Origin of the sequence: Streptomyces sp. NBC_00224 (genome assembly GCF_041435195.1) — a bacterium.
Classification (GTDB): domain Bacteria; phylum Actinomycetota; class Actinomycetes; order Streptomycetales; family Streptomycetaceae; genus Streptomyces.
Genome location: NZ_CP108106.1, coordinates 1,772,900 through 1,827,988 on the forward strand (window position 1 = coordinate 1,772,900; position 55,089 = coordinate 1,827,988).

56 protein-coding genes (2 of these 56 only partly in view) are annotated in these 55,089 nt (G+C 72.7%); 25 read left to right on the top strand and 31 right to left on the bottom strand.

The window, feature by feature from the left end:
- Together OG965_RS07855 and OG965_RS07860 are read right to left on the bottom strand one after the other, a co-directional pair.
- A protein-coding gene (locus OG965_RS07855) for an alpha/beta hydrolase (protein ID WP_371650556.1) crosses the window boundary here: on the bottom strand, positions 1 to 24 show its 5' end (the start). The gene continues 1,695 nt to the left of window position 1, outside the view; the window shows 24 of its 1,719 coding nt (coding positions 1-24); the start codon lies at positions 22 to 24; its stop codon lies off the left edge, out of view.
- Positions 25 to 27: 3 nt separating this feature from the next.
- A complete protein-coding gene (locus tag OG965_RS07860) occupies positions 28 to 453 on the bottom strand; it encodes a hypothetical protein (RefSeq protein WP_371650558.1) in 426 nt (141 codons plus the stop codon).
- A 312-nt stretch (positions 454 to 765) separates the two neighbouring features.
- Between OG965_RS07860 and OG965_RS07865 the strand changes: the two genes are divergently transcribed.
- On the top strand, positions 766 to 2,133 hold the full coding sequence (locus OG965_RS07865) for an MFS transporter (RefSeq protein ID WP_371650560.1): 1,368 nt from the start codon (positions 766 to 768) through the stop codon (positions 2,131 to 2,133).
- Here OG965_RS07865 and OG965_RS07870 read toward each other — a convergent pair.
- The 4 genes from OG965_RS07870 to lnt all read right to left on the bottom strand — a co-directional run bounded on the left by OG965_RS07870 (position 2,123) and on the right by lnt (position 7,155).
- The gene (locus tag OG965_RS07870) at positions 2,123 to 4,039 is read right to left on the bottom strand and encodes a helix-turn-helix domain-containing protein (protein WP_371650562.1); all 1,917 of its coding nucleotides are present in this window, start codon (positions 4,037 to 4,039) and stop codon (positions 2,123 to 2,125) included. The two genes, OG965_RS07865 and OG965_RS07870, sit on opposite strands and share 11 nt — an antisense overlap.
- 131 nt (positions 4,040 to 4,170) lie before the next feature.
- Positions 4,171 to 4,974 (bottom strand): 3-hydroxybutyrate dehydrogenase, encoded by an 804-nt coding sequence (locus OG965_RS07875; RefSeq protein ID WP_371650564.1) that lies wholly within the window; start codon positions 4,972 to 4,974, stop codon positions 4,171 to 4,173.
- Positions 4,975 to 5,030: 56 nt separating this feature from the next.
- Positions 5,031 to 5,510: an NUDIX domain-containing protein gene (locus OG965_RS07880; RefSeq protein WP_371650566.1), complete on the bottom strand. Its 480-nt coding sequence runs from the start codon at positions 5,508 to 5,510 to the stop codon at positions 5,031 to 5,033.
- 10 nt (positions 5,511 to 5,520) lie between these two features.
- The gene (gene lnt, locus OG965_RS07885; RefSeq protein ID WP_371650568.1) at positions 5,521 to 7,155 is read right to left on the bottom strand and encodes an apolipoprotein N-acyltransferase; all 1,635 of its coding nucleotides are present in this window, start codon (positions 7,153 to 7,155) and stop codon (positions 5,521 to 5,523) included.
- Positions 7,156 to 7,385: 230 nt separating this feature from the next.
- Between lnt and OG965_RS07890 the strand changes: the two genes are divergently transcribed.
- Positions 7,386 to 8,447: an O-antigen ligase family protein gene (locus OG965_RS07890; protein WP_371650570.1), complete on the top strand. Its 1,062-nt coding sequence runs from the start codon at positions 7,386 to 7,388 to the stop codon at positions 8,445 to 8,447.
- 41 nt (positions 8,448 to 8,488) lie between these two features.
- Here OG965_RS07890 and OG965_RS07895 read toward each other — a convergent pair whose 3' ends face one another.
- Positions 8,489 to 9,067 (bottom strand): hypothetical protein, encoded by a 579-nt coding sequence (locus tag OG965_RS07895; RefSeq protein WP_371650572.1) that lies wholly within the window; start codon positions 9,065 to 9,067, stop codon positions 8,489 to 8,491.
- A 70-nt stretch (positions 9,068 to 9,137) separates the two neighbouring features.
- Positions 9,138 to 9,923: a glutamate racemase gene (locus tag OG965_RS07900; RefSeq protein WP_371650573.1), complete on the bottom strand. Its 786-nt coding sequence runs from the start codon at positions 9,921 to 9,923 to the stop codon at positions 9,138 to 9,140.
- Between the two features lie 58 nt (positions 9,924 to 9,981).
- Between OG965_RS07900 and OG965_RS07905 the strand changes: the two genes are divergently transcribed.
- Positions 9,982 to 11,157 (top strand): glycosyltransferase, encoded by a 1,176-nt coding sequence (locus OG965_RS07905; RefSeq protein WP_371650575.1) that lies wholly within the window; start codon positions 9,982 to 9,984, stop codon positions 11,155 to 11,157.
- A gap of 51 nt (positions 11,158 to 11,208) precedes the next feature.
- On the opposite strand, the gene OG965_RS07910 is transcribed toward OG965_RS07905, so the two are convergent.
- The gene (locus tag OG965_RS07910; RefSeq protein WP_371656881.1) at positions 11,209 to 12,576 is read right to left on the bottom strand and encodes a TerD family protein; all 1,368 of its coding nucleotides are present in this window, start codon (positions 12,574 to 12,576) and stop codon (positions 11,209 to 11,211) included.
- A gap of 250 nt (positions 12,577 to 12,826) precedes the next feature.
- Between OG965_RS07910 and OG965_RS07915 the strand changes: the two genes are divergently transcribed.
- The 4 genes from OG965_RS07915 to OG965_RS07930 all read left to right on the top strand — a co-directional run bounded on the left by OG965_RS07915 (position 12,827) and on the right by OG965_RS07930 (position 17,407).
- Complete coding sequence (locus tag OG965_RS07915) at positions 12,827 to 13,276, top strand: DUF6643 family protein (RefSeq protein ID WP_371650577.1); 450 nt, start codon at positions 12,827 to 12,829, stop codon at positions 13,274 to 13,276.
- A gap of 58 nt (positions 13,277 to 13,334) precedes the next feature.
- Positions 13,335 to 14,168, top strand: coding sequence for an MOSC domain-containing protein (locus tag OG965_RS07920; RefSeq protein WP_371650579.1), 834 nt, complete (start codon positions 13,335 to 13,337; stop codon positions 14,166 to 14,168).
- A 142-nt stretch (positions 14,169 to 14,310) separates the two neighbouring features.
- The gene (locus tag OG965_RS07925) at positions 14,311 to 14,916 is read left to right on the top strand and encodes a hypothetical protein (protein WP_371650581.1); all 606 of its coding nucleotides are present in this window, start codon (positions 14,311 to 14,313) and stop codon (positions 14,914 to 14,916) included.
- A 91-nt stretch (positions 14,917 to 15,007) separates the two neighbouring features.
- On the top strand, positions 15,008 to 17,407 hold the full coding sequence (locus OG965_RS07930) for a right-handed parallel beta-helix repeat-containing protein (RefSeq protein WP_371650583.1): 2,400 nt from the start codon (positions 15,008 to 15,010) through the stop codon (positions 17,405 to 17,407).
- A 23-nt stretch (positions 17,408 to 17,430) separates the two neighbouring features.
- Here OG965_RS07930 and OG965_RS07935 read toward each other — a convergent pair whose 3' ends face one another.
- Positions 17,431 to 19,707 carry a hypothetical protein gene (locus tag OG965_RS07935; RefSeq protein ID WP_371650585.1) on the bottom strand — a complete coding sequence of 759 codons (2,277 nt, stop codon included), beginning with the start codon at positions 19,705 to 19,707 and terminating at the stop codon, positions 17,431 to 17,433.
- A 250-nt stretch (positions 19,708 to 19,957) separates the two neighbouring features.
- Between OG965_RS07935 and OG965_RS07940 the strand changes: the two genes are divergently transcribed.
- Both OG965_RS07940 and OG965_RS07945 read left to right on the top strand, forming a co-directional pair.
- A complete protein-coding gene (locus OG965_RS07940; RefSeq protein ID WP_371650587.1) occupies positions 19,958 to 20,818 on the top strand; it encodes a DeoR/GlpR family DNA-binding transcription regulator in 861 nt (286 codons plus the stop codon).
- 78 nt (positions 20,819 to 20,896) lie between these two features.
- Positions 20,897 to 21,391: an SRPBCC family protein gene (locus OG965_RS07945; protein ID WP_371650589.1), complete on the top strand. Its 495-nt coding sequence runs from the start codon at positions 20,897 to 20,899 to the stop codon at positions 21,389 to 21,391.
- A 96-nt stretch (positions 21,392 to 21,487) separates the two neighbouring features.
- Here OG965_RS07945 and OG965_RS07950 read toward each other — a convergent pair whose 3' ends face one another.
- Entirely contained in the window at positions 21,488 to 22,585 is a 1,098-nt protein-coding gene (locus OG965_RS07950) for a PLP-dependent cysteine synthase family protein (protein ID WP_371650591.1), read from the bottom strand.
- 285 nt (positions 22,586 to 22,870) lie between these two features.
- Between OG965_RS07950 and OG965_RS07955 the strand changes: the two genes are divergently transcribed.
- Entirely contained in the window at positions 22,871 to 23,197 is a 327-nt protein-coding gene (locus OG965_RS07955) for a hypothetical protein (protein WP_371650593.1), read from the top strand.
- Between the two features lie 144 nt (positions 23,198 to 23,341).
- Positions 23,342 to 23,893, top strand: coding sequence for an ATP-binding protein (locus OG965_RS07960; protein WP_371650595.1), 552 nt, complete (start codon positions 23,342 to 23,344; stop codon positions 23,891 to 23,893).
- Between the two features lie 42 nt (positions 23,894 to 23,935).
- Here OG965_RS07960 and OG965_RS07965 read toward each other — a convergent pair whose 3' ends face one another.
- Positions 23,936 to 24,241, bottom strand: a complete 306-nt coding sequence (locus OG965_RS07965; protein WP_371650597.1) for an SHOCT domain-containing protein — start codon at positions 24,239 to 24,241, stop codon at positions 23,936 to 23,938.
- A gap of 171 nt (positions 24,242 to 24,412) precedes the next feature.
- Between OG965_RS07965 and OG965_RS07970 the strand changes: the two genes are divergently transcribed.
- From OG965_RS07970 to OG965_RS07985, 4 genes are read left to right on the top strand one after another with little or no spacing between them, the layout of a single operon-like run.
- Complete coding sequence (locus OG965_RS07970; RefSeq protein ID WP_371650599.1) at positions 24,413 to 24,976, top strand: TetR/AcrR family transcriptional regulator; 564 nt, start codon at positions 24,413 to 24,415, stop codon at positions 24,974 to 24,976.
- Between the two features lie 29 nt (positions 24,977 to 25,005).
- Complete coding sequence (locus tag OG965_RS07975) at positions 25,006 to 25,410, top strand: cupin domain-containing protein (RefSeq protein WP_371650601.1); 405 nt, start codon at positions 25,006 to 25,008, stop codon at positions 25,408 to 25,410.
- A 10-nt stretch (positions 25,411 to 25,420) separates the two neighbouring features.
- The gene (locus OG965_RS07980; RefSeq protein WP_371650604.1) at positions 25,421 to 25,990 is read left to right on the top strand and encodes a DUF4865 family protein; all 570 of its coding nucleotides are present in this window, start codon (positions 25,421 to 25,423) and stop codon (positions 25,988 to 25,990) included.
- Positions 25,984 to 26,886, top strand: coding sequence for a phosphotriesterase (locus tag OG965_RS07985; RefSeq protein ID WP_371656882.1), 903 nt, complete (start codon positions 25,984 to 25,986; stop codon positions 26,884 to 26,886). Before OG965_RS07980 ends, OG965_RS07985 begins: the two co-directional genes overlap by 7 nt.
- A gap of 32 nt (positions 26,887 to 26,918) precedes the next feature.
- Here the strand turns inward: OG965_RS07985 and OG965_RS07990 are convergent, their stop codons facing one another.
- On the bottom strand, positions 26,919 to 28,133 hold the full coding sequence (locus OG965_RS07990; protein WP_371650606.1) for an ROK family protein: 1,215 nt from the start codon (positions 28,131 to 28,133) through the stop codon (positions 26,919 to 26,921).
- Between the two features lie 151 nt (positions 28,134 to 28,284).
- Here OG965_RS07990 and OG965_RS07995 point away from each other — a divergent pair, with 151 nt between their 5' ends.
- Positions 28,285 to 29,496, top strand: a complete 1,212-nt coding sequence (locus tag OG965_RS07995; RefSeq protein WP_371650608.1) for an MFS transporter — start codon at positions 28,285 to 28,287, stop codon at positions 29,494 to 29,496.
- A gap of 169 nt (positions 29,497 to 29,665) precedes the next feature.
- Positions 29,666 to 30,409 (top strand): maleylpyruvate isomerase family mycothiol-dependent enzyme, encoded by a 744-nt coding sequence (locus tag OG965_RS08000; protein WP_371650610.1) that lies wholly within the window; start codon positions 29,666 to 29,668, stop codon positions 30,407 to 30,409.
- 71 nt (positions 30,410 to 30,480) lie between these two features.
- Here the strand turns inward: OG965_RS08000 and OG965_RS08005 are convergent, their stop codons facing one another.
- Positions 30,481 to 30,882 (bottom strand): MarR family winged helix-turn-helix transcriptional regulator, encoded by a 402-nt coding sequence (locus tag OG965_RS08005; protein ID WP_371650612.1) that lies wholly within the window; start codon positions 30,880 to 30,882, stop codon positions 30,481 to 30,483.
- 87 nt (positions 30,883 to 30,969) lie between these two features.
- Here OG965_RS08005 and OG965_RS08010 point away from each other — a divergent pair, with 87 nt between their 5' ends.
- The gene (locus OG965_RS08010) at positions 30,970 to 32,457 is read left to right on the top strand and encodes an MFS transporter (protein ID WP_371650614.1); all 1,488 of its coding nucleotides are present in this window, start codon (positions 30,970 to 30,972) and stop codon (positions 32,455 to 32,457) included.
- Between the two features lie 72 nt (positions 32,458 to 32,529).
- A complete protein-coding gene (locus OG965_RS08015) occupies positions 32,530 to 32,817 on the top strand; it encodes a DUF6332 family protein (RefSeq protein WP_371650616.1) in 288 nt (95 codons plus the stop codon).
- Here the strand turns inward: OG965_RS08015 and OG965_RS08020 are convergent.
- From OG965_RS08020 to OG965_RS08030, 3 genes are read right to left on the bottom strand one after another with little or no spacing between them, the layout of a single operon-like run.
- Positions 32,778 to 33,443, bottom strand: coding sequence for a response regulator (locus OG965_RS08020; RefSeq protein ID WP_371650618.1), 666 nt, complete (start codon positions 33,441 to 33,443; stop codon positions 32,778 to 32,780). The two genes, OG965_RS08015 and OG965_RS08020, sit on opposite strands and share 40 nt — an antisense overlap.
- On the bottom strand, positions 33,440 to 34,726 hold the full coding sequence (locus OG965_RS08025) for a sensor histidine kinase (protein WP_371650620.1): 1,287 nt from the start codon (positions 34,724 to 34,726) through the stop codon (positions 33,440 to 33,442). Before OG965_RS08025 ends, OG965_RS08020 begins: the two co-directional genes overlap by 4 nt.
- A gap of 59 nt (positions 34,727 to 34,785) precedes the next feature.
- A complete protein-coding gene (locus tag OG965_RS08030) occupies positions 34,786 to 35,487 on the bottom strand; it encodes a TetR/AcrR family transcriptional regulator (protein ID WP_371650622.1) in 702 nt (233 codons plus the stop codon).
- A gap of 170 nt (positions 35,488 to 35,657) precedes the next feature.
- Between OG965_RS08030 and OG965_RS08035 the strand changes: the two genes are divergently transcribed.
- Positions 35,658 to 36,110, top strand: coding sequence for a nitroreductase family deazaflavin-dependent oxidoreductase (locus OG965_RS08035; RefSeq protein ID WP_371650623.1), 453 nt, complete (start codon positions 35,658 to 35,660; stop codon positions 36,108 to 36,110).
- Between the two features lie 57 nt (positions 36,111 to 36,167).
- On the opposite strand, the gene OG965_RS08040 is transcribed toward OG965_RS08035, so the two are convergent.
- Complete coding sequence (locus tag OG965_RS08040; protein ID WP_371650625.1) at positions 36,168 to 37,397, bottom strand: geranylgeranyl reductase family protein; 1,230 nt, start codon at positions 37,395 to 37,397, stop codon at positions 36,168 to 36,170.
- 164 nt (positions 37,398 to 37,561) lie between these two features.
- Here OG965_RS08040 and OG965_RS08045 point away from each other — a divergent pair, with 164 nt between their 5' ends.
- Positions 37,562 to 38,926 (top strand): dipeptidase, encoded by a 1,365-nt coding sequence (locus OG965_RS08045; RefSeq protein ID WP_371650627.1) that lies wholly within the window; start codon positions 37,562 to 37,564, stop codon positions 38,924 to 38,926.
- Positions 38,927 to 39,036: 110 nt separating this feature from the next.
- Complete coding sequence (locus OG965_RS08050; RefSeq protein ID WP_371650629.1) at positions 39,037 to 39,723, top strand: MBL fold metallo-hydrolase; 687 nt, start codon at positions 39,037 to 39,039, stop codon at positions 39,721 to 39,723.
- Positions 39,724 to 39,735: 12 nt separating this feature from the next.
- Here OG965_RS08050 and OG965_RS08055 read toward each other — a convergent pair whose 3' ends face one another.
- On the bottom strand, positions 39,736 to 40,773 hold the full coding sequence (locus tag OG965_RS08055) for an NUDIX domain-containing protein (protein WP_371656883.1): 1,038 nt from the start codon (positions 40,771 to 40,773) through the stop codon (positions 39,736 to 39,738).
- A 241-nt stretch (positions 40,774 to 41,014) separates the two neighbouring features.
- Between OG965_RS08055 and OG965_RS08060 the strand changes: the two genes are divergently transcribed.
- Positions 41,015 to 41,191 carry a hypothetical protein gene (locus OG965_RS08060; RefSeq protein WP_371650631.1) on the top strand — a complete coding sequence of 59 codons (177 nt, stop codon included), beginning with the start codon at positions 41,015 to 41,017 and terminating at the stop codon, positions 41,189 to 41,191.
- 30 nt (positions 41,192 to 41,221) lie between these two features.
- Here the strand turns inward: OG965_RS08060 and OG965_RS08065 are convergent, their stop codons facing one another.
- The 4 genes from OG965_RS08065 to OG965_RS08080 all read right to left on the bottom strand — a co-directional run bounded on the left by OG965_RS08065 (position 41,222) and on the right by OG965_RS08080 (position 45,674).
- Positions 41,222 to 42,145 carry a carbohydrate ABC transporter permease gene (locus OG965_RS08065; protein ID WP_371650633.1) on the bottom strand — a complete coding sequence of 308 codons (924 nt, stop codon included), beginning with the start codon at positions 42,143 to 42,145 and terminating at the stop codon, positions 41,222 to 41,224.
- Positions 42,142 to 43,056, bottom strand: a complete 915-nt coding sequence (locus OG965_RS08070) for a carbohydrate ABC transporter permease (protein ID WP_371650635.1) — start codon at positions 43,054 to 43,056, stop codon at positions 42,142 to 42,144. The genes OG965_RS08065 and OG965_RS08070 overlap by 4 nt, the downstream gene beginning before the upstream one ends.
- 81 nt (positions 43,057 to 43,137) lie before the next feature.
- Positions 43,138 to 44,427 carry an extracellular solute-binding protein gene (locus OG965_RS08075; protein WP_371650637.1) on the bottom strand — a complete coding sequence of 430 codons (1,290 nt, stop codon included), beginning with the start codon at positions 44,425 to 44,427 and terminating at the stop codon, positions 43,138 to 43,140.
- A gap of 284 nt (positions 44,428 to 44,711) precedes the next feature.
- Positions 44,712 to 45,674 (bottom strand): ROK family protein, encoded by a 963-nt coding sequence (locus OG965_RS08080; RefSeq protein ID WP_371650639.1) that lies wholly within the window; start codon positions 45,672 to 45,674, stop codon positions 44,712 to 44,714.
- A 183-nt stretch (positions 45,675 to 45,857) separates the two neighbouring features.
- Between OG965_RS08080 and OG965_RS08085 the strand changes: the two genes are divergently transcribed.
- Positions 45,858 to 46,895, top strand: coding sequence for a LacI family DNA-binding transcriptional regulator (locus OG965_RS08085; protein WP_371650641.1), 1,038 nt, complete (start codon positions 45,858 to 45,860; stop codon positions 46,893 to 46,895).
- A 7-nt stretch (positions 46,896 to 46,902) separates the two neighbouring features.
- On the opposite strand, the gene OG965_RS08090 is transcribed toward OG965_RS08085, so the two are convergent.
- From OG965_RS08090 to OG965_RS08115, 6 genes are all read right to left on the bottom strand, one after another.
- Entirely contained in the window at positions 46,903 to 48,627 is a 1,725-nt protein-coding gene (locus OG965_RS08090) for a serine/threonine-protein kinase (protein ID WP_371650643.1), read from the bottom strand.
- Between the two features lie 68 nt (positions 48,628 to 48,695).
- A complete protein-coding gene (locus tag OG965_RS08095) occupies positions 48,696 to 49,994 on the bottom strand; it encodes an aldolase (RefSeq protein WP_371650646.1) in 1,299 nt (432 codons plus the stop codon).
- A gap of 175 nt (positions 49,995 to 50,169) precedes the next feature.
- Positions 50,170 to 51,132 (bottom strand): electron transfer flavoprotein subunit alpha/FixB family protein, encoded by a 963-nt coding sequence (locus tag OG965_RS08100; RefSeq protein ID WP_371650648.1) that lies wholly within the window; start codon positions 51,130 to 51,132, stop codon positions 50,170 to 50,172.
- 68 nt (positions 51,133 to 51,200) lie between these two features.
- Positions 51,201 to 51,986 (bottom strand): electron transfer flavoprotein subunit beta, encoded by a 786-nt coding sequence (locus tag OG965_RS08105; protein WP_371650650.1) that lies wholly within the window; start codon positions 51,984 to 51,986, stop codon positions 51,201 to 51,203.
- A gap of 200 nt (positions 51,987 to 52,186) precedes the next feature.
- Entirely contained in the window at positions 52,187 to 52,696 is a 510-nt protein-coding gene (locus OG965_RS08110; RefSeq protein ID WP_371650652.1) for a flavin reductase family protein, read from the bottom strand.
- A gap of 207 nt (positions 52,697 to 52,903) precedes the next feature.
- Positions 52,904 to 53,224: a TlpA family protein disulfide reductase gene (locus tag OG965_RS08115; protein ID WP_371650654.1), complete on the bottom strand. Its 321-nt coding sequence runs from the start codon at positions 53,222 to 53,224 to the stop codon at positions 52,904 to 52,906.
- Between the two features lie 232 nt (positions 53,225 to 53,456).
- Here OG965_RS08115 and OG965_RS08120 point away from each other — a divergent pair, with 232 nt between their 5' ends.
- Positions 53,457 to 54,188 (top strand): lysophospholipid acyltransferase family protein, encoded by a 732-nt coding sequence (locus OG965_RS08120; RefSeq protein WP_371650656.1) that lies wholly within the window; start codon positions 53,457 to 53,459, stop codon positions 54,186 to 54,188.
- Positions 54,189 to 54,212: 24 nt separating this feature from the next.
- Here OG965_RS08120 and OG965_RS08125 read toward each other — a convergent pair whose 3' ends face one another.
- Positions 54,213 to 54,911, bottom strand: coding sequence for a B3/4 domain-containing protein (locus tag OG965_RS08125; RefSeq protein ID WP_371650658.1), 699 nt, complete (start codon positions 54,909 to 54,911; stop codon positions 54,213 to 54,215).
- 13 nt (positions 54,912 to 54,924) lie between these two features.
- Positions 54,925 to 55,089, bottom strand: the 3' end of a protein-coding gene (locus OG965_RS08130; RefSeq protein ID WP_371650661.1) for a transglutaminase family protein. It continues 435 nt past the right edge of the window; 165 of the gene's 600 nt are visible here — the last part of the coding sequence; the start codon falls outside the window, past its right edge — the gene reads right to left on this strand; it ends in the stop codon at positions 54,925 to 54,927.

The following is a 55,089-nucleotide window of genomic DNA, read 5'->3' on the forward strand; positions in this document are numbered from 1 at the left end:
GTCGCGGAGTTGAGAGACCCGCATGTGTCAGTGCCCCCCGTTCGAGACCGGCGGGAGGGTAACTCCCGGAGCGTAGGGGGTGTACGGGCCGTGCCCCGGGGCTGTGACACCCGGCGCGTACGGCGTGTACGGGCCGAAGCCCAGGAATGCCTTCCCGCGCTCGTGGTCCTCCCGGGTGAAGCTCGTACTGGACGAGCCGACCGCGTCCGCCGCCCCCTCCACCATGCCCGCCAGCGAGCGCAGCGCCTTCGCCCACGCCTCCAGGCAGTCGTCGATCGCCTTGGCGGTCTCGAAACCGGCGAGACCCGCGACCGCCGCGTCCGTCGGCGTGTACAGGGTCTTGATCTCGTCGGGGATGTCCTTGGCCACCTTACGGGCCGAGTCACCGGCCTTCTGGACTTCGCCTGGCGTGATCCAGAAGCCCCGTGTGGGACCACCGAAAGGTGTGGACATGCCGTTCGCCCCTCCGCTTGATGATCTTCTTTCCGGCAGGCTACAGGGCGAATTCAGGCCAGCTATGAGTACGCGTACTCAGTCCTGATCATCCAAGTGCTCAGCGACGGCGTCTCCTTGATGCCTTCGACGCCCTCGAACCACAGCCCCTCCAAAACGCCCCCCGAACCAGCACCGATACCCCCCTCATGGTGCCCCCACGCACACCCGCCCCCAGAACTATGGCGTCCCACCACATACGCCCCTGACCTGCCCATTCCTACGGTGTGGCGACACGCAACCGTCCCCGCCCACCGCCCGGAAGTGGTACCCATGACCGCCTCTGCAACCGCTCCCCCACCCACCACCAGCCTCCCCCGCATCGTCGCCGCCAGCCTCATCGGCACGACCATCGAGTGGTACGACTTCTTCCTGTACGGGTCGGCCGCCGCGCTCGTCTTCAACAAGCTGTTCTTTCCCGGGTCCGACCCGCTCGTCGGCACTCTGCTGTCGTTCCTGACGTACGCCGTCGGGTTCGCCGCCCGGCCGATCGGGGCGCTGGTCTTCGGGCACTTCGGGGACCGGGTCGGGCGCAAGAAGCTGCTCGTGCTGAGTCTGCTCCTGATGGGCGGGGCGACCTTCGCGATCGGGCTGCTGCCGACGCACGCCACGGTCGGCTCCGCCGCGCCCGTGCTGCTCACGGCCCTGCGGCTGGTGCAGGGGTTCGCGCTCGGTGGGGAGTGGGGCGGGGCCGTGCTGCTGGTGTCGGAGCACGGGGACGCGCGGCGACGCGGGTTCTGGGCCTCGTGGCCGCAGACCGGGGCGCCCGCCGGGCAGTTGCTCGCGACCGGAGTGCTCTCGGCGCTCACCGCGCTGCTGTCGGACGACGCCTTCCTCTCCTGGGGCTGGCGGGTGCCGTTCCTGCTGTCCGGGGTGCTGGTGCTCGTCGGGCTGTGGATACGGCTGTCGGTCGATGAATCACCCCTGTTCAAGGCCGCGTTGGAACGTGCGGAGGCGAGGAAGGCCGCCGAGCCCGACCGGGTGGCGGAGAAGCTGCCGCTCGTCGCCGTGCTGCGCGACCACTGGCGTGACGTGCTGGTCGCGATGGGCGCCCGTATGGCGGAGAACATCAGCTACTACGTGATCACCGCGTTCATCCTCGTGTACGCGACGACGTCGGCCGGGATGGCCAAGCAGACCGCGCTCAACGCCGTACTGATCGCCTCCGCCGTGCACTTCGCGGTGATCCCGGCCTGGGGCGCGCTCTCCGACCGGATCGGGCGGCGGCCCGTCTATCTGATCGGCGCGGTGGGTGTCGGCGCCTGGATGTTCCCCTTCTTCTCGCTGATCGACACGGCCGACTTCGGGAAGCTCGTCCTCGCCGTCACCGTCGGGCTGGTCTTCCACGGGGCGATGTACGCACCCCAAGCCGCCTTCTTCACCGAGATGTTCGCGACCCGGATGCGCTACTCGGGAGCCTCGATCGGCGCCCAGTTCGCCTCGGTCGCCGCCGGCGCGCCCGCCCCTCTCATCGCCACCGCCCTCCTGTCCGACTACGACAGCTCCACCCCCATCGCCCTCTATGTGATCGCGGCCGCCGTCCTCACGGTGATCGCCCTCGTCTGCGCCCAGGAGACCCGCCACCGCGACCTGGCGGAGGTCGACGCCGAGAGCCGCTCCGAGGACTCCGTCAGCGTCTGACCGCCGCCGACATCAGATGGAGTCGCAGCGCCAGCTGGATCTCCAGCGCTCGGGCCGGGCACTGCCAGTCCGGCCCGAGCAGCCTGCCTATCCGTTCCAGCCGCTGGGCCACCGTGTTCACATGGACGTGCAGGTCGTCCTTGGTGCGCGCGGGGCTCATACCGCTCGCGAAGTACGCGTCGAGGGTGCGCACCAGGTCGGTGCCGCGCCTTTCGTCGTACGCCACGACCGCGCCGAGCGTCCGGTCGACGAAGCCCTCGATGTCCCGGGTGTCGGCGAGGAGCAGCCCGAGGAAGCCGAGGTCCTGGGCGGCCGCGCCCTCGCCGGGGCGGCTCAGCAGCCGCAGCGCCTCCAGACAGCGGCGCGCCTCCGCGTACGCCTCGGCTATTCCGCCGGGCCGGGCCGCCGGGGCTTCGACGGGGGCCGACGCGCCCACCGTGACCCGCTCGTGCAGGGCGCCGCCGAGCTGCTTGGCCAGCTGCCGGGCGACCTCGGCCGGGGTGTCGGCCGGGCCGAGCGGCAGCAGCAGCACCGTCCCGCCGTCGCGGGTCGCGGCCAGGCCGTGCCGGGTCGCCGCCAGATGCGCGGCGGCCGAGCCCATCCGCTGCCGGTCGGCGGTCTGCCGCTCCGCCGTGCCGTCCTCGGGGCTCTCTATGCGGGCGGCGAGGACCACGTGCGGCGCGTCCAGGTCGGCCCGCAGCCGGGCGGCGCGGTCGCGCAGCAACCGGGGGTCGCGGCCGGGCGCGTCCAGCAGGTCGTCCAGGAGCTCACCGCGCACGCGCTGTTCGGCCTCGCCCGCCGAGCGCCGGGCCAGCAGCAGCAGCGAGGTGACCATCGCGGCCCGCTCCAGTGTGCGGCGGTCCACCGGGTCGAGCGCCGGGTGGCCGCGCAGCACCAGCGCGCCCAGCACCTCGTCGCCCGCCGCGACCGTGGCCACCCAGTCCCGTCCGTTGCGGACCGCATGGCCGTCCGTACCGGTCAGCTCCAGGGCGGCGAAGGCCGCCGAGTCGGCGTCGGCGAACTCGACCGTGCCGTCCAGGACTTCGGAGACCGCGCTCGCCACGTCGTGGACCCCGCCGCCGCGCAGCACCAGTTCGGTGAGTCGGTCGTGGACCTCGGAGGCGCGCTCCAGAACCGCGCTGTGGTCCCGGATGATCTCGTTGGCCCGCTCCAGCTCGGCCAGTGCCGACCTGGTCTCGGCGAGCAGGTTGGCGGTGTCGATGGCGACGGCGGCGTGCGCGGCGAAGGAGCCGAGCAGGGCGATCTCCTCGCGCGCGAAGACCCGGCTGTGCCGGTCGGCGGCGAACAGCACGCCGATCACATTGCTGCCGAGCATCAGCGGTACGCCGAGGATCGCGACCAGACCCTCGTCGCGCACTCCGGTGTCGATGGTCCGGGTGTGCTGGAAGCGCTCGTCGTCGAAGTAGCTCGACGTCACGTACGGCCTGGCGGTCTGGGCGACGAGGCCTCCGAGGCCCTCGCCCATGCCGAGCCGCAGCTGCTGGAAGCGGGCGGCCACGGACCCTTCGGTGACCCGCATATAAGTGTCGCCCGCCACCGGGTCGTTGAGGCTGAGGTAGGCGACCTCGGTGCCGAGCAGGGAACGCGCGCGCTGCACGATCGCGCGCAGCACCGCGTCCAGGTCGCGCAGCCCCGCGAGGTCGTGGGCGGTCTCGAAGAGCGCGGACAGCTCGGCCTCTCTTCGCCGTCTGCCCTCCAGGTCGGCGCGGACCCGCAGGGCGAGCTGCCGGGCGGACTCCAGGGCGGCCAGCGCCTCGGGTCCGGCGCCGTCGGCGCGGGCGAGCAGCGCGGGCCGGTCGTACGCCTCGGCCGCCGCGCCGCGCGCCAGAAGCTCCAGATAGGGGGCTTCCGCGTACTCGGTGGACTGCGGGTGATCGTGGGACATGTTCACAGGGATACCTGCCGTACGGGCGGCCGCGCCAGCCCTGTGGACAACTGTTGGCAGGCGCCGGTCAAGGAGCGGAGGTGCGGTGGTGGTGCGGCGGCGGGCACCGTCCGGGTGCGCCGGAAGGTGCGTCAGTGCGCGGTCCAGCCGCCGTCCAGGGCGAGCGAGGTGCCGGTGATGAAGGAGGCCTGCGGAGCGCAGAGGTAGGCGACGGCCTCGGCGACCTCGTCCGGTTCGATCAGCCGCTTGAGCGCCGAGTCCTTGAGGAGCACCTCGGTCAGGACGCGCTCCTCGGGGATGCCGTGGGCGGCGGCCTGGTCGGCGATCTGCCGCTCGACGAGCGGGGTGCGGACGTAGCCGGGGCTGACGCAGTTCGAGGTGACGCCGTGCGGGGCGCCTTCCAGGGCGGCGGTCTTGGAGAGCCCTTCGAGGCCGTGCTTGGCCGCGACATAGGCCGACTTGTACGCGGAGGCCCGCAGCCCGTGCACCGAGGAGATGTTGACGATGCGGCCCCAGCCCTGCCCGTACATGTGCGGCAGCGACCCTCTGATCAGCCGGAACGGCGCCTCCAGCATCACCGTGAGCACGGTGTGGAACACCTCGGGCGGGAACTCCTCGATGGGGCGCACGAGTTGCAGCCCGGCGTTGTTCACCAGGACGTCGGTGCCGGTGGCGGCCTGCTCGGCGGCTTCGAGGTCGGTCAGGTCCAGGACCAGCGGCTCCAGGGATCCGGCGAGGCCCGCGCCCTGTCCGGCCAGGGCTTCGAGGCCTTCGGCGTCCCGGTCGACGGCCCGTACCTTGGCGCCGGCGGCCGCCAGGCGCAGGGCGCAGGCCCGGCCGATGCCGCCTGCGGCCCCGGTGACCAGGGCGGTGCGGCCGCCCAGGTCGAGCTCGATGGACGGGGGGACGGGACCAGGTGTGGTGGGCGCGGTCATGTTCTCGACCCTAGGCAGTGCGGCCGCCCACCACCCATGTGGTCCGGGCCCACACTTCAGCGCTCGGTCATAGGCGCGAACCATGTCGGTTCATCGGTCATCGCCTGTTTGATCCGGAAGAGCGCGGACTCCTCCAGCTCCGGCAGCGCGTCGACCGGGAACCAGCCGACCTCCAGGGACTCGTCGTCGTTGACGCGTGCCTCGCCGCCCACGGCCCGGCACTTGAAGCAGATGTCCATGAACTGGCAGTGGTCGCCGTTGGGGTAGGTGACCGGGCGCAGCGCGTCCACCAGGACGACCTTCTCCACGACGCACCGCACGGCGGCCTCTTCGTACACCTCGCGCACGGCGGTCTCGGCGGGCTGCTCACCGGGTTCCGGGATCCCGCCGATGATCGACCACTCGCCGGTGTCCACGCGCCGGCCGAGCAGCACCCGGCCCTCGTCGTCGAAGACGACCACGCTGACTCCCGGCAGGAACAGCAGCTGGTGGCCGGCCGAGGCCCGGATCTCGCGGATGAAATCTGGTGTCGCCATGCCCTCGACCCTAACGAGACTCGGCGGCGTCGGTCTCCGGTTCACGACGCGCGCGTACGGTACGGCTCACCGCCCAGCCGAGTCCCGCCGCCGCGAGCGCCACCAGGACCCACTCGGGCACGGTGCCGAGCCGGGTCGCCGGGGTCTCGGAGGAGCGCAGCGGCACCTTGGCGACGAGCGAGTCGGGCGTGAACATCTCGGTCTTCTGGACGACTTCCCCGTCGGGCATGATCACCGCGCTGACCCCGCTGGTGACGGGGACGGTGACGGTCCGGCTGTGCTCGACCGCGCGCACGCGCGACATGGCGAGCTGCTGGTAGGTCATCTCGCTGCGGTCGAAGGTCGCGTTGTTGCTCGGTACGGAGATGATCTGCGCGCCATGGGTGACGGTGTCGCGCACGGCCCAGTCGAACGCCGCCTCGTAGCAGGTGGCGATGCCGACCTCGGTGCCCGCCATGTCGAACACACCGGGCTCGGTGCCGCGGCTGAAGTCCTGGCGGACCATGGAGACATAGCCCGGACCGAACTGCTTGATGAGGCCGCGCAGCGGGATGTACTCGCCGAAGGGCTGGATCTGCCGCTTGTCGTAGGTGGCTCCGGGGCCCGTCCTCGGGTCCCACAGCACCTGCTCGTTGAAGAGCTGTCCATCGGGGCGCTCGACGACCGCGCCCACCGAGATGGGCGCCCCGATCGCCTTGGCGGCCCGGTCGATGTCGGTGTACGCCTGGGCGTCGGTGTACGGGTCGACGTCCGAGGAGTTCTCCGGCCAGAGCACGAAGTCGGGCTTGGCGGCCTTGCCCGCCTTGACCCGGTCGGCGAGCCGCAGGGTCTCGCGCACGTGGTAGTTGAGCACCGCGCGCCGCTGCTCGTTGAAGTCGAGGCCCAGGCGCGGCACATTGCCCTGGATCACGGCGACCGTGGCGGTGCCGTTCTCGGCCGCGACGCTGACCAGCGGGGTCGCGGCGAAGGCGGCGGCGACCGGGGCGAGGAGGGTGGCCAGGGCGGCGGCCGCGGCCCCCTTGCGTACGACACCGGTGGCGCGCAGGCGCAGCGCCTGGCGCACGCACTCGTAGAGCCCGAAGCCGCAGAGCACGACGGCGAAGCCGAGGACGGGCGTGCCGCCCAGAGCGGCCAGCGGCAGGAACACTCCGTCCGCCTGGCCGAAGGCCAGCTTGCCCCAGGGGAAGCCGCCGAACGGCACGCGCGCGCGTGCCGCCTCGGAGGCGATCCACATCGCCGCGCCCGCCACCGGCCACCAGGGCAGCCGCGAGACCACCGCGATCCCGGCGCCGGCGGCGGCCACCCCGACCGCCTCGATGGCCGCCAGGGCCAGCCACGGGCCGGGGCCGACCTCCACGCCCGTCCAGTTGAGCAGCGGCAGCAGGAAGCCGAGCCCGAAGAGGTAGCCGAGGCCGAATCCGGCCTTCCAGGTCCGCCCGCGCAGACACCAGCCGAAGAGCGCGAACGCGGGTACCGCCAGCCACCACAGGGGCCGGGGCGGGAAGCTCAGGTACAGGAACACCCCGGACAGCGCGGCCGTGGCGGGCCGTACGAGCCGGTGCAGCAGCCGGCGGCCGCGCGAGGCGGTGGCGGGCTGCGGTTCGAGCTGCTCTGGCTCGGCTGTGGGGGTGGTGGTCGTGCTCACCCGGCGGAGTCTACGGCCGCGAGCTGTGGCCGTGTCAGACCAGTTCGTACAGTAACCGTCCATATCCGCACGATCACCGTCGATCTGCGCCCGATCACTACGTCCGTACGCGTACGGACATCGGACCGCACACCCGCCGGAACGTTTCCGCACGATCTGTACCCGGATCGTGCCCGGCGCCACTACGGTGTGCGCAGTCCGTCAGACGGCCGGGGGGGCGGGGGGCGGGGATGAGCGCACTGACAGGCCGGTCCGCCGCACCCGAGCGCCGGGCCGGGCCCGATCTCGTCGGCGTCCTGGTGCTGGGCGCCTGCGCGGGCTGGTCACTGGTCGCGGCGGCGGGGCGGGAGGCCCGGCCGGAGGGCGTGCTCCTTGCGGTGCTCGCGGTGGCCGCCGGGTACGCGCTGGGCCGGATCAGCGGCAGTCTGGTGCCCGTGGCCGCGGCGACCTGCGCCGCGAGCGCGGGCCTTCTCCTGGCGTACGCCTCCAGGGACGGCGTCCCCGGCGCCACCGTGGACCCCCTGCCGGGCCACATCGGCGTCTCGGCCGCGCTTCCCGCGCTCGCCGCGGGCGCGGCCTGCTGCGGCGCCTGGGCGGCCCGTACGACCGCTGTCCGCCTCGTGCTGCGGCTGCTCGCCGTGGGGTGCGCGGGCACGGCCCTCGCACTCGGCTCGGCGGCGGGCTGCGCGGCGGCGCTCGGCGTACTGCTGTGCTCGCTGGCGGCGGCCCGGATGCGGCACCGGACGGTGGGCCTCGCGGGGCTCGCGGCGGTCGCCGCGCTCGTCGCGGTGGGGTCGGTCGCCGTGGCCGAGGACGTACTGCCCGACGGGCTCACCGTCTCCCTGGAGGGCCAGCTGACGCCGGAGCGCGTGCTGCTGTGGCGGGACGCGGTGGAGCTGGCCGAGGACCACCCCGTGCGGGGGACCGGCCCCGACCGGTTCGGCAGCCTCAGTCCGGTGGCCCGGCAGTCCCCGGTCGCCGCCGGCAAGCCGCACTCCGCCCTGCTCCAGCAGGCGTCCGAGCAGGGCGCGGTGGGAGCCACGCTGCTCGGGGTCACGTACGGCTGGATCCTGTACGCGCTGTGGCGCTCGCCCCGGCCCACACCCGTCGTCCTCACGGCGGGCGCCGCGCTCACCGCGCTGGCCGCGTTCGCCTGCGTCGGCAACGCGCTGAGCTTCACCCCGGTGACGATGGGCGCGGGCCTGCTGGCGGGCCTGGCGACGGCGCGACCGCACGGGGACGGACGGCAGGAGACGGAACAGGAGGTGCACGTCGTACGCGCGCGTGAATGACGTGAATGAGCGGATGATCCGGGTGAGGACAGGCGAGAGGGTCAGACCTCGGCGCGCTTGGCCGCGCCGAGCAGGCGCAGTCGGTCGCGGATGACGCGGACCGCCGCCTCGGCGTCGTCCACCGTCACGGTGAAGACACGGCCGTCGCCGAGCCGCAGCACCAGACCCTCACCTCGGCGGACGACGACCGCGGTGCCCTTCTCGGGGCGCCAGCGGTAGCCCCAGCCGCCCCACTGGCGCGGGGTGACGCGCGGCGCGAAGTCCGCGCCCACCACGTCGTCGAGCGAGATCCGGCGGCGCGGCAGGCCGATGTGGCCGCAGCGCACTTCGAGGGAGTCGTCGTCGACCTTCACGGCCACATGGACGAAGGCGAGCGTCCCGTAGATCACCAGGAGCCCGGCCGCGACGCAGCCGATCACCGACATGAGCAGCGGGGCGACGCCGGACGTCCAGTTGGAGTCGACGGCGAGCTCGACGCCGAGCGCGATGCACGCCGCACCACCGGCGGCGAGCAGCCACTGGACGCGGTTGGTCGCGCGACCGGTCCAGATCGCCGGCTGCGGGGCGGGCGCCGGGGCACCGCTGTCGTGCGCCGGCGGCTCGGGGGGCAATTCCCTCATGCCCAGCAGACTACTCAGAATCCACAGAACCGGCAGTGACCCCACTCTCAGTGAGCGGGGCGACCGGCATTCAGTGAGCGGCGGTGACCGTCTGTAGCAGCTGGCCTTCCGGGTAGCCGAGCGCGGTCTCCGGGAGGGCGCCGGTACGGCCGCTGAGCAGCACCGTCACCATGCCGGTGGGCGCCGCGTCCGGGGCGGCTTCCAGGCCGGCCCGGCGCAGCGCCTGGGCGGCGACGGCCGAGGCACTGCCGTACAGGCCGGGCGCGGAAAGACCGGGCTGCCGCACAGCGGCACGCACCCGCTCGGCGACCAGTTCGTAATGAGTGCAACCCAGGACGACACCCCTTACGTCCTTGGGGGTCCGCTCGGCCGCCGCGGCGATGGCCAGCTCGATGGCGGGCTCGTCGCCGTGCTCGATCGCGTCCGCGAGCCCGGGGCAGGGGACCTCGGTGACCTCGACGCCGTCGGCGAACTCGCGGATCAGCCCGCGCTGGTAGGGGCTTCCGGTGGTGGCCGGGGTGGCCCAGATGGCGACGGGTCCGCCACTGGCGGCGGCCGGCTTGATCGCCGGTACGGTCCCGACCACCGGGATCCGCGGCTCCAGTTCGGCGCGCAGCGCCACAAGCGCGTGCACCGAGGCGGTGTTGCAGGCCACGATCAGGGCGTCCGGACGGAGCTCGGCGGCGGCGAGCGCCACGGCGAGCGCGCGCTCGGCGATCTCCTCGGGCGTGTGCGGGCCCCACGGCATGGTGTCCGGGGCGGAGGAGAGGACGAGGTCGGCGTCCGGCCGCAGCCGGCGCATGGCGGCGGCCGCCGCCAGCAGGCCGATTCCGGAGTCCATGAGCGCGATCTTCACCCGGTCACCATAGTCGACCGCCCTTGCGCACCCGCTCAGGTGGTGCAGACTGCGGCGGATGAGCGCCCTCGCATGGATCGCCGTGGTGTCACTGCTCTGCTGGCTCTGGCTGCTGTTCGGACAGGGCTTCTTCTGGCGCACCGACCAGCGCCTGCCCGCCCGTTCCGCCCCGCCGGACTGGCCGTACGTCGCCATCGTCGTACCGGCCAGGGACGAGGCCGAGGTGCTGCCGCGCAGCCTGCCCACACTGCTCGCCCAGGACTATCCGGGCGAGGCGGAGATCTTCCTGGTCGACGACGGGAGTTCGGACGGCACGGGCGAGCTGGCGCGGGCGCTCGCCGCGCGGGAGGAGTGCGCGCTGCCGCTGACCGTGGTCCAGCCGGGCGAGCCCGAGCCCGGCTGGACCGGGAAGCTGTGGGCGCTGCGCCAGGGCATCGCGCTGGCCCGCGCGCGCGAGCCGGAGTACCTGCTGCTCACCGACGCCGACATCGCCCATGAGCCGGACAGCCTGCGGGAGTTGGTGGCCGCGGCCCGCTCCAACGGGCTCGACCTGGTGTCGCAGATGGCGCGGTTGCGCGTGGCGAGCGGCTGGGAGCGGCTGGTGGTGCCGGCCTTCGTCTACTTCTTCGCGCAGCTGTACCCCTTCCGCTGGATCAACCGGCCGCGGGCGCGCACGGCGGCGGCCGCGGGCGGCTGCGTCCTGCTGCGGACGGAGGCCGCCGAGCGGGCGCGGATTCCGGAGTCGGTGCGCCAGGCGGTCATCGACGACGTGTCGGTGGCGCGCGCGGTGAGCCGCTCGGGCGGGCGGATCTGGCTCGGGCTGGCGGAGCGCGTCGACAGCGTGCGCCCCTATCCGCGCCTCGCCGACCTGTGGCGCATGATCGCGCGCAGCGCGTACGCCCAGCTGCGGCACAGTCCGGCCCTGCTGCTCGGGACGGTCGCGGGGCTCGCGCTCATCTATCTCGCTCCCCCGGTCGCGCTCTTCGCCGGGATGGCGCGGGACGACGCCGTGGCGGGCTGGGCGGGTGGGCTCGCGTGGCTGGTGATGGCCGGGACGTACGTACCGATGCTGCGCTACTACCGGCAGCCGCTGCTGCTCGCGCCGCTGCTGCCGGTCACCGCGCTGCTGTACCTGTTGATGACGGTGGACTCCGCCGTCCAGCACCACCGGGGGCGCGGGGCGGCATGGAAGGGGCGCACTTATGCGCGCCCGGAGGCCACACCGGACCGGTGAGCCCGGCCGTGCCCTCTCGCTTCCGCAGCCAAAAACGCGCCCACGCGCGCGTCACTTGCGCCCGGGCGTCCAGTTCATGCCCCACCCGTACGCCTGGTCGATGGTGCGCTGCGGGCTGACGCCGCGCCCGGGCACCAGATAGCGGGCCTCGCGCTGGACGACGAAGTCGCCCCCGTCGTTGGTGAGCAGCGCGAGGGCGCAGACCGTGGAGGGCACGGTGCACTCGTCGAGCGAGAAGTCGATCGCCGCCCCGTGCTGGGGCTGGAGGGTGACCGTGGCGTGCAGGTCGGCGAAGCTGCGCGCTCCCTCGTAGATCGTCACGAAGATCAGCACGCGGCGGAGCTGGTCCTTGTGGTCGAGGTTGACCGTGAGGTTCTCGCCGGACGAGAGGGCGCCGGTGCGGTCGTCGCCGTCGAGGTGGATGTACGGGGGGCGACTGAGCGAGCCGAAGGCGTTGCCCAGTGACTGGACGACCCCCTTGCGGCCGTCCGCGAGCTCGTAGAGGGCGCACAGGTCGAGATCGAGGTCGGCGTGGTTGGCGACGGCGCGCCCGAGCTTGGCGCCCCAGCCGCTGAACTGCTTGCGCATCTGCCAGTTGAGGTTGACCCGCAGCGCCCCCGAGCTGCCGCCCTGCTTGGCCAGCGAGACCGTGGGGGCCGCCTTGGTCAGGGTCACCTTGGACAGGCGTACGGGGGCGGGCGCGGGCGGTGCGGCCGGAGGCGGCGGGGCGGCCGCCGGGAAGGCGGGGACGCTCGCCGCCGGTGCGGGAGCGGGCGGGGCCGGAGCGGACGGAGCCTGAGCGGGCGGCGCGGATCTCGGCTGGGCGGCCGCCGGGACCGGTGCCGGAGCCGGTGCCTGGGAGGGAGCCGACGGCCCGGCCGGGGCCGCCGTGCCAGGCCGGTCGACCGTGATCCCGAAGTCCGTTGCCAGCCCTTCGAGTCCGGAGTCGTACCCCTGGCCCACCGCGCGGAACTTCCACGCGCCCTGGCGCCGGTAGAGCTCGCCCAGGATGAACGCCGTCTCCACGGTCGCGTCCGCGCTGTCGAAGCGGGCGAGCTCCGCGCCGCTCACCGCGTCGAGGACCCGGATGGCCAGCCCCGGGACGCGGCCAAACGTTCCGCCGTCGGTGGAGGCGGCGAGCACCACGCGCTCCACGTCGGGCTCCACGCGCGCGAGGTCGACGAAGAGCGTGTCCGTGACGCCCCCGGCCGAGCTCTGCTTGCCCTCGTGCCGCACCGCGCCGGAGGCGTGCGCCGGCTGGTTGTAGAAGACGAAGTCCGCGTCGGAGCGGACCTTCCCGGTGCCCGACGCGATCAGCAGGGCCGAGGCGTCGGCATCCGGCACCCCGGGACCGGAACGCCAGGCCAATTCGACGCGTACGGTCGGCGCCGGCACCGGCACATTGGACCCTTTAAGCATGGACATGCTCGCCCCCATCGCGAGTCGGGGTGCCGAAAGATTTTCCGCACCGTCAACCTAAACCCCGGCAGACGTTCCGGCACCCGCCGGTAACCCCTCCCGAGCTCGGCCTTTACAGGATCCGTACGCTCCTGGGCGACCGATTTTCCCATGTTCGCTCGCATTGGGGATGTGCGGTCACTCCGAACCCGTAAAACAACCCTCTTATCGGGCTCCCCAACGACCACATCGTGGGCTTAACTTATGTGCCATGACCTCCCCCCGCTCCACCTATGGCGGCGGTTACTACTCCGCGCCGTCCTTCCCGGACACCCCCATCTACGACTCCCTCGTCGCAGAACGGGGCACGCCCCAGATCGCCCCGATCCGCGTGCCTGCCCTGTACGACACCGGCAGCAGCTATCTGCCGGCCCTCCCGGCCGCGCTCCCCGCCCTGCCCGCCGGTCCCTCCCAGCAGCAGCCCGCCTACGCCTCGTCGTACGGCTACCAGCAGGCGCCGCAGCCGATGCCGCTGCAGCAGGCGCCCGCGCCCTACATCCCACAGCAGACCGGCGCCGCGCGCGGCTACCCGGGCCCGCAGGCCCAGCAGCAGCGCCCGATGGGCCCGACCGGCTACGAGGCGATGCGCCCCGCCGCCCCGCGCCCCGCCCCGGCGCCGTACGACGGCTACAGCCAGCCGTACCCGAACACGGGGTACTGAGCGGGGCCCGCTCCTCCGCGTTCGACCGGATGTCCGAGGCGGCTGGCAGGATTGGCTCATGGAGAGACCACTTCAGCCCGTCGTGCGCCACATCAACATCTACCCCGTCAAGTCGGTCGGGGGGTACCGACTCGACGAGGTGCCGGTCGAACCGTGGGGTCCGGCCGGCGACCGTCGCTGGATGGTCGTCGACGCCGCCGGGAAGGCCGTGACCCAACGCGAGCAGGCGCGGCTCGCGTTGGCCGCCGCCCGTGCGCTGCCGGACGGCTCCGTCCGGCTGTCCGCGCCCGGCCGGGAGGATCTGACCGTCGCCGTGCCCGAGCCGATCGGCGCGAGCGCGGTGACGCTCTTCGGCAAGAAGGTCGAGGCGATAGCGGCCGACGAGACCGCGCACGCGTGGTTCAGCGAGCACCTCGGGGTGGAGGTCCGGCTGGTCCACCTCGACGATCCCGCGACCCGGCGGCCGATCGACCCGGACTTCGCGCTGCCGGGCGAGACGGTGAGCTTCGCCGACGGCTTCCCGCTCCTGGTCGCCACCACGGCCTCGCTGGAGGCGCTGAACTCGCTGATCGCGCAGGGCGGTCATCCGCACGAGGGCCCCCTCCCGATGAACCGGTTCCGCCCCAATGTGGTCGTCGACGGCACCGAGGCGTGGGCCGAGGACCACTGGTCGCGGATCGCGATCGGCGAGGTCGTCTTCCGGGTCGCCAAGCCCTGCGGGCGCTGTGTCATCACCACCACGAACCAGGCGACCTCCGAGCGCGGCCGCGAGCCGCTGCGCACCCTGGGCCGCCACCGCCGCTTCGGCACGAAGCTGGTGTTCGGGCAGAACGTCGTCCCGGAGCGCACCGGTGTCATCCGCACCGGTGATCCCGTGCGCGTTCTCGCGTAAGCCGCCCGTCCGCGGGAACTCGTGAGGACAGCGGACGCGTTGTGCGGGAGGGGGCTCGGGTGACGTTGCTCTCTCTTGGGCCCGCTCGCGCGTAGGGCGCACCGTACGGGGCCAGGACGCAAGCGGAAGGGGGTGCGATTCAGTGCGATCCGCAGTGGGGGTGTGGCGTTGGCGGCAGAACCCCTTACGCCGCCGTACGGATCTCGTCGAGGCATGGGTGGCGCTCGCCGCCCTGGTGCTGATGGCGCTGGCCTCGCCGGTGCTCGGGAGCCTGTGCGGGGCGGTCACGGACCGGGCGCTCCAGCGCACGGTGACCAGGGAGCAGCGCGAGCGGCACGCGACGACGGCCGTGGTGGTCCACCAGGCGCACGAGCACAGTGCGCTCGCCGACGCCCAGGGAGTGGGCGGCCGCGAGGGCCGGATCCGGGTGGTGGCCAACTGGACGGCGTACGACGGCAGTCTTCACACCGGCACGGTCGCCGCCCCCAGGCGGTCGGCTCCGGCGGGCTCCACCTTCCGCATGTGGACGGACGACCGGGGCATGCGCACGAGCCGCCCCCTGGACTCCGCCACCGCGCACGCGCACGCGGTGTTCGCCGGTCTCGGCGCGGCCGTGGCGGCGGCCGGCCTCGTCGAGGGCATACGACGGCTCGTCGTATGGCGGCTGGTGCGACGGCGGTATGCCCGTCTCGACCGCGCCTGGGCCGGATACGGTCCGGACTGGGGCCGTGCGGGAGCAGGCAGCTGACCGGTCAACTCACCGGCCTCGCGCGCGCTACGGTGGACCATCAGTCGCACGTACAGCGTTCGCACGCACGAGGTGGGGGCACAGCAGCGCCATGGCTCAGGGCACGGTCCAGGTAACCCACACCGGCACTTCGAGGTGGCGGCGCCGCACCGGCGAATACGCCTCGCTCGCCGCTGCCCTGGAGGCCGCCGCGGACGGCGACGTCCTCACGGTCGCGCCCGGCACCTACCGCGAGAACCTGGTCCTGCGGCGGGCCGTGACCCTGCGCGGCCCGGAGGGGTCGGCGGGATCGGTGCGGATCGCCCCGGCCGACGGCGTACCGCTGACCGTGCGCGCCTCCGCCACCGTCCAGGACCTCCAGCTCGAAGGACAGGACGCGGCGGCGCCCGCGCTGCTGATCGAGGACGGCGCTCCCGAGCTGTGCGACCTGCGGGTGGTGACCCGCTCGGCGGTCGGCATCGAGGTGCGCGGCGCGGCCCGCCCCACGGTCCGCCGCTGCACCGTGGACAATCCGGGCGGTGTCGGCATCGGTGTACTGGACGGCGCGGGCGGCCTGTTCGAGGAGTGCGAGGTCGTCGCGGCCGGCCAGTCCGGCGTCTCGGTGCGCGCGGGCGCCCACCCCCGTCTGGAGCGCTGCCGGGTGCACCACGCCTCGGGCGCGGGTCTGTCGGTGACCGGCGAGGGCACCGGCCTGGAGGCGCTGGGCTGCGAGGTGTACGAGATCAAGGGCGCCGGGGTGCAGATCGCCGCGCGCGCCGTGGCCCACCTCACCGACTGCACGGTGCACCGCACCTCGGCGGACGGGGTCACGCTCGACACGGACGCCGTGCTCACGCTCGCCGACTGCGACATCCACGACATCCCCGAGAACGCGGTGGACCTGCGCTCCCGCTCGGTCCTCACCCTCACCCGCTCGGCGGTGCGCAGCTTCGGCCGCAACGGCCTCTCGGTGTGGGACCCGGGCACCCGGGTGGACGCCAACCAGTGCGAGATCCACGACAGTACGGGCGACTATCCGGCGGTGTGGGTCAGCGACGGCGCCACGGTGGTGCTGGAGGCGTGCCGCGTCCACGACGTGCCGGACGCGCTGTTCGTCCTGGACCGGGGCTCGCGCGCCGACGTCGTCGACAGCGACATCTCGCAGGTGCGCAACACCGCGGTGTCGGTCAGCGACGGCGCCACCGCGCAGCTCGACGACTGCCGCATCAGGGAGGTGTCCACGGGCGCCTGGTTCCGCGACCACGGCAGCGGCGGCACGCTCGCCAACTGCACCATCGACGCGGCGCAGACCGGCGTGATCGTCACCAAGGGCGCCGACCCCCGCATCGAGCGCTGCACGGTCACCGCGCCCGCCGAGGCCGGGTTCTACGTCTCGGCCGAGGGCCGGGGCACCTTCCACGGCTGCCGGGTGACCGGCAGCGGGGGCTACGGCTTCCATGTCGTGGACGGCTGCCGTACGACGCTGACCCGCTGCCGTACGGAGCGCTGCGCGCGCGGTGGGTACGAGTTCGGCGAGGACGGGCCGGTCTCCGAGGACTGCACCAGCGACGAGAGCGGTGTGCGCCCCGGCGCGGCGGAGCCGCCCGCCGTCCAGACCGCCACCCAGACGATGGGCCTGCTCTCCACGGTCCCTGGGCAGCGCCCCACCGAGGCTGCGGCGGTGTCCGTAGAGGAACCCGCCCGTTCCTCGCAGGACGTCCTGGGTGAACTCGACACGCTGGTGGGCCTGGAGAGTGTCAAGCGCGAGGTGCGGGCGCTCACCGACATGATCGAGGTGGGCCGCAAGCGGCAGCGGGCCGGGCTCAAGGCCGCCTCGGCCCGCCGCCATCTGGTCTTCACCGGCTCCCCCGGCACCGGCAAGACCACGGTCGCCCGGCTCTACGGGGAGATCCTGGCGTCGCTCGGGGTGCTGGAGCGCGGGCACCTCGTCGAGGTGTCCCGGGTCGATCTGGTGGGCGAGCACATCGGGTCGACCGCGATCCGCACCCAGGAGGCGTTCGACCGGGCGCGCGGCGGAGTGCTGTTCATCGACGAGGCGTACGCGCTGTCGCCCGAGGACTCCGGACGGGACTTCGGCCGGGAGGCGATCGACACCCTGGTGAAGCTGATGGAGGACCACCGCGAGGCGGTGGTGGTGATCGTCGCGGGGTACACGGCGGAGATGGAACGCTTCCTCAGCGTCAACCCCGGGGTGGCGTCCCGTTTCTCACGGACCATCACCTTCAGCGACTACGACCCGGACGAGCTGCTGCGGATCGTGGAGCAGCAGGCCGAGGAGCACGAGTACCGGCTGGGCAGCGGGACGGCCGAGGCGCTCGTGAAGTACTTCACGGTGCTGCCCAAGGGCCCGGCGTTCGGCAACGGCCGCACCGCGCGTCAGACGTTCGAGTCGATGGTGGAGCGGCACGCGGGCCGGGTCGCCCAGTTCGCCGACGCCAGCCCGGACGACCTGAGCCTCCTCTACGCGGACGATCTGCCCGAACTGCCCTGACAGCAGGGCTTGTTGGCGGTGTGTCAGCGCGGATGCGGGAGCGCCGGTGCCAGTTCGTCGAGGAGTGCGGTGCGCTCCTCGGCGAAGACCGGGTCGGCCTGGTACTCCGAGTGGGCCAGGATCGGCGCGGGCAGCGGTTGCCGCTGTGTACGTCCGAAGGCGAGCGGGTCGAGCAGCGGGCCCCGGTCCACGTTCGTGCCGGGCAGCACCGGGCCGCCTATCGGGTCGGTGGCCCGCCACAGGTTGCGCCAGCAGCGCAGCTCCCGGTGGAGGGCGGTCAGTTCCGGGCGCCCGAAGTACGCGGGGAACCAGCGCCCGTACAGCCGCTCCAGGGGCGAGCCATAGGTGAGCAGCGCGACGCTGCGGCGGGTGTGGGCGGGCAGCTGCCACACGGCGGCGGCCGCCAGGACGCTGCCCTGGGAGTGGCCGGAGATGACGAGGCGGCCGCCGGTGCGCCCGGTCCAGGTGTTCATCCGCCAGGTGAGGTCCGGCACGGCCCGCTCGGCGTAGCAGGGCGGGGCGAACGGATGGGCCGCGCGCGGCCAGAAGGTGCCCACGTCCCACAGGATGCCGATGGTGCGCCGGGCCGAGGCGTCCTTGTAGGCGCGCCGCCCCCAGGTGACGAAGAGCAGGAAGCCGAGGCCGGTGAACCAGGAGCCGAGCGCCTGGGCGGTGTCGGCGGCCGAGGCGACCGCGCCCGGCGCGTCGGCCGCCGCCCGCCCGGGCACCTGCCCGGTGGTCCACGAGCCCGCCAGCGCGCCCGCGCCGAGCAGCAGCGTGGCGGCGCCGACGATGCCGAGGAAGGCGGGCGCGCGGTCGGTGAGCTGGGCCATCGCGCGGGCGGTGGCGATCCGCCGGGAGCGGGCGGCGTCCGGGGGCTCGCCCGGGTAGTCCGCGAGCAGCCCCGGCTCCTCGGCGCGCGCGGTGCGCCAGGTGCGCAACGCGAAGTAGGCGACGGCCGGTACGAGGAGCGCGAGCAGGGCCGGGATCACCGAGGCCTGCCAGCTGAGCAGCGGCGGCGGGCCGTGGAAGACGTCGGGGGCCTCGCCGGGCGTGCCGGAGCCGTCCAGCCAGTCGGCCACGCGCTGGGCGACCCCGCCGGTCATCACTCCGCCGAGCGCGCACGCCAGGAGCGCGACGGCGGGGCCGCCGAGGCCGGACAGCGCGGTACGGGAGTCGTGCGCGCGGCGCCGCAGCAGGAGCGCGACCCCGGCGAGCAGGACGACCAGGACGCCCTGGGCGAGGGCGATGATCCCGAAGGTGCGGTCGCCGGGGAGCGTGGAGTGCGAGGCCCAGCCGGGCCGCTCCCACGACGCGTACACCATCGACAGGACGAGCACACCGAGGGCGGCGGCGGGCAGGAACGTGATGACGGCCCGGTCCAGGTGCTCGTCGAGGCGCGACTCGCTGCGGCCCCGGCCGCACACCACGCCCACCACAACGGCCGCCCCCGCGAGGAGAGTCGCCGTCAGGAGCCAGCCGACGACGTCGAGCGGGGTGCTCGCGGCGGACCGGTCGTGGCGGGCGGCGGCCCCGGTGACCGCCGCGGCGACGGTGAGGAACCCGGCGGCGGTGTGCGCGGCGCGCAGCCGGGCGACCAGGCGCCGCCCGTACCAGAAGCCGGGGCGGCTCAGAGCGGGCGCGTGCGGCTCGTCGTCGTCCCCGGCGGCGCCGAGCGGCTGCTGGGACTCGTACGCGCTCCAGGTGCGGTTGGACAGGTACCAGAGCAGCCCGGTCAGGGCTGCGGGCACCAGCGCGGCCAGCGCCAGACGGCGGCCGGGCGGGCTCCACCAGCCGCCCCTCTCGGGCGAAAGGAAGCCGAGCCAGGACTTCCCGGCGGCGCAGCCCGCCGCGCCCGCGCACTGCCAGGCGGCCAGATCGAGCGCGACCTCGCAGGCGGCGGCGGTGAGCAGCACGGTCAGGCTGAGCGCGACGAGCCGCACGAGCACCCCGTAGAGCCGCACCGCGCGTGCGGAGTCCCGGGCGGGCGGGCGCATCCAGTGCGCGAGGTTGACCACCATGAACGGCAGGAGCAGCAGCCACAGGGCGCGGGCGCCGTTGCCGGAGGTGAGATTGGCCCAGCAGTACGCCTCGGGCACGGGCCGGTCGCGGTAGCGCTCGGGGTGGTCCTCGGCGTCGGCGTCCTCGGTGCGGCGGTGGACGGCGGCGGTCTCGTCCCCGGTGACCCGGACCGTACGCGGGTCGTCGAGCATGGACTGCGGGGTGGCACCACCGACGCCGTGGACGAGCAGTTCGAGCGCGGGCCCGCCGTCGTCGGCGGCCGGTGTGGCACGGGACACTTCTGTGACTCGCTCTCATGGTGGGAGGATCGGCGGCGGGACACGGCGGGGGCTGTCGTGCGGATCGCGGATCGTGCGGGTCGGGCGTCGTTCGGGGGCCGGGGGACCTCGGCGCGAAGGCCTCGGCGTGCGGGTTCTTCAGGATCTCGGATCGGCGGCCGGAGTGCGGTGTCCTCACGGAATCTCCCCGTGACAGGATTCGGATGTACGGCGACGACATGTACGGCGACGCGGAAGGACCGACCCGGCAGTGACCGACAACCAGAACCTGCTCGCGGAGCAGCGTCGCGCCCTGATCCTCGACGAGGTCAGACGGCGTGGCGGTGTCCGGGTCAACGAGCTCACCCGGAAGCTCAATGTCTCGGACATGACGGTGCGCCGGGACCTGGACGCGCTGGCCCGGCAGGGCGTGATCGAGAAGGTGCACGGCGGCGCGGTGCCGGTGGTCGAGGCCTCCACGCACGAGCCCGGCTTCGAGGCCAAGTCGGGCCTGGAGCTGAGCGCCAAGGAGGACATCGCGCGCGCGGCGGCCGCGATGGCCGTGCCGGGCAGCGCCATCGCGCTCTCGGGCGGTACGACGACGTACGCCCTGGCGCACCGGCTCCTCGACGTGCCGGATCTGACGGTGGTGACCAACTCGGTGCGGGTCGCGGACGTCTTCCACGCGGCACAGCGGGCCGCGGGCAACGGCGGGAACCGGCCGGGGGCGGCGACCGTGGTGCTCACCGGCGGGGTGCGCACCCCGTCGGACTCGCTGGTGGGGCCGGTGGCGGACCAGGCGATCCGCTCGCTCCACTTCGACGTGCTCTTCCTCGGGGTGCACGGCATCTCGGTGGAGGCGGGTCTCTCCACGCCGAACCTGGCGGAGGCGGAGACCAACCGCCGGTTCGTGCAGTCCGCGCGGCGGGTCGTGGTGGTCGCGGACCACACCAAGTGGGGGACGGTGGGGCTGAGTTCGTTCGCCTCGCTGGACGAGGTGCACACGCTGGTGACGGACTCGGGGCTCTCCGACGCCGCGCGCGAGGAGATGGCCGAGCATCTGCCGGGGCTGCTGGTCGCGGGCGAGGACGACTCGGCCGAGGTGGACGCGGCCCCCGCCGAAGACATCTGACGGACCGCCAGTTAAGGTGTGCGGGCTCGCTGTTGACCGCTCGTGCCCGTCCACACCGATCGCTGGAGGTGCGACCCGATGGCTCGCCGACTCCGTCCCGTGGAGCTCGACTTCGTCGAGACCGCTCCGCTGCGCCTGGTCTTCGCCGCCGACGCGGCCGCCCCGGCGGACGCCCTCTACCGCGCGCTTGCCGTCGAGACCGACACCTGGCCCGAGTGGTTCGCGGCCGTGACGCACTCGCGGGCCACCGACGGCGGCCGGGAGATCCGGCTGAGGGGCGGCACCCGGTTCGAGGAGACGGTGATGGCCGCCGAGCCCTCCGCGCGCTACGCCTACCGGGTCGACGTCACCAACGCCCCCGGCCCGCACGCCCTGTTGGAGGAGTGGCGGCTCACCCCGACCGCCGAGGGCACCCGGGTGCAGTGGACCTTCGCGGCCGCGGGCGGCGCGCCCTTCCGGTTCGCGCTGCGGCTGGGCCGGCCGGGCCTGGGCCGGGCGTTCCGCGACGCGGTGACGGCGCTCGACCGCCGACTGACCGCGCCCGACGGCGGGCCGACGGCAGCGGCGTCCTAGGGCCTGTCCGGTCCATCCGACCCGTCAGGCCTCGCCGCACCCGTGCCATCCGGCCCGACTGGCCGCTTCCAGCCGTAGGCCTCCCGGCCGACCGTCCTAGTCCGGCCACACTCCGTTGGCCAGGAACGCGTCGATCGCCGCCGTGTACGGCGCGATGTCCAGGCCCTGTTCGGCCAGCCAGTCGTCGGAGTAGTACTTGTCGAGGTAGCGGTCGCCCGGGTCGCAGAGCAGGGTGACGACGCTGCCGGTGCGCCCGGCGGCCACCATCTCGGAGATGATCTTCAGGGCGGACCACAGGCCGGTGCCGGTGGAGCCGCCCGCCTTGCGGCCGATGGCCGCTTCGAGGGCGCGCACGGCCGCGACGCTCGCCGCGTCCGGGACCTTCATCATCCGGTCGATGGCGCCGGGCAGGAAGCTCGGCTCCATCCGGGGCCGCCCGATGCCCTCGATGCGCGAGCCGCAGTCGCTGGTGGCGAGCGCGTCGCCACGGGTCCAGCCGTCGAAGAAACAGGAGTTCTCCGGGTCGGGGACGCAGATGCGCGTGTCGTACTGCATGTAGTGCACATAGCGGGCGATGGTCGCCGAGGTGCCGCCGGTCCCGGCGGTGGCGACGATCCAGGCGGGCTCCGGGTAGCGCTCCAGCTTCAGCTGCTGGTAAATCGATTCTGCGATGTTGTTGTTGCCGCGCCAGTCGGTGGCCCGCTCCGCGTACGTGAACTGGTCCATGTAGTGGCCGCCGGTCTCGTCGGCGAGCGCGGCGGACTCCTCGTACATCTTCATCGAGTCGTCCACGAAGTGGCACTGGCCGCCGTGGAATTCGATCAGGCGGCACTTCTCGGGGCTGGTGGTGCGCGGCATGACGGCGATGAACGGCACGCCGATGAGCTTGGCGAAGTACGCCTCGGAGACGGCGGTCGAGCCGCTGGACGCCTCGATGACCGGCTTGCCGGGACGGATCCAGCCGTTGCACAGCCCGTACAGGAAGAGCGAGCGGGCGAGCCGGTGCTTGAGGCTGCCGGTGGGGTGGGTGGACTCGTCCTTGAGGTACAGGTCGATGCCCCACCGCTCGGGCAGCGGGAAGCGCAGCAGATGCGTGTCGGCGGAGCGGTTGGCGTCGGCCTGGACCTTGCGCACGGCGTCCTTGAGCCACGCCCGGTAGGCCGCGTCACTGCGGTCCACGTCGATGGTCTCCATGCCACTCCTCCATGTCTCGGGTGCCCCGGGGACGAGGGCGCCCGGGCTGGAAATGTCGTGAAGCGTGTCGCCGAAGTCGGCTGGAAACGCACGGCTCCGTCACTTGACAATACCGCCCTCACCTGCACAAACCTTCCCTTTGAGGATCCATAGGGGTGGCTTGTGGGACGCCGGTGAAGCGGCGTACGGCGGCGGGTGACGGCCGATCCTCCGCGCGCCCTGGTGTCTACGGCCATCGTTGTGCAGACTGCCCAGCAGGAACGGTACGAAGGGGGCACAGCGGCCATGACCGAGCCCGAGTTCAGCGCCAGGGGTGTGCGGATCGAACGCTGGACGCGTTCGCTGACCAGGGCGGGACAAGTCCTGATCAAGGACGGTCGGCTCGCCCTGCTCACCAGCAGCGGGCGGGAGATCGACAGCGCGCCGCTGCGTGCGGTGAGCGCGGGCAAGCCGCTGCTGCCGTGGACAGCCAAGGCCGACCGGACCGTGGCCAGGCTCAACGGCCACCGGTACCGGCTGACCATGGGCCAGCAGAGCGGCAGGCCGCGCGGAGCGGAGCTCGCCCAGCGCTTCCTGCAGGCGGTGCGCCCGGTGGGTGAACCGCGCGACTGAGGGGCTGATGGGGCGCGAGTTGCGGAGCGCCGACCCCTGCGCCACCCTGGTCTCACATCACTGAGGGTTTACCGGCGGTCACGCTGCGATCCAGCCCGCCGGACCAGAAAGCTTCTTCCGGACCTCAATCGGGGAGTCGCAGCCGTGATCAGCCAGTCCAGCAGGCATTGCACGGTGGAGCTCCAAGCCCTGCCGTCGCGGATCGGGCAAGTCCGCAGAATCGTTTCAGCGCAGTTGCGTTACTGGCATCTCGATCCTCTTATCGACGAGGCGGCGCTGGGCGTCACCGAGTTGCTGACCAATGTCCACCGGCACGCCCAGCCGGACAAGATCTGCACCGTGGAGATCGAGCTGTTGCGCGACCGGCTCACGGTGTCCGTCCACGACCACGACCCGCGCATGCCCACGGTGCGCAGCGCCGACCCCTTCGCCACCAACGGCCGCGGACTCGCGATGATCGCGGCGGTCAGCGAGAGCTGGGGGGTGCGTCCGCAGGGCGCCTCGGGCAAGACCGTGTGGTTCACGCTCCCCGCGCCGCCGCCCGCGGTCGGGCTGCCGCCCCGCCCGGCGTACGGGACGAAGACGGCCGCTCCCCCGGCGACCGGCCCCTGCCTGCGCAAACGGCCCGCCCTGGTGCTCGCCGAGGGCCTGGCGGGCCATCCGCGCACTCCCGCCCGGCTGCCCGCGGTGGGCTGACCGGGCGGGGCGGCCGGGCGGGACCGCTCCGCAGTGCGGTGGTCATTCCGTACCGCCCTTGCGGCGGCCGAACTCCTCGTCCAGGACGGAGAGCCGGCGCCAGTACTCGTCCTCGTCGATCTCACCGGCGGCGAAGCGGCGGCCGAGCACGGCGAGCGGCGAGCGCTCGTCGAGCGGGGGGCGGCCGTCGTAGGACCGGGGGTCGGCGAAGGGCGGGCGCCAGGGGCCGCGCCGTCCGCGCCACACCGTGCGGCGCAGCAGGGTCACGACCGTGAAGATCACGGCCGCCCAGATCACCGGGAAGAACAGGATCCAGGGTCCGGGTCCGTCGTAGGCCAGTGTGTTCATCGTGCTCAGCTCCTCGGTCGGGGGTGGGTCTCGTGGTGCTTTCGAGACTGCCGCCGAGGGGTGGCCCGGGTCGTCGTACAGCCAGCGGCACCTGCCGTACCTCCCGGGGAGTAGATCGGGCGCGGACGACTGCTCTCGCTTCTGTACCTACTAGTATGTACAGTACGGGGTATGAGCACCCCCGAGCGTCTGATCGAGGCCACCCGCGAGCTGCTGTGGGAGCGGGGCTACGTCGGCACCAGCCCCAAGGCGATCCAGCAGCAGGCGGGCGCGGGCCAGGGCAGCATGTACCACCACTTCGCGGGCAAGCCTGACCTGGCGCTCGCCGCCATCCGGCGCACCGCCGACGAGCTGCGCGCGAGCGCCGAGGCCTCCTTCGGGGGCGAGGGCACGGCGTACGAACGGATCCGCGGCTATCTGCTGCGCGAGCGTGACGTCCTGCGCGGCTGCCCGGTGGGCCGGCTGACCATGGACCCGGACATCATCGCCAGCGAGGAACTGCGCGCGCCCGTCACCGAGACGATCGACTGGCTGCGCGGACAGCTCGCGCGGATCGTCCAAGAAGGCCTGGACGCGGGCGAGTTCAGCGCTCCCCTGGTGCCCGAGGAGATCGCGGCGACGGTGGTCGCGACCGTCCAGGGCGGCTACGTCCTGGCCCGCGCGTCCGGCTCGCCCGCCGCCTTCGACGCGGGCGTCCGCGGCCTGCTCGCCCTGCTCGCGCCCCGCACCCCCTGACCACCACCACCCGCCCAGGAGCGCCCACCATGCACGTCACCCGTCAGCGTCCCGCCAGTGTGCGGGGTCCGGCCGAGCACTTCACGGGCACGGTCTGGCTCGACGAGATCGCCGTTCCCCCGTCCCCGTCCCGGCTGCGGATGTTCAGCGTCCACTTCACCCCCGGCGCCCACACCGCCTGGCACCGCCACCCGCACGGCCAGGTCCTCCACGTGACCGAGGGCGAGGGCCTGGTGCAGCGCAGGGGCGGCCCCGTCGAGCCGATCCGGGCGGGTGACACCGTCTGGATCGAACCGGACGAATGGCACTGGCACGGCGCCGGGCCGCACACGTTCATGACCCATCTCGCGGTCGTCGAGGCGGCACAGGACGGCACCGCGGTCGACTGGGACCGCCATGTCGCCGCCGACGCCTACCCGTCGTCCACTGCCTGAGGAGTACGCCGTGCACGCCCTGCAGTACGAGATCACCCTGCCCGCCGACTACGACATGGACATCATCCGCACCCGCGTCGCCACCCGCGGCCATCTCCTCGACGGCTTCCCCGGCCTCGGCCTCAAGGCGTATCTGATCCGCGAGCGCGGCGCGGGCTCGCCGGTGAACGCCTATGCGCCCTTCTACCTCTGGAACACACCCGAGGGCATGAACTCCTTCCTCTGGGGCCCGGGTTTCCAGGGCATCGTGGACGACTTCGGCCGTCCGGAGGTCCAGCACTGGATGGGCCTCTCGTACGAGGAGGGGACGGCGGCCGGGGCCGTACCGGTCTCCGCGACGCGCGAGCGCCTCGCGATACCGGACGGTGTACGGCCCGCCGACTTCGTGGCCGAGCAGCTGGGGCGGGCGGCCGCCCCGGGGACGGTGGCGAGCGCGCTGGCCGTCGACCCCCGCCGCTGGGAGCTGCTGCGCTTCACGCTCTGGGAGCAGGAGGCCCCGCAGGCGCCCGGCGACCGCTTCCAGGTGCTGCACGTGTCGGCGCCGGAGCGCGGCGAGCTGACCCGGGGACGGCACTGGTGAGCGGGCTGCCCGTCGTCCGTACCGTGACCGGCGATGTGCCCGCCGACCGGCTCGGCGTGGTGGACGCGCACGACCATCTCTTCATCCGCAGCCCGCTGTTGCCGGGCCAGGAGCTCGACGACGCCGGGCAAGCGGCCGCCCGGCTCGGTGCCTTCCATGATCTCGGGGGCGGCACGGTGGTGCAGTGGACCCCGTACGGAATGGGCCGCCGGGCCGACCGACTGGCCGCGCTCTCACGGGAGTCGGGCGTCCACGTCGTGGCCGCCACCGGGCTGCACCAGGCGACCCATTACCCGCCCGAACTGCTCGACTCCGTACGCGACTCGCTCGCCGAGTTGTTCGTGCGCGAGATCACCGAGGGCGTGGCGGGCGGCGGTGGAGTGCGGGCCGGGCTGATCAAGGTCGCCGGGGGCTTCCACGGGCTCGACGCGCACGCCCGGCTGACGATGCGCGCGGCCGCCGAGGCCCATCACCGCACGGGCGCGGCCGTCGCGGTGCACCTGGAGCTCGGGACCGGAGCCCTCGACGTGCTCGACCTGCTCTGCGGGGAGCTGGGGGTCGCGCCGGACCGGGTGATCCTCGGCCACCTCAACCGCTCCCCCGACTCCGCCGTCCACCGGCAGGCCGCCGCCGCGGGCGCCTATCTGGGCTTCGACGGGCCGTCCCGGGCCAACCACGCCACCGACTGGCGGATGCCGGAGGCTCTCAAGGCGCTCGCCGACGCCGGGTTCGCGGACCGACTGCTGCTGGGCGGGGACACGGTGACCCCGGACACACCGGGCATGCCGTACCTGCTGCGCCGGGTGCGGCCCGGACTCGAACTCGCCCTGGGCGAAGAGCTGGTGGAGCGGATCCTGGTGGGGAATCCGCCGGGGGCGTTCGCGCTGCGCCGTTAGGGCCCGGCGGTCGGCGTTGGACTGACGGCCCGTCAGCCCAGCGCCGCCAACGGGTCGTCGAGCACCGGCTGCCACGCCAGCTCGGCCGCGCCGACCAGGCTGTTGTGGTCGAGCGAGCACGCGAGGATGGGCACGCCGCCGCTGCGCCCCCACAGGCTGCGGTCGGCGACGACCGCCCGCAGCCGGTCCGGGTCCGCCTCCAGCAGGGCCTTGTGCAGTCCGCCGAGGATGATCCGGTCGGGGTTGAGGATGTTGACGAGCCCGGCCAACCCCAGGCCCAGGCGGTCGATGAGCTCCTGCGCGGCCCCCCGTACGGCCACGTCCTCGTACTCCGTGCGCAGCAGCTCGCGGGACTGCTCCAGGAGCGAGACCTCGGGGCCCGGGTCGCGGCCCGCCGCCACCAGGAAGGCGAGCGGGTCGGTCTCCACGTCCAGGCAGCCCCGGCCGCCGCAGTAGCAGGGGCGGCCCTCGGGGCTGACGGTGAGGTGGCCGACCTCCAGGGCGAGGCCCGAACTCCCGGTGTGCAGACGGCCGTCGAGGACGAGGGCGCCGCCGACGCCCCGGTGCCCGGTGGCCACGCAGAGCAGGTGCTGCGCACCGCGCCCGGCGCCGTGGCGGTGCTCGGCGAGGGCGGCGAGGTTGACGTCGTTGCCGGTGAAGGCGGGACCCTCGATGCCCGCGGCCCGTACCCGCTCGGCGAAGATCTCGCGCACCGGGGCGCCCGCGGGCCAGGCCAGGTGCAGCGGGTTCAGCGCGGTGCCGTCCGGCTCGGCGACGGCCGACGGCACGGCCAGGCCCGCGCCGACGCAGCGCAGCCCGCTGCCGCGCAGGAGTTCGGCGCCCGCCTCGACGACCTCGCCCAGCACCTGCGCCGGGTCGGCGGAGACGGTGACGCAGCCGGGTGCGGTGGCGACCGTCCGGCCGCCCAGGCCCACCAGTGCGGCGCGGAATCCATCGGCGTGCACCTGGGCGGCGAGGGCGACGGGGCCCGAGTCGTTGACCGCGAGGCGGTGCGAGGGGCGGCCCTGGGAACCGGCGGCGGCGCCGGGGCGGGAGTCGACCTGGATGAGGCCGAGCGCTTCGAGTTCGGCGGCGACCGCTCCGGCCGTGGCCCGGGTGACGCCCAGCTCGGCGGTGAGGACGGCGCGGGTGGGCGCGCGGCCGGTGTGGACCAGTTCGAGCGCGGGGCCGAGTGCCCCACGGCCCCTGTCCAGCCTCGTCTTGGTGTGCGTCGCCTTGCCGTTCATGGGGGCGAGTCTCCCATGATCCAGGACGGAGGCATTCCCTCCGTCGGCGGCCCCCGTTCACTCGCCGCTCACCCGCCCGGTCGTCGCGCGGGCCGGCGGCTGGGGGATCAACGGGTTGTCCGCAGGGGCCGTCGACCCCTATTCTGAGTTTGTGCCGCTACTAAACAAAGTACGGACGGCCCTTCCGGCAGGATCCGGCGCGCACACCGCCGCGCCCTCCTTGCTCCGCCTCCGCACCGCCCTGACCGTGTTCTTCGCCCTCGACGGATTCCTCTTCGCCGGCTGGGTGGTCCGCATCCCGGCCATCAAGCAGCAGACCGGTGCCTCGGCCGGTGACCTCGGCCTCGCCCTGCTAGGCGTCTCGGCGGGCGCCGTGGTGACCATGGTGCTCACCGGCCGGCTCTGCCGGCGCTTCGGCAGCCACCCCGTGACCGTGGCCTGCGCCGCGCTGATGGCGCTGGCCATCGCCCTGCCCCCGCAGACCCATTCGGCGCTCGCCCTGGGAGCGGTCCTGCTGCTCTTCGGCGCCGCGTACGGCGGGATCAACGTGGCCATGAACAGCGCGGCCGTCGATCTGGTCGCCGCCCTGCGGCGCCCGGTGATGCCCAGCTTCCACGCCGCGTTCAGCCTCGGCGGGATGCTCGGCGCGGGCGTCGGCGCGCTGGTCGCGGGCGGCCTCTCCCCCACCGCGCACCTGCTCGCGCTGACCGGGTTCGGCCTGCTGGTGACCGCCCTCGCGGGACCGGCCCTGCTGCGCCACCCCGCCCCGACGCACACCGCGACCCCGCACGCCCAGGGGCGGCGCCTCGACGGACGGGCCCGGCGCCTGGTGCTCCTGTTCGGCGTGATCGCCCTGTGCACGGCGTACGGGGAAGGGGCCATGGCCGACTGGGGCGCGCTCCACCTGGAGCAGGACCTCGACGCGGCGCCCGGCATCGCCGCCATCGGCTACTCGCTGTTCGCCCTGGCCATGACGGCCGGCCGACTCAGCGGCACCTTCCTGCTCGAACGCCTGGGCCAGACCCGCGCGCTGGTCGCGGGCGGCATGACGGCCACGGCCGGGATGCTGCTCGGCGCGCTCGCGCCGACGGTGTGGCTCGCGCTCACCGGTTTCGCGGTGATGGGCCTGGGCCTCGCCAACATCTTCCCGGTCGCGGTGGCCCGCGCGGGCGCGCTGGCCGGACCCGGCGGGGTCGCCGCCGCCTCGACCCTCGGCTACGGCGGCATGCTGCTCGGCCCGCCCGCGATCGGCTTCGTGACCCAGTGGTCCTCCCTGCCGGTCGCCCTGACGACGGTGGCCGCACTGTCGGCGGCGGCGGCCGTGATCTCGTACGCCTCGCGGCATGCGACGGCGGGGGCGTGACGGCCCGGCCACACCGGCGCCGGCGCCATGCGATGACGGGCCGACGCGCCCGCGGACTACCTGCTGACCGGCCCCGCCAGGCCAGGGACGCCGGCGCCCGCCCGCGGGCGTGACCGGGCGCACATGGACAGCATCACCACCCCGCCCGCACCGCTGGCAGAATCCCGACATGGACACCGCTGAACTCATCAACGCCCTCGACCGCGAGGGCCGGTTGCTGGCCGAGGCCGCCGGCACGGCGGGCCCCGACGCCCCCGTGCCGACGTGCCCCGGCTGGCAGGTGCGGGATCTGCTGCGGCACACCGGGACGGTGCACCGCTGGGCGACCGCGTACATCACCGAGGGCCACACCGCCTTCCACCCCAGCGGTGAGGAGCCCGACCTGGACGGCGACGGACTCCTCGACTGGTTCCGCGAGGGCCACCGGGCGCTCGTCGGCGCGCTGACCGGCGCACCGAAGGACCTGGAGTGCTGGCACTTCCTGCCCGCGCCCTCCCCGCTGGCGTTCTGGGCCCGCCGCCAGGCGCACGAGACGGCCGTCCACCGGGTGGACGCCGAGTCGGCCCGGGGCGGCCACGCCACCGCGCCGGAGCCGGAGTTCGCCGTCGACGGCATCGACGAGCTGCTCCGCGCCTTCCACGCCCGGGAGCAGAGCCGGGTGCGGACACAGACGCCGCGCACCCTTCGCGTACGGACGACGGACACGGACGCGGTGTGGACCGTGCACCTGTCGGACGGGGTGCCGCGCACGGTCCAGGACGACGACGGCCCCGCCGACTGCGAGCTGAGCGGCTCCGCGCACGAGCTGTATCTGACGCTGTGGAACCGACGGCCGCTCTCGTCCGTTGCTCTTGCGGGCGACGCGTCGCTCGCCGAACTGTGGCAGGCGAATTCGGCCATCACCTGGAAGTAGCCCAGGGACGGTCCGCACGGGTCACGGCACGCACGGCCGCGACCCCGCCGCCGTTAGCCGTACCGCCGACGTTACGAGGGCCGGTCCGCCAGCATCCGGGAGAGCACCGCGCGTTGCAGCGGTCGCACCTCCGCGTGGCGCGCCCGGCCCTTGTCCGTGATCATGACCCGGACGCCCCGCCGGTCCTCGCTGCACATCCCGCGGGTGACCAGGTCCTCCTTCTCCAGCCTGCCGATCAGACGGGAGAGGGCGCTCTGGCTCAGATGGACGCGTGAGGCGAGCTCCTGGACGCGGTACGCCGTACCGCCGTCCTCCGCACGCCCCTCCACGAGCACGTCGAGCACCTCGAAGTCGCTCGCTCCGATGCCGTACTGATGCAGCTCGCGATCGAGCTCGCACGTCGTGCGCGCATGCACCGCGAGGATGCCGCGCCACTCGTCCACGAGCATGCGCTCGGACTTCTTGGCCGCCATGGCCGCACGTTAGCAGAGAAGTCGCTCTTTGTTGCACTGTAATTAAATGCACTTGCACTCGATGCATGTGCATGTAGTCTGCTCCGCATGACCTCTCCGCTCAACGTCCCGTCCAGCCAAGAGCGTTGGAGCCCCCGGCTGTGGGGCACCCTGCTGGTGCTCTGCGCCGCGATGTTCCTCGACGCTCTCGACGTCTCCATGGTCGGCGTCGCCCTGCCCTCGATCGCGACCGATCTGGACCTCACCACCTCGACGCTCCAGTGGATCGTCAGCGGCTACATCCTGGGCTACGGCGGCCTGCTGCTCCTCGGCGGCCGCGCGGCCGACCTGATGGGCCGCCGTCAGGTGTTCCTCATCGCGCTCGGCGTCTTCGCGCTGGCCTCACTGCTCGGCGGGGTCGTCGACTCCGGGCCGCTGCTGATCGCCAGCCGCTTCATCAAGGGCCTCAGCGCCGCGTTCACCGCGCCCGCCGGTCTCTCGATCATCACCACGACCTTCAAGGAGGGCCCGCAGCGCAACCGCGCGCTCTCCATCTACACCACCTGCGCCGCCACCGGCTTCTCCATGGGCCTGGTCCTGTCCGGGCTGCTCACCGAGCTGAGCTGGCGCTGGACCATGCTGCTCCCGGCGCCGGTCGCCCTGATCGCCCTGGTCGCGGGCCTCAAGCTCATCCCGCACAGCGACCGCCCCGAGGGCAAGCGCCACTACGACGTGCCCGGCGCCATCACCGGCACCGGCTCGATGCTGCTGCTCGTCTACACCGTCGTCCAGGCGCCCGAGGCCGGCTGGGCCTCCGCCCGTACGCTGCTGTCCTTCCTCGCCGTCGCCGTCCTGCTCACCCTGTTCGTACGGATCGAGCAGCGCACCGCGAGCCCGCTCGTCCGGCTCGGCGTGCTGCGCTCCGGCACCCAGGTCCGCACCCAGCTGGGCGCCGCCGCCTTCTTCGGCTCGTACGTCGGCTTCCAGTTCATGGTCACGCAGTACATGCAGTCGGTGCTCGACTGGACCGCGCTCCAGACCGCGCTGGCGTTCCTGCCCGCCGGTGTGCTCGTCGCCCTCTCCTCGACGATGATCGGGTCGGTCGTCGACCGCTTCGGCACCGCGCGCATCCTCGCCATCGGCTTCGCGGCCCTGGTCCTGGCGTACGCCCTGTTCCTGCGCATCAGCCTCACCCCGCAGTACGCCGCGGTCATCCTGCCGTCGATGCTGCTGCTCGGCGCGGCCTGCGCGCTCGTCTTCCCCTCGCTCAACATCCAGGCCACCAACGGTGTGGACGACAGCGAGCAGGGCATGGTCTCGGGTCTGCTCAACACCTCGATCCAGGTGGGCGGCGCGATCTTCCTGGCCGTGGTGACAGCCGTGATCACCGCGGGCGACCGGGGCGACTCGCCGCAGGACCTGCTCGACAGTTTCCGGCCGGGTCTGATGGTGGTGACCGGCATCGCGCTCGCCGGTCTCCTCATCACCCTGACCGGGCTGCGTACCAAGACCGACCGGCAGACGCTGGTCGTCGCGGGATCGGCCGAGGACGCGGCCGCCACCCAGGAGCCCGCGAAGGTCGCCGTCGGCGACTGACGCCTCCTCGGGGGAGGGTGCGGCCGACGGGTGCTTCTTGCCCGTCGGCCGTATCTGTGTGGAGACTGCCCCATGGGAAACCGGAGCCAGGGCGAACGCGACGCCCTCACCGTCGAGATCATGTACGCCGTGGTGACCGCGTCGCTGGCCGCCCTGCTCGCCTTCGGAGCGGTCGCCGGTCCCGTCTTCCTCTTCGAACTGCGCCATCCCGCACGGGGTTTGCTGCTCCTGGCCGGGTCGGCCGCCGCCGTGCTCGCCTTCGTCAGCAGGACCGTGCACGTCCTGTGGCGCTTCTCGTACGCGGGCGACGACGGCCGCCGTCAGCCGAGCCAGCCGGGCCGCACCAGGCCCGACTCATAGGCCAGCACCACCAGTTGGGCCCGGTCGCGGGCGCCGAGCTTGACCATGGTGCGGCTCACATGGGTCTTGGCGGTGAGCGGGCTGACGACCAGGCGGCGCGCGATCTCCTCGTTGGAGAGCCCGATCCCGACCAGGGCCATCACCTCCCGCTCCCGCTCGGTCAGTTCGCCCAGGCTCTCGGCCGTGGCCGGTTCCTTGGAGCGGGCGGCGAACTCGGCGATCAGCCGCCGGGTCACCCCGGGCGAGAGCAGCGCGTCCCCGTCCACCACCGCCCGTACCGCCCGCAGCAGCTCCTCCGGCTCGGTGTCCTTGACCAGGAACCCGGAGGCGCCGGCGCGGATCGCCTCGAAGACGTACTCGTCGAGCTCGAAGGTGGTGAGCATCACCACCTTCACGCCCGCCGGCTCCCCGTCGCCGGTGATCCGCCGGGTGGCGGCGAGCCCGTCGAGGACGGGCATGCGGATGTCCATCAGGACGACGTCCGGCCGCAGTTCGCGCACCAGGCGCACCGCCTCCTCGCCGTCGGCGGCCTCGCCCGCGACCTCGATGTCCGGCTGGGCGTCGAGCAGCGCCCGGAAACCGGCCCGTACGAGCAACTGGTCGTCGGCGAGCAGTACGCGGATCACGGGGTCTCCCTCGGTGCGGCGGGTGCGGTGCGGGTGAGCGGCAGCCGGGCGACCACCCGGAAGCCGCCGTCGGGGCGCGGGCCCGCCTCGATGGTGCCACCGAGCGCGGCGGCCCGCTCCCGCATGCCGATCAGGCCGTTCCCGCTGCCGCCCGCATCTCCGGGACCGGCCGGTCCGTCGTCGTCCACGCGCAGTTCGAGCACGTCGGGCGCGTAGTCGAGCACCACGCGCGCGGTACGGGAGCCGGAGTGGCGCACCACGTTGGTGAGCGCCTCCTGGACGATGCGGAAGGCGGCGAGATCGGCCCCGGGCGGGAGCGCCCTGGGCGAGCCGGTCGCCGCGGCCTCGACGGTGAGCCCGGCCGCCGCGGCCTGTTCGACGAGCTCGGGCAGCCGGTCGAGACCGGGCGCGGGCGAGCGGGGTGCGTCGCCCGGGGTGCGCAGGGTGTCGAGCACCTGGCGCACCTCGCCCAGCGCCTCCTTGCTGGCCGACTTGATAGTGGTCAGCGCGGTACGGGCCTGTTCCGGGTCGGAGTCGAGCAGTGCGAGGCCCACGCCCGCCTGGACGTTGATCACCGAGATGCTGTGCGCCAGCACGTCGTGCAGCTCGCGCGCGATCCGCAGCCGCTCCTCGTCGGCGCGCCGCCGGTCGGCGGCGGCCCGCTCGGCCCCCGCCCTGGCCCACTGCTCCCGGCGTACACGGGTGAGCTCGGCGATCGCCACGACGGCCAGCACCCAGGCGGCGACGACCAGTTCCTGCCCCCAGGGCGCGGCCCGGTCGCCGCTCGGGGGCAGCCAGCGGTAGAGCCAGTGGGCGACCAGCACATGGCCGAGCCAGAGCATGCCGACCGCCGCCCAGGCGGCCCGGCGGTGTCCGGCGACGATCGCCGCGAAGCAGCCGACGGCCACCGCGAGGAAGATCGGCCCGTACGGGTATCCGGCGCCGAGGTAGACCATGGCGGCGCCCGCCGAGCCGAACGCGGCGAGCACGGGGTGGCGGCGGCGCGGCAGCAGCACCGCGCAGCTCGCGAGGAGCAGCAGCCGGGCGAAGACGTCGAGCGAGGCGCGCTCGGTCTGGTTGTGCGCGGCGAACGTGGAACCGCCCAGCACCACCGCTGTCAGCACCAGGGTGGACGGCCACGGCAGCCGCGAACGCCCCCGGGGGTCCACACCACCGCCCGCGCCCGGAACCCACGTCCGCGCCCAGGGCGGGAGCGGCGGCCCCTGCCGCGCCCAGGGGGGATCGTCGCAGCGGGCGGGGCGCGCTGAGTGCTGCTCTTCCATACCGGCCACGCTAGCCCCGGGCGGGGCGCCCGGGCGTCAGCCCGGTGTGGTGATCACGGCTACTCCCCGGGGAGTACGAGCCCCACCGAGGAGGCCAGCCCGGCGGCCGCGTGCGCGAAGAAGGCGTCCCGCTCCTCGACGACGCGGTGGAACTGGCCGAACAGCTCGAACGAGATCAGCCCGAAGAGCTGCGCCCACGCGGCGACCAGCGCCGGGCCGGCCGCCGGCGGCAGCCCGGGCGCGAAGTCGGCGGCCATCCGCTCGGCCTCCGCGCGCAGCTCCGGGGTGAGCCGGGGAACGGCGATGCCCCGGGCCTGGTGCGCGTCGCGCACGATCCCGATGAGCACGAGCCCGACGCGCGAGGCGGGGCCGACGGTGGCCTGGGGCGCGGTGTAGCCGGGCACGGGCGAGCCGTAGATCAACGCGTACTCGTGCGGGTGAGCCAGCGCCCAGGCCCGCACGGCCCGGCAGACGGCGACCCAGCGCTCGGCGGGCGCGTCGGCGGGCGCGGCCTGCGCGAGCGCCCGCTCGGCGGCCTCGCCCACGGCGTCGTAGGCGTCCACGATCAGCGCGGTGAGCAGGTCGTCGCGGCTCGGGAAGTAGCGGTAGAGGGCGGAGGAGACCATGCCGAGCTCGCGGGCGACGGCGCGCAGCGACAGCTTCGAGGCGCCTTCGGCGGCGAGCTGTCTTCTCGCCTCGTCCTTGATGGCCGCGGTGATTTCGGTACGCGCGCGGGCTCGGGCGCCCTGGACGGTGCTCATGGAAGCCATTCTGCCATCACCGAGAGCAGCGCCCCGAAATGAGAGCACTGATCCGGCCAGCGAGCTCCTCAAGAAATTCGAGAGCACTGCTCTTGCTTTGGAGCACCGGTTCCGTGCACACTGCTCTCAAGCGAGAGCAGTGCTCTCGAAGTCGCAGCAGGGAGTCCCCGATGTCGTCGCAGCCGTACTACCTCAAGGGCAGCCGCTTCACCATCAAGATGAACAGCGCCATCGGCTGGCTCGCCCGCCACGGCCTCAGCCTGGCCGGCACCGCCGAGATGTCGGTGCGCGGCCGCAAGAGCGGCCAGATGCAGCGCGTGCCGGTCAACCCGCACACGTACGAGGGCGCGCAGTACCTCGTCTCGGCCCGCGGGCACTCGCAGTGGGTGCGCAACATGCGGGCCGCGGGCGGCGGCGAGCTGCGGGTCGGCCGCAAGGTCCGCGCCTTCACCGCCGTGGAGGTCCCGGACAGCGAGAAGACCGCCCTCCTGCGCGCCTACCTGGAGCGCTGGGGGTGGGAGGTGAACCAGTACTTCAACGGCGTCACCGCGAAGTCGAGCGACGACGAACTGCTCGCCGCCGCGCCCGACCACCCGGTGTTCCGCATAACCGTCGACGCCTGAGCGGGGCCCGGCCATCGGGCGCGGACCCGGCCACCCGGCACGGACCCGCATCGCCGCCTAGGAGCGGCGGTCCACCATGTCCAGGACGCGCCGCACCATCGGGTGCGTACGCACCATGCCGGCCAGGGTCGTCGTGCCACGGGTGATGTCCGCGAAGGCCTTCCAGGCCGGGCGGAAGCCGGTGATCGCGGCGTGCAGCATCGTCGGGCGCTTCTCGAACAGCTCCATCATCCGGCGGCCCACGCCCATCTCGACGCCGAGGCCCGCCTTGATGGCGAAGGCGTAGTTCAGCGCCTGGCGGCGGGCGTCCACCGCGTCCTGGGACTCCGCGATCCGCACCGCCCACTCGCCCGCGAGGCGTCCCGAGCGCAGCGCGAACGAGATGCCCTCCCGGGTCCACGGCTCAAGGAGACCCGCCGCGTCCCCGCACACCAGGACCCGGCCGCGCGACAGCGGCGAGTCGTCGCTGCGGCACCGGGTCAGATGCCCCGACGAGATCGCGGGCTCGAAGCCGGCCAGGCCGAGCCGGGCGATGAAGTCCTCCAGGTACCGCTTGGTCCCGGCGCCCTCGCCACGCGCCGAGATCACCCCGACCGTGAGCGTGTCGCCCTTGGGGAAGACCCAGCCGTAACTCCCGGGGATCGGCCCCCAGTCGATGAGCACCCGGCCCGCCCAGTCCTCGGCCACCGTCGCGGGCACCGGGATCTCCGCCTCCAGGCCGAGGTCCACCTGGGCGAGCTTGACGCCGACATGGGCTCCTATCCGGCTCGCGCTGCCGTCGGCGCCGACGACCGCGCGCGCGAGGACGGTCTCGCCGCCGGCCAGGACGACCGCCACCGTACGCCGGTCGGGCACCGCCGAGCCGTGCTGCTCGACGCGTTGGACGGTCACTCCGGTGCGCAGCTCGGCGCCCGCCTTCTGGGCCACCTCGACCAGACCGGCGTCGAACTCCGGCCGGTTGATCAGACCGAAGAGCATCTGCCGGGAGCGGCGGGTGCGCGTCAGCTTGCCGTTGAGGGAGAAGGTGACCGCGTGCACCCGCTCCTTCAGGGGCAGTTCGAACCCGGGCGGCAGGGCGTCCCTCGACGGTCCGATGATGCCGCCGCCGCATGTCTTGTAGCGGGGCAGCTCGGCCTTCTCCAGGAGGAGCACCCGCCGGCCCGCGACCGCCGCCGCGTAGGCCGCCGAGGCCCCCGCGGGTCCGGCGCCGACCACGACGACATCCCACACGGACGAGGCCTGCGGCTCGTCCTGCTGCGTCCCGGCATCTGCGTTCTCGCTGCTCACGATGTGCTTCTGCTCCTGATCCGACCCGTGGTCAAGCTGACGACGGCATCCTACGGCGCGGTAGGGCCCGCCCACCCTGTGGGAGGATCGGCCCTACCTTCGTCATACATTTACGTGCACTTGCGTACACGTACATCAACGTCGCACCCACGAGGAGCGTGCCCATGACCGCGAATCCGATCGCCGAGACCATCACCTCACTGATGCCCCGCGCGCAGGCGGAGCTCACGGAACTGGTGGCGTTCCATTCGGTGGCGGACGAGGCGGTGGCACCGAGGAGCGAATGCGAGGCCGCCGCGGCGTGGGTGGCCGGGGCGCTGCGCGACGAGGGCTTCCAGGACGTGGCCCTCCTCGACACCCCCGACGGCTCCCAGTCGGTCTACGGCTTCCTGCCCGGCCCGGCGGACGCCCCCACCGTGCTGCTGTACGCGCACTACGACGTCCAGCCGATGCTGGACGAGTCCGCGTGGCTGAGCCCGCCGTTCGAGCTGACCGAGCGCGACGGCCGCTGGTACGGGCGCGGGGCCGCCGACTGCAAGGGCGGCTTCATCATGCACCTGCTGGCGCTGCGCGCCCTGAAGGCGAACGGTGGCGTCCCGGTCTCCGTGAAGGTGATCGTCGAGGGCTCCGAGGAGCAGGGCACCGGCGGTCTGGAGCGGTACGCCGAGGCGCACCCCGAGCTGCTGACGGCCGACGCGATCGTCATCGGCGACACCGGCAACTTCCGGGTCGGTCTGCCGACGGTCACCGCGACCCTGCGCGGGATGACGATGATCCGGGTGCGGATCGACACGCTCGAAGGCAACCTGCACTCGGGCCAGTTCGGCGGCGCGGCGCCCGACGCGCTGGCCGCGCTCATCCGCGTACTGGACTCGCTGCGGGACGAGAACGGGCAGACGGCCGTCGAGGGTCTGCCCGCCGAGGCCTCGTGGGAGGGGCTGCAGTACCCGGAGGGCGAGTTCCGCAAGGACGCCAGGGTCCTGGACGGGGTGGAGCTGCCCGGCACGGGCACGGTGGCCGACCGCATCTGGGCGCGTCCGGCCGTCACCGTGATCGGGATCGACTGCCACCCGGTGGCGGGCGCGACCCCGTCCATCCCGGCGAGCGCGCGGGCGCAGATCAGCCTGCGGGTGCCGCCCGGCCAGGACGCGGCCGAGGCGACCAAGCTGCTGTTCGCCCACATCGAGAAGCACACCCCGTGGAACGCGCGGGTCTCCTTCGAGCAGGTCGGCCAGGGCCAGCCGTTCCGCGCGGACATCACCAGCCCGGCGTACACCTCGATGGCCGAGGCGATGCGGATCGCGTACCCGGGCGAGGAGATGCAGTCCTCCGGCATGGGCGGCTCCATCCCGCTCTGCAACACCCTGGCCGCGCTCTACCCGCAGGCCGAGATCCTGCTGATCGGGCTGAGCGAGCCGGAGGCGCAGATCCACGCGGTGAACGAGAGCGTGTCGCCGCAGGAGCTGGAGCGGCTCTCGGTCGCGGAGGCGCACTTCCTGGTCAACTACGCGCGCTCCAAGCAGGCCTGACGAAACGTCACTCCTCCTCGTGGGCGTGACGGAACCCGTCAAGCTCTGGGCGGAATCGCGCAGAGCGTAGATCCGTGCGGCGGACGCCACCGCCGCCGTACGTTCGCCGCATGGATCTCGTACGGGTCACTCCCGAACTGCACATGTTCCGCTTCCCGATCGGCCAGGCGTATCTGTGGCGCGACGGGGACGAGTTGACGCTGGTGGACGCGGGCGACGTCGACGCCGCCGCACCCATGGAGAAGGCGATACGCGGCCTCGGCCTCGACCCGGCCGCCATTCGCCGCATCGTGATCACCCACGGCCACCGCGACCACTACGGCGCGGCCGAGGAGCTGGCCGGGCGGTACGGGGCGGAGGTGGTCGCCCACCGGCTCGACGCGCCGGTGGTCCGGGGCGAGCGGCCGGTGCCGGAGCCGGTGCTGCTGGAGTGGGAACTTCCGCTGTACGAGCACGCGTTGACGGTGCCGGAGGCACCCCCGACGCGGGTCGACCGCGAGGTCGAGGACGGCGAGGTGCTCGACTTCGGCGGCGGCGCGGTGGTGGTCCACTCCCCCGGCCACACCGACGGCTCGATCGGCATCCATCTGCCGCGCCACGGCGTGCTCTTCACCGGCGACTGCGTGGCCGGGGTCGGCCAGGTGATGCTGGGCGTCTTCAACGTGGACCGCGCCCGCGCGCAGGCCTCCTTCCGCCGTCTCGCCGCGCTCGCCCCTTCGGTGGCGTGCTTCGGGCACGGGGACCCGCTGACGCGGGACGCGGCGAAGGTGCTGCGGGAGACGGCGGAACAGGACTGACGGGCGCCGGCCTCAGCCCACCGGCACCCCCGCCTCCAGGTTGAGCACCGTCGACTTCTCCCGGGCCCGCAGCGCCCAGCGCAGCCGTTCGTAACGGGCGGGCGGCAGCAGGCGGGACGCCTCCTCCTCGCCGACGAAGCGCCAGTCGCGCAGTTCGGAGCCCGGCAGCAGGACCTGCCCGGCCCCGGCGCTGTCCAGCCGGCCGCCGTCGAAGAGCAGCCGCAGCCCGCCGTAGCCCGGCGGGGCGGGCGGCTCCCAGTCGACGACCAGGAGCCGGGGCACCCGGTCGAGCCGTATGCCGATCTCCTCCTCGACCTCGCGCATGCCGGCCCGGGCGGGCGCCTCGCCGCGCTCCACCACGCCGCCGGGGAACTCCCAGCCCGGCTTGTACGTCGGATCCACCAGCAGCACCCGGTCGCTCTCGTCGAAGAGCAGCACCCCGGCGGCGAGCGTCTCGGCGGTCGGCTCCGGGGTCTGGACGATCTCGCTGACGGGAGCGGCCCCGGTGCGTACGGCCTCGGCGATGCGCTCGGCGGTCTCGCGCGGGGTGAGGGCGCCGTCGTCGACGGCGTGGGCGTCCCCGGCCAGCCAGCCGAGGGCCGCCCGGTAGGGCTCGATGTGCTCGTACGCCCACTGGCGGCAGCGCTCGCTGGCCTCGGGGTCGTCGGGGACCTCGACACGGGCGGCGATCCGGGCGCGCAGGATCGTTTCCTCATGGGTCAGGAGCACATGCCGCACCGCTATGCGGCGGGAGGCGAGGCCCCCGAAGATCTCGTCGCGGTACTCCTGCCGCAACAGCGTCATGGGCACCACGAGCACCCCGCCGACCTCGGCGAGCAGCGCGGCCGCGCCGTCCACCACGAGCCGCCGCCAGATGGGCAGGTCCTGGTAGTCACCGACTTCGGCGAGCCGCTTCTGCGGCAGCAGGTACCGGAGCGCGCCGCCGATCACCTCGGGGTCGTACAAGGTGCTGTTCGGGATCAGGTCGACCAGTTCGCGCGCGGTGCTGGTCTTGCCCGCGCTGAACGCACCGTTGATCCAGACGATCACGGTTTCCCCCTCTTCCATAGCCCCCAGTGGATTGCCCGCAACAGAGTGCCACGGAAACCCCGGGCGGGAACCGGGCGCCCTGATCTTGCACACAACTGTGGCGACCCTGTTGCACGTTGCGTGAGCCTTTCCGGCCGCGCGACGCGTCCTAGTCCATGAGCACCGGCCACGGGGGGCCGTAACGCATCTGATGGGAACATCGTTGTGCGAGTGCCGGAAGAGAGTGAAGGGGGTGCGACGGATGCGTCGTACTGTGCTGGAGCGCTTTCCCGCGGGCGGCCCGCGCGGCAGCTGGCCCGCCGAGGAGTTCGCGCGCGACCGCCGCGACGAGGGCGTGCCGGCGGAGGTCGTGATGGACCTGGAGTCGGACACGTTCCTGGTGGTCGTGCGCCAGTACTCACCGGGGGCGGTGCGCTGACCCCCGCCCCCGGGTACCGGGGGATCGGGGCTACCCCTTGCTCGACCCCAGCGTCAGCCCCGCGATGAAGTGCCTCTGGAGCAGCAGGAACACCAGCACCGTCGGCAGGGCCACGATCACCGAGCCCGCCGCCAGCAGGTTGTAGTCCGTGAAGAACTGGCCGCGCAGGTTGTTCAGGGCCGAGGTGACCGGGAGTTTGTCGCCGTCGGACATGAAGACCAGGGCCCACAGGAAGTCGTTGTACATCCAGGTGAACTGGAGCGTGGCCAGGGCCGCCAGGGCCGGGCGGCACAGGGGCAGGGTGATGCGCCAGTACTGGGTCCACACGCCCGCGCCGTCGACGATCGCCGCCTCCAGGATCTCCTGCGGGAGGGTGCGCATGAAATTGGCCAGGACGAAGACGCAGAAGCCGATCTGGAAGCCGATGTGGACAACGATGACGGCCCAGTACGAGTCGAACATCGTCATCGAGTCGGACATCCAGTACGGCAGCGGGATGCGGTTGAACAGCACGTACAGCGGGGTGACGATGACCTGTTGGGGCAGCAGGTTCCCGGCCGTGAACAGCATCAGCAGCAGGATGCCGCCGCGCAGCTTCAGCCGGGAGACCGCGAAGGCCACGAACGACGCGAAGAAGAGCGTCACCAGCACGCCCGGCACCGCGATGATCAGCGTGTTGACGAAGTACTTCGTCATGCCGGAGTCGCTGAAGGCCTGTTTGTAGTAGTCGAAGGAGAGGTGCTTGGGGAGCGAGAAGTAGCCGTACTCGGCCGTCTCGTCGTACGGGCGCAGCGACGCGTAGACCGCGAGGAGGAGCGGCGCCAGGAAGGCCAGCGAGACGGCCATCAGGAAGGCGTGCACGCCCAGTCGGCCGGGGCGGACGCGGCGGCGCCGGGCCAAGGGTGGCGCGGGCGGGGCGGTGGCGGGGGCGGCGGGTGCGGTGTCCACGGTCATCGGCTCTTCTCCCCTCGGATCTCCTGGACCAGGTACGTCACGACGAACCCGAGGGAGACGGTCAGCAGCACGACGGCGATGGCGGAGCCGAATCCGATGCGGCTGGCCTCGCCGATGATGTTGTCGGTGACGAGCACGGAGAGCACTTCGAGCCCGTTGCGGCCGTGGTTGACCGCGTACACGATGTCGAAGGCCCGCAGCGACTCGATGACGGTGATCACGCCCACGATCACATTGACCGGGCGCAGGGTCGGCAGTACGACCCGGAAGAACGTCTGGGCCTCCCCCGCGCCGTCGATCGCCGCCGCTTCCTTGAGCGTGGGATCCACGGCCTTCAGCCCGGCCAGGTAGAGGATCATCACGTAACCCGTGTGCCGCCAGGCCGCCGCCAGCAGGATCATCCAGATGTTGAGGTCCGGGTCGCCCAGCCAGTCGGTGGGGTTCTGCTTGTCGCCGACGAGCGCGTTCAGGGCGCCCTGGTCGCGGGAGAAGACCAGTTGGGCGATGAAGCCGACGACGGCGAGCGACAGCACGACCGGCATGTAGAGCGTCGACTGGTAGAAGCGGCTGAAGCGGACGCCCCGGTCGATCAGCACGGCGAGCAGCAGCCCGAACGGGACGGCGACGAGGCCGAGGAAGGCCAGCCACATCAGGTTGTGGCGGACCGCCGGCCAGAAGGGCGGGTAGTTGGTGAAGATGTTGGTGTAGTTCTCCGTACCGACCCACTTGATGTCGCCGATCCCGTCCCAGCTGGTGAAGGAGAGGACGACGGAGGCGAGGGTCGGGCCCCACACGATGGCGAGGTCGAGCAGGACGGGTATGCCCAGCAGCACGCCGAGGACGACGAGGTCGCGGGCGGTGAACCGCCGCGGTCCTCGTCGTCCGGCGCGCCGTGCGGAGATGAGCGACACGGCTGAGTACTCCAAGTCGGTGCGGGGGTTGGCCAATTGACGCCTGCCAGCTATCAGATGTCAGCCGACAGCTGACATCTGTCAGTCCGCGGCGAAGATCGTCTTCCTCTGCCGCTCGATGTCGTTGACCAGCCCGTCCACGTCGTTCGGGTTGCCGATGAACCTCTGCAGCGCCGGGATCATCACCGTGGAGGAGAAGTCCGGCCGGGTGTCGCGGTCCATGAACTGCGAGATCTGCTTGGCGCCGGAGATCAGCTCCACGGACTTCTTCTGGAGCGCGCTGTACTTGGAGGTGTCCGCCCCGCTGTTGACCGCGATGTTGTTGGGGTCGCTGGCGAGGTAGATGTCCTCGGCCTTCGGGGTCGCGAGCCACTTCAGGAAGTCCTTGGCGCTCTCCAGGTTCTTCGCGTTCTTCAGGTTCTTGGACTTCTTGGCGAGCAGGAACCCGTCGATGGGCGCCTCGACCGCGTCCTGCCCGTGCTCCGGGTTGATGACCGGGAACGGGAAGAAGTCGATGTCGTCCTGCTCGGACACCGGGAACTGCTGCCCCACGTGCGGCAGTCCGAACACCGCCATGCCCGTCTCCTTCTTCTGCAGGCTCTGTGCGGCCTCCTGCCAGGTGCGGCCGTTGGCGCCCTTTTGGCAGTACGGAAGGATTCTGCGCCAGGTGTCGAAGACCTCCTTGACCCGCTTGTCCGTCCACGCCTCCTTGCCGGCCATCAGGTCGCGGTGGAAGTCGTAACCGTTGGTGCGCATGTTGATGTAGTCGAACGTGCCCATCACGGGCCAGCCGTCCTTGTCGCACAGCGCGATCGGTACGAGCTTGTCCTTCTGCATCTGCTTGGCGAGCGCGATGTACTCGTCGAGCGTCTTGGGCGCCTGGTACCCGTGCTGCTGGAAGACGCTTTTGCGGTGGAAGACCGCCCACGGGTAGTAGTAGTACGGCGTGAGGTACTGCTTGCCGTCCTCGCCCGTCGACTGCGCCTTCAGCGCCGGCGAGAAGCCCTGGAAGTTCTGCCACAGGTCGCTGATGTCGTGCAGCAGCCCCTTCTTGGCGAAGAACTGCATGCGGTTCCCGGCGAACCACATGAAGACGTCGTCGGGCTTGCCCTGGAGATAGCGGTTGATGTTCTCCTGGAAGGTGTTGTGGTCGACGGTGTTGACCTTGACCGTGCGGCCCTCGGACTGCTGCCCGTACGCCTTGAAGGCGTCCGCGAAGGCCTTCTTCGGCACCGCGTCCGACGAGTTGGAGCCCAGCCGGATCGTCTTCGCGTCACCCCCGGGCCCGCTGTCGCAGGCGGAGAGCAGCGAGGGGAGGGTGACCGCCCCGGCGCCGAATGCGGCACTCCGCAGGAGACCGCGCCGGGACATCCGATGTCCTGCCACGCTCCCGGGCACAGCAGGACCTTTGAACGCTGACTGCGACATGTCCCCCTCCTTCGGGGTGCAACCCAACACAACCGAACGCGTGGCTTGGATCACACCCCCAAGTAAGGGGGACGTCAAGGGTTCTGACACGACTCCGAGTAACCGTTACCAGTTCTATTCCAACAGACTCCAACAAGCTCTACCGCAAACGCGCGTCGCTGAATCAGAGCAAGAAGGGGCGCCGAATCGGTTCATCTGCCGTGGGTCCGGAGGAAGGTGACGAGGAGCTACCTTCCCGCACGCACCGCCCGGCGAGGAGTCGTCGGAGCGCTGGACGCGGCGGCCGCGGCGCCGACCAGGCCCGCGTCCGTACCCATCAGGGCGGGGGCGACCTTGAGGCCCTGGACGAAGGAGAGCGTGGCGTAGTCGTGGAGGGCGCGGCGCAGCGGCGCGAACAGGATGTCGCCCGCTCCGGCCACTCCCCCGCCGATCACCGCGATCTCGATCTCCGTCAGGGTCGCGGTCGCCGCGATGCCCGCCGCCAGCGCCTGCGCGGCCCGCTCGAACGAGGCCAGCGCCACCGGGTGCCCGGCGCGGGCGGCGGCCGCCACGGCGGCCGCCGAGGTGTCGCCGTCGGGCCCCGGCGTCCAGCCGCCCTCCAGCGCGCGGCGGGCGATGTTCGGGCCGCTGGCGATCCGCTCCACACAGCCGCGCGCGCCGCACGGACAGGGGTCGCCGTCGAGGTCGACGCTGATATGGCCGATGTGGCCCGCGTTGCCTGTGGGGCCCGGGTGGAGACGGCCGCCGAGGACGAGACCGCCGCCGACGCCGGTGGAGACGACCATGCACAGCGCGTTGTCGTAGCCTCGGGCCGCGCCCAGCCAGTGCTCGGCGGCGGTCATCGCCACCCCGTCGCCGACGAGCTCGACGGGGAGCCCGCCGGTCGCCGCCCGTACCCGCGCCACCAGCGGAAACCCGCGCCAGCCGGGGATGTTGACCGGGCTGACCGTCCCGTTGGACGCGTCGACCGGGCCCGCGCTGCCGATGCCGAGCGCCGTGACCCGCCCCCACAGCGCGGATCCGGCCAGCTCCGCGAGGACCTCGTCGACGGCTCGCGCCACCGTCTCGCCGTCCTGCTGCGCGGGGGTCGCCCGCCGGGTCCGTACGAGCAGTCGGCCGTCGGCGTCCACCAGCGCTCCGGCGATCTTGGTGCCGCCGATGTCGAGCGCGGCGACGAGGTCGGTCTGCATCGGTGTCGGATCTCCTGGTGGGCGAGGGTGCCAAGCTAGTCGGATGAACAGTCTCCATTCACCTGACAACGTTGTCCAGGGCCTATGCTCGACGCCACACCGCGATCCACTCGGATCCGCCCCGGACACCCCGCCCACAGCGCCCCGGGCCCGCTGAGCCCCGACGACGACAGGACACCGCACGTGGCCGAGACCGCCCGCCACCATGAGCCCCGCTACGGCATCCGGCCCACCATGAAGGATGTCGCCGCCCGCGCCGGTGTCGGGCTGAAGACGGTCTCCCGGGTGGTCAACGGCGAGGCCGGGGTCACCCCGGACACCGAGCGCCGCGTCATGGAGGCCATCGACGCCCTGGGGTTCCGCCGCAACGACAGCGCGCGCGTGCTGCGCAAGGGGCGCACCGCCTCCATCGGCCTGGTCCTGGAGGATCTGGCCGACCCGTTCTACGGGCCGCTCAGCCGCGCGATCGAGGAGGTCGCCCGGGCCCACGGGGCACTGCTGATCAACGGCTCCAGCGCCGAGGACGCCGACCGCGAGCAGGAGCTGGTGCTCGCCTTCTGCGCCCGCCGGGTCGACGGGCTGATCGTGATTCCGGCGGGCGACGACCACCGGTATCTGGAGCCCGAGATAAAGGCCGGGGTCGCGACCGTGTTCGTGGACCGGCCGGCCGGGCGGATCGACGCCGACGCGGTGCTCTCCGACAGCTTCGGCGGCGCGCGCGAGGGCGTCGCGCACCTGGTGGCGCACGGCCACCGCAGGATCGGCTTCATCGGCGACCAGCCGCGCATCCACACCGCCACCGAGCGCCTGCGCGGCTACCGGGCGGCGATGGAGGAGGCGGGGCTGCCGGTGGCGGACGCGTGGGTCGCGCTCGGCTCCACCGAGCCGGAGCGCGTGCGCGCGGCCGCCGAGTCGATGCTGAGCGGCCCCGACCCCGTCACCGCGATCTTCGCGGGCAACAACCGGGTGACCGTGACGGCGGTACGGGCCCTGGCGGGCCGGGAGCACCCGGTCGCCCTGGTCGGCTTCGACGACATCGAGCTGGCCGATCTGCTCGGCATCACCGTGATCTCGCAGGACTCCGCGACGCTCGGCCGCACCGCGGCGGAACGGCTCTTCCGCCGCCTCGACGGCGTGGACGAGGCTCCCGCGCGCGTGGTGGTCCCCACCACCCTCATCGCACGCGGCTCGGGCGAGATCCCGCCCCCCGCCGGCAGCTAGCCGCCGGTCAGCAGACCGGCAGCCCCGGCACCGGCGCGTTGTTGGCGCCGCCCTTGAGGTAGACCACGCTCACGTAGACGTTGGTGTTGCCGCTGTCGTCGTCGGTGCGCGCCCAGTACGTGTTGGTCCACTTCCCGTACGTCTCGCGGCGGCCCAGGTCGACCTGGCAGTAGAAGTAGTTGGTGCCCGCGTTGAGCACGCCCATCTCGCCGCCGTCGTACCGGTAGCTCTTCGCGGTGCGCCACACCTGGCAGTCGAACTTGCCCGCGCCGATGGAGTGGCAGGACGGGGCGGGCGTGGAGCCGGTGCCGGTGCCGCCGCCCGCCGTGCCTCCGGCGCCGCCCGGGGTCGCGGTGGCGTGGCCGCCCGTCGGCGCCTTGCCCGGTGCGGTGCCGCCCTTCTCGCCGGGTCCCTTGCCGCCCTTGCCGTCCTTGGCGGAGTGGGTCGGGCCGGGTGAGGCGGACGTACGACCCTCCTTGCCGGCCGGGCCGGGGCTCGCGGCACTCGCCCCGCCGCCGTTCCACGCGCCGCCCGTGCCGTCCTGGGCGCCGGACGCCGACGGGCTCGCGCCGCTCGCCGAGCCGACGGCCTGCTGCCGGGTGCCGTCGTCGTCCCCGGTTCCGACCAGGGCGTATGTGACACCGGCGCCCGCGAGCACCACGGCCGCGACGCCCGCCGCGACCATGCCCCGCGCGCGACCGCGTCGGGGCGGCTCGGGTGCGGGCTGCTGGGTGACCACCGGGCCGAAGCCCTGGGGCCGGTGCGGCAGCACGTCCCGTACGGTCGCCTCGCGCGGCGGTGCCACGGGTTGGGGCACGGGTGCGGACGGCGCCTGCGGGGCCACCGGGACACCCGGGTCCCGGCCCTCGGCCACCGCCGCCAGCATCCGGGCCGCCGTGTCCGCGTCGGGGCGGCGGGCCGGGTCCTTGTGCATCAGCTCGCGCAGTACGGGCCCGAGCGCCCCCGCCCGTACCGGCTCGGGCAGCGGCTCCGCCACGATCGCGGAGAGCGTCGACCAGGTGGAGGTGCGGCGGAACGGCGAGGAGCCCTCCACCGCCGCGTACAGCGTGGCGCCGAGCGCCCAGACGTCGGAGGCGGGGCCGGGGTCCTGGCCCTGGGCGCGCTCGGGCGCCAAGTAGTCGAGGGAACCGACCAGTTCGCCGGTGCGGGTGAGCTTGCGATTGGGGGTCCCCCCGGCCGAAGGCTGGGGGAGGGTGGCCGAGCCGTCGCCCGGGTCGTCCATGGCGGCGATGCCGAAGTCGGTGAGCACCACCCGGCCGCCGGACTCAAGGAGGATGTTGCCGGGCTTCACGTCGCGGTGCAGCACGCCCGCGCGGTGGGCGGCGCCCAGGGCTTCGAGGACCCGGGCGCCGATGGCGGCCGCCTCGCGCGCGTCCAGCGCGCCGCGCTCGGCCAGGACACCGTCGAGCGAGGGCCCCTCGACGAGCTCCATGACGATCACCGGGCGGCCGTCGTGCTCGGTCACGTCGTGGACGGCGACCACTCCGGGGTGGCGCACGCGCGCGGCGGCGCGGGCCTCGCGCTGCATGCGCAGCCGGAGATCGCCCAGTTCGGGCGCGGACATGTCCGAATATGTACGCAGTTCCTTGACGGCGACCTCGCGGCCGAGCACTTCGTCGACGGCGCGCCAGACGACGCCCATGCCGCCCCGGCCCAGCTGCTCGATCAGCCGGTAGCGGCCCGCAAGCCGGTTGTTCTCCCCCGAAGACACCTCTGCCCCGTTCCCTGTCGCGGTTGTGGTCGCGTACAGAGTACGGGGCGGCGGTGACAGCGCCCGGGCTACGGGGCGGTGACGGTGAGGGCCGCGCGGCGCGGGGAGGCGAAGCCGTCGAGGTCGGCGCGGGTGAGGCCGGTGAGGCGGGCGACCTCCTCGTTGTCGAGGGCGCCGCAGTCCAGGCCGCGCAGCAGGAACCCGCTGAGCGCCTTGGCGGTGGCGGGCTCGTCCATCACGTCGCCGCCGGCCTTGGCCACATAGGCGGCGAGGCGGGCCGCGGCCTGCTCCAGGCCCTCGCGGTAGAAGGCGTACACCGCCGCGTAGCGGGTCGGCAGGTGGCCCGGGTGCATGTCCCAGCCCTGGTAGTAGGCGCGGGCCAGGGCCCGGCGGGTGAGGCCGTAGTGGAGCCGCCAGGCCTCGTGGACGTGGGCGGTGGAGCCGATCGGCAGGACGTTGGTGGAGCCGTCGGAGACCCGTACGCCGGTACCGGCGGCCGCGACCTGCATCACGGCCTTGGCGTGGTCGGCGGCGGGGTGGTCGCTGGCCTGGTAGGCGGCGGAGACGCCCACGCACGCGCTGTAGTCGAAGGTGCCGTAGTGCAGGCCGGTCGCGCGGCCCTCGGCGGCGTCGATCATCCGGGCCACGGCGGCGGTGCCGTCGGCGGCCAGGATCGACTGGCTGGTCTCGATCTGGATCTCGAAGCCGAGCCGCCCGGCAGGGAGGCCGTGGGCCTTCTCGAAGGCCTCCATGAGCCGTACGAAGGCGGAGACCTGTTCGGGGTAGGTGACCTTCGGCAGCGTGAGGACGAGTCCGTCGGGCAGGCCGCCGTGCTCCATCAGGCCGGTGAGGAAGACGTCGGTGGTGCGGATGCCGCGGTCGCGTACGGCCGCCTCCATGCACTTCATACGGATGCCCATGTACGGGGCCGCGGTGCCGTCGCGGTACGCCTGGGCGATCAGACGGGCGGCGCGGGCGGCGGCCGCGTCCTCCTCGGGTTCCGGGCGCGGGCCGTAGCCGTCCTCGAAGTCCACGCGCAGGTCTTCCACCGGCTCGCGCTCCAGCTTGGCGCGCACCCGCTCGTACACGGGCGCGGCGAGCTCGTCGGCGATGCCGAGGACCTTCGCGAAGGAGGCGGCGTCCGGGGCGTGCTCGTCGAGGGCGGCCAGCGCCTGGTCGCCCCAGGAGCGCAGGGTGCCGGCGTCGAAGAGGTCACCGGGTACATAGACGGTGTGCACGGGCTGGCGGGTGCCGGGGTCGCCCGGGTAGCGGCGGGCGAGCTCCTCGTCCACGGCCACCAGCGAAGCGCTGATCTCCTCGCTGACCGCGCCCGCGAGGCTCGTCGCCACCTTCTCCTGCTGACCCATCCTGCACCCTCCGCACGTTCAGTTTTCCACTGACTGTTTTCCACTGGCCGGAATCATCGATCCGCATAGCAGAATTTAGTTATGGGCTCCCTTCGCGTCAATGGTTGCCCGAAACGACCGGGGGCCGCGCGGTGAAGATCACCACGCGGCCCCCGGGGCGGAGCGAACGAGCAGGTCAGCCCTTGCGCGCCTGAACCTCTTCGGTCAGCTGCGGCACGACGTCGAACAGGTCGCCGACCACGCCGTAGTCGACCAGGTCGAAGATCGGGGCCTCGGCGTCCTTGTTGATCGCCACGATCGTCTTCGAGGTCTGCATACCGGCGCGGTGCTGGATGGCACCGGAGATGCCGGACGCGATGTACAGCTGCGGCGAGACCGACTTGCCGGTCTGGCCGACCTGGTTGGAGTGCGGGTACCAGCCGGCGTCGACGGCGGCGCGGGAGGCGCCGACGGCGGCACCGAGCGAGTCGGCCAGCGCCTCGATGATCGCGAAGTTCTCGGCGCCGTTGACGCCGCGGCCACCGGAGACCACGATCGCGGCCTCGGTCAGCTCGGGGCGGCCGGTCGACTCGCGCGGGGTGCGGGCGACGACCTTGGTACCGGTGGCCTGCGCGGAGAAGGTGACCGCCAGGGCCTCGACAGCGCCCGCGGCCGGAGCGGCCTCCACGGCGGCCGAGTTCGGCTTGACCGTGATGACCGGGGTGCCCTTGGAGACACGGGACTTGGTGGTGTACGAGGCGGCGAACGCCGACTGCGTGGCAACCGGGCCGTTGTCGCCGGCCTCCAGGTCGACGGCGTCGGTGATGATGCCGGAACCGATGCGGACCGCGAGGCGGGCCGCGATCTCCTTGCCCTCGGCGGAGGACGGGACGAGCACGGCGGCCGGGGACACCGCCTCGTACGCGGCCTGGAGCGCGTCCACCTTCGGCACGACGAGGTAGTCGGCGAACTCCGGGGCGTCGGCGGTCAGCACACGGGTGGCACCGTGCTCGGCGAGGGCCGGCGCGGTGGCCTCGGCGCCGGCACCGAGGGCGACCGCGACCGGCTCGCCGATGCGGCGGGCCAGCGTCAGCAGCTCCAGGGTGGGCTTGCGGACGGCGCCGTCGACGTGGTCGACATAGACGAGAACTTCAGCCATGGGACTCAATCTCCTGCGAAGTACGAAGAATCTGGGGGCAGTTGGGCGCTACGAGCTGTCGACGAGCCTTAGATGAACTTCTGGCTCGCGAGGTACTCGGCCAGCTGCTTGCCGCCCTCGCCCTCGTCCTTGACGATCGTGCCGGCGGTACGGGCCGGACGCTCGGCGGCCGAGTCGACCGCGGTCCAGGCGCCTTCGAGGCCGACCTCGTCGGCGTCGAGGTCCAGGTCGCCCAGGTCCAGCGACTCCACCGGCTTCTTCTTGGCGGCCATGATGCCCTTGAAGGACGGGTAGCGGGCCTCGCCCGACTGGTCCGTCACGGACACGACGGCCGGCAGGGACGCCTCAAGCTGCTCCGAGGCGGTGTCGCCGTCGCGGCGGCCCTTGACCACGCCACCGTCGACCGAGACCTCGGAGAGCAGCGTGACCTGCGGAACGTTCAGACGCTCGGCAAGCAGCGCCGGCAGCACGCCCATGGTGCCGTCGGTCGAGGCCATGCCGCAGACGACCAGGTCGTAACCGGTCTTCTCGATGGCCTTGGCGAGCACCAGCGAGGTGCCGACGACATCGGTGCCGTGCAGGTCGTCGTCCTCGACGTGGACGGCCTTGTCGGCGCCCATGGAGAGCGCCTTGCGCAGCGCGTCCTTGGCGTCCTCGGGGCCGACGGTCAGCACGGTGATCTCCGCGTCGTCCGCCTCGTCGGCGATCTGCAGTGCCTGCTCGACCGCGTACTCGTCGAGTTCCGAAAGGAGGCCGTCGACGTCGTCGCGGTCGACGGTCAGGTCATCGGCGAAGTGCCGGTCGCCGGTGGCGTCGGGCACGTACTTCACACAGACAACGATCCTCAAGCTCACGCCGGCTCTCCTACTGCATCGTCATTTCTGGGCTGCCTTGTTGCACGCAGCATAGGCGCCTGATGGGGCGGTTTCCGGTCGGGGCGACCGACGCTCCGAACGAAATATTACTCGCCAGTACACCCACTGTGTTCCCCGTAAGCAAGCGCTTTGAACTGTGACGTTGCCAACGCTGAGTAACCGGTGAGTACGGAGACGATTCAGTCACGCAACGCGTTGAAGCGACCCTGGTGGTAGAGGAGCGGGCGGCCCGCGCCGGCGGGCTCGCCGAAGACCGCCTCGCCGACCACGATGCGGTGGTCCCCGGCCGGGATGCGGGCGACCACCCGGCACACCAGCCAGGCGAGGACGCCGTCCAGGACCGGCACGCCCTCGGGGCCCGGCTGCCAGCGGGTGTCGCCGCCAAAGCGGTCGGCGCCGCTGCGGGCGAAGGTCGCCGCGAGGTCTTCCTGGTGTTCGCCGAGTATGTGGACGCCTATGTGCTCGGCCTCGGAGACGACGGGCCAGCTGGAGGAGCCGGTGCCGATGCCGAAGGAGAGCAACGGGGGCTCGGCGGCGACGGAGTTGAGGGAGGTGGCGGTGAAGCCGACGGGCCGGCCGTCACGCTGCGCGGTGATCACCGCCACACCGGCGGCGTGCTGGCGGAAGACCGCGCGGAACAGCTGGGGGGAGGCGGCGTGTGCGGTGCCGAGCTCGGGCGAAGCCGTCATGGAGTTGTCCTTCTGCGGTGGGTGCGAGGGGGCTGTGGACTGCTCAGCAGCCCGGACAGCGCGCACTTGCGTTGCGGGCGAGGTCCACATGGACGCGCCCGAAGAGAAGGATTCTGTTCGGCACATCGTCAGATTGACGATTGCCGGTGGCCTCAGTCAAGTGCCTTCTACGATGTGGGAGATCCATCACGGCTCGCTCCACCCCGCTCACACCGCCTCTCCCAGCGCGGCGATCACATCGGCCCGGCGCGGCTGCCCGGCCGCGCGGCGCACGATCCGGCCGGTGCGGTCCAGGACCAGGACGGTCGGCGTGGCCCGGATGTCCAGGGCACGCACCAGCGCCAGGTTCTCCTCGGCGTCGATCTCCACGTGCGCGACCCCCTCCACCATCGCGGCAACGTCCGCCAGGGTGCGCCGAGTTGCCCGGCAGGGCTGACAGAACGCGCTGGAGAACTGCACCAGGGTCGCCCGCTCGCCCAGCTCCGCGCCCAACTGGGCTGCTCCCAGCCCCGGCCCCTGCTCGCGCACCGCTCTTCCTCTCCTCGATCCGGCCGTCCCGCCTGTTCAGCGCCGAAGGCCGCCCGGAAGATTCCCGCCCGCCCCGACCTGGGCGTACGTGATGAGAATCTCCCCGCCCCAAGGCCCCAGGACTGGCCACCACGGCGCGTTTCGGGCACGATCTGCCCAACGCCGAAAACCTACGGCTGCGTAACTTCCACCGGGAGAACCCTCCCCGGGAAAAGAGAAGGGTCACCTCCAGATGGCAGAACTCGTCTATCGGCCGGTCGTCGGCGCCGCCCTCACGATGTTCAAGGCGCTCGACCTGAAGATCGACACCCAGGGTTCGGAGAACATCCCCCGCTCCGGCGGTGCGGTGCTCGTCAGCAACCACGTCAGCTATCTGGACTTCATCTTCACCGGGCTCGCCGCCCTGCCCCAGAAGCGCCTGGTGCGCTTCATGGCCAAGGAGTCGGTCTTCCGGCACAAGATCTCGGGCCCGCTGATGCGCGGCATGAAGCACATCCCGGTCGACCGCAAGCAGGGCGAGGCCGCTTACGCGCACGCCCTGGACTCGCTGCGCTCCGGAGAGATCGTCGGCGTCTTCCCCGAGGCGACCATCTCGCAGTCGTTCACCCTGAAGAGCTTCAAGTCGGGCGCGGCCCGACTCGCCCAGGAGGCCGGGGTCCCGCTGATCCCGATGGCGCTGTGGGGCACCCAGCGGGTGTGGACCAAGGGCCGTCCGCGCAACTTCAAGCGCAGCCACATCCCCGTCACCATCCGGGTCGGCGAGCCGGTCGAGGCCCCCGCCGACCAGTACGCGGGAGCCATCACCCGGCGGCTGCGCGAGCGGTGCCAGGAGCTCCTGGAAGCCGCCCAGCGCGCCTATCCCGTACGCCCCAAGGACGCCGCGGACACCTGGTGGATCCCGGCCCACCTCGGCGGCACCGCACCCACGCCCGAAGAGGTGCGCGAGCGCGACGCCAGCCGCTGAGTCCGCGAGGCGGCCGCTGAATCGTCACGCCCCGGCGACGACAGGGGCGTGGACGGTGATCCGAGCCCCGGGGCTCACCTTCTCCAGGAGCTCGGCGAGCTCCGCCGCCGCCTCTTCCAGGCCGCAGTGCGGAGCCATCCCCTCCAGCAGGAAGAGCGCGTTGACGGACTCCTCGGTGAGTCGGGTCCGCACGCCCTGACGCCAGTTCCAGCGACGGCAGGTCACGCCCTCGTCGTCGCACCACACCACCTCGCCCGCGTCCGGGTGCTCGACGGCCGCCTCCCCGCCCGCGACGGTGGGGAACGGCTCGTCGCCGGTGGCCCGCACCAGCCGCATCGATCCCGCGATGTGGTCGGTGTCCTCGCCGCCGACCGGGACGAGGTGGGCGACGCTGATCGCGTTGTAGACGTCGACGAGCAAGTTGATGCGCGGCAGGCCGCCGTCGGCGAGCGCGCGCCTGGCGAGCGCCTCGGCCGAGTTGCGGGTGCGCGAGGGCTTGGCGCCGAACGCGGTGTACGCGTCCCGCCAGGCGGCCATGTGCGGGTCCTCGTGCGGGGCGAGCGCGCCGAGCCGCTCGCGCAGCCGCCGGGCGGCCTCGTCGAGCAGCGCCGAACTCACCTCGTCGCTGGGGCCGTTGACGAGTCCGCGGGCCTCCACGGCGACATGGGTGAAGCCGGGCGCGAGCGCGTACACCTCGTCGGACACGGTGAGCGTGAGCGTCATGGTCTGGGGTGCCTCACAGTTCGGTCGGGAGCGTCCGCCAGAGGTGCGGACGGTCGGGCGCGGCCTTCAGAGCGGCCAGCACCACCGGATGCGGTACATCATAGAGTACTGGATAGTCCACCTCACTGAACTCCGGCCGCACCTTCCAGGCCAGCCGCTCCTCCCCCAGCGAGAACTG

Excerpts from the sequence above, each read along its gene's own strand:
- OG965_RS07860 (WP_371650558.1), bottom strand. The coding sequence starts at position 453 with ATGTCCACACCTTTCGGTGGTCCCACACGGGGCTTCTGGATCACGCCA.
- OG965_RS07865 (WP_371650560.1), top strand. The coding sequence starts at position 766 with ATGACCGCCTCTGCAACCGCTCCCCCACCCACCACCAGCCTCCCCCGC.
- OG965_RS07870 (WP_371650562.1), bottom strand. The coding sequence starts at position 4,039 with ATGTCCCACGATCACCCGCAGTCCACCGAGTACGCGGAAGCCCCCTAT.
- OG965_RS07875 (WP_371650564.1), bottom strand. The coding sequence starts at position 4,974 with ATGACCGCGCCCACCACACCTGGTCCCGTCCCCCCGTCCATCGAGCTC.
- OG965_RS07880 (WP_371650566.1), bottom strand. The coding sequence starts at position 5,510 with ATGGCGACACCAGATTTCATCCGCGAGATCCGGGCCTCGGCCGGCCAC.
- OG965_RS07890 (WP_371650570.1), top strand. The coding sequence starts at position 7,386 with ATGAGCGCACTGACAGGCCGGTCCGCCGCACCCGAGCGCCGGGCCGGG.
- OG965_RS07895 (WP_371650572.1), bottom strand. The coding sequence starts at position 9,067 with ATGAGGGAATTGCCCCCCGAGCCGCCGGCGCACGACAGCGGTGCCCCG.
- OG965_RS07905 (WP_371650575.1), top strand. The coding sequence starts at position 9,982 with ATGAGCGCCCTCGCATGGATCGCCGTGGTGTCACTGCTCTGCTGGCTC.
- OG965_RS07910 (WP_371656881.1), bottom strand. The coding sequence starts at position 12,576 with ATGCTTAAAGGGTCCAATGTGCCGGTGCCGGCGCCGACCGTACGCGTC.
- OG965_RS07915 (WP_371650577.1), top strand. The coding sequence starts at position 12,827 with ATGACCTCCCCCCGCTCCACCTATGGCGGCGGTTACTACTCCGCGCCG.
- OG965_RS07920 (WP_371650579.1), top strand. The coding sequence starts at position 13,335 with ATGGAGAGACCACTTCAGCCCGTCGTGCGCCACATCAACATCTACCCC.
- OG965_RS07930 (WP_371650583.1), top strand. The coding sequence starts at position 15,008 with ATGGCTCAGGGCACGGTCCAGGTAACCCACACCGGCACTTCGAGGTGG.
- OG965_RS07945 (WP_371650589.1), top strand. The coding sequence starts at position 20,897 with ATGGCTCGCCGACTCCGTCCCGTGGAGCTCGACTTCGTCGAGACCGCT.
- OG965_RS07950 (WP_371650591.1), bottom strand. The coding sequence starts at position 22,585 with ATGGAGACCATCGACGTGGACCGCAGTGACGCGGCCTACCGGGCGTGG.
- OG965_RS07955 (WP_371650593.1), top strand. The coding sequence starts at position 22,871 with ATGACCGAGCCCGAGTTCAGCGCCAGGGGTGTGCGGATCGAACGCTGG.
- OG965_RS07965 (WP_371650597.1), bottom strand. The coding sequence starts at position 24,241 with ATGAACACACTGGCCTACGACGGACCCGGACCCTGGATCCTGTTCTTC.
- OG965_RS07970 (WP_371650599.1), top strand. The coding sequence starts at position 24,413 with ATGAGCACCCCCGAGCGTCTGATCGAGGCCACCCGCGAGCTGCTGTGG.
- OG965_RS07975 (WP_371650601.1), top strand. The coding sequence starts at position 25,006 with ATGCACGTCACCCGTCAGCGTCCCGCCAGTGTGCGGGGTCCGGCCGAG.
- OG965_RS07990 (WP_371650606.1), bottom strand. The coding sequence starts at position 28,133 with ATGAACGGCAAGGCGACGCACACCAAGACGAGGCTGGACAGGGGCCGT.
- OG965_RS08000 (WP_371650610.1), top strand. The coding sequence starts at position 29,666 with ATGGACACCGCTGAACTCATCAACGCCCTCGACCGCGAGGGCCGGTTG.
- OG965_RS08005 (WP_371650612.1), bottom strand. The coding sequence starts at position 30,882 with ATGGCGGCCAAGAAGTCCGAGCGCATGCTCGTGGACGAGTGGCGCGGC.
- OG965_RS08010 (WP_371650614.1), top strand. The coding sequence starts at position 30,970 with ATGACCTCTCCGCTCAACGTCCCGTCCAGCCAAGAGCGTTGGAGCCCC.
- OG965_RS08015 (WP_371650616.1), top strand. The coding sequence starts at position 32,530 with ATGGGAAACCGGAGCCAGGGCGAACGCGACGCCCTCACCGTCGAGATC.
- OG965_RS08025 (WP_371650620.1), bottom strand. The coding sequence starts at position 34,726 with ATGGAAGAGCAGCACTCAGCGCGCCCCGCCCGCTGCGACGATCCCCCC.
- OG965_RS08030 (WP_371650622.1), bottom strand. The coding sequence starts at position 35,487 with ATGAGCACCGTCCAGGGCGCCCGAGCCCGCGCGCGTACCGAAATCACC.
- OG965_RS08035 (WP_371650623.1), top strand. The coding sequence starts at position 35,658 with ATGTCGTCGCAGCCGTACTACCTCAAGGGCAGCCGCTTCACCATCAAG.
- OG965_RS08045 (WP_371650627.1), top strand. The coding sequence starts at position 37,562 with ATGACCGCGAATCCGATCGCCGAGACCATCACCTCACTGATGCCCCGC.
- OG965_RS08050 (WP_371650629.1), top strand. The coding sequence starts at position 39,037 with ATGGATCTCGTACGGGTCACTCCCGAACTGCACATGTTCCGCTTCCCG.
- OG965_RS08060 (WP_371650631.1), top strand. The coding sequence starts at position 41,015 with ATGCGTCGTACTGTGCTGGAGCGCTTTCCCGCGGGCGGCCCGCGCGGC.
- OG965_RS08065 (WP_371650633.1), bottom strand. The coding sequence starts at position 42,145 with ATGACCGTGGACACCGCACCCGCCGCCCCCGCCACCGCCCCGCCCGCG.
- OG965_RS08075 (WP_371650637.1), bottom strand. The coding sequence starts at position 44,427 with ATGTCCCGGCGCGGTCTCCTGCGGAGTGCCGCATTCGGCGCCGGGGCG.
- OG965_RS08080 (WP_371650639.1), bottom strand. The coding sequence starts at position 45,674 with ATGCAGACCGACCTCGTCGCCGCGCTCGACATCGGCGGCACCAAGATC.
- OG965_RS08095 (WP_371650646.1), bottom strand. The coding sequence starts at position 49,994 with ATGGGTCAGCAGGAGAAGGTGGCGACGAGCCTCGCGGGCGCGGTCAGC.
- OG965_RS08100 (WP_371650648.1), bottom strand. The coding sequence starts at position 51,132 with ATGGCTGAAGTTCTCGTCTATGTCGACCACGTCGACGGCGCCGTCCGC.
- OG965_RS08110 (WP_371650652.1), bottom strand. The coding sequence starts at position 52,696 with ATGACGGCTTCGCCCGAGCTCGGCACCGCACACGCCGCCTCCCCCCAG.
- OG965_RS08120 (WP_371650656.1), top strand. The coding sequence starts at position 53,457 with ATGGCAGAACTCGTCTATCGGCCGGTCGTCGGCGCCGCCCTCACGATG.
- OG965_RS08125 (WP_371650658.1), bottom strand. The coding sequence starts at position 54,911 with ATGACGCTCACGCTCACCGTGTCCGACGAGGTGTACGCGCTCGCGCCC.